This is a genomic window from Nocardia sp. CA-128927, assembly GCF_050955855.1.
Taxonomy (GTDB): domain Bacteria; phylum Actinomycetota; class Actinomycetes; order Mycobacteriales; family Mycobacteriaceae; genus Nocardia.
The window spans coordinates 1,486,365-1,542,135 of sequence record NZ_CP192087.1 but is presented as its reverse complement, the minus strand read 5'-3'; the positions used below and the strand labels follow the sequence as shown (position 1 = coordinate 1,542,135).

At 66.7% G+C, this 55,771-nt stretch carries 55 protein-coding genes, 2 tRNA genes and 3 pseudogenes (2 of these 60 only partly in view); 27 read left to right on the top strand and 33 right to left on the bottom strand.

Going from position 1 to position 55,771, the window contains the following annotated elements; all coding sequences use genetic code 11:
- The 3 genes from ACQPW1_RS07175 to ACQPW1_RS07165 form a co-directional block, all read right to left on the bottom strand.
- Window positions 1-771: the 5' portion of an alpha/beta hydrolase family protein gene (locus ACQPW1_RS07175; protein ID WP_433661943.1), read on the bottom strand. The gene continues 312 nt to the left of window position 1, outside the view; 771 of the gene's 1,083 nt are visible here — the first part of the coding sequence; its start codon is at window positions 769-771; its stop codon lies beyond the left edge, outside the window.
- Between the two features lie 170 nt (window positions 772-941).
- Window positions 942-1,334: an acyl-CoA thioesterase gene (locus ACQPW1_RS07170; protein WP_433665175.1), complete on the bottom strand. Its 393-nt coding sequence runs from the start codon at window positions 1,332-1,334 to the stop codon at window positions 942-944.
- Between the two features lie 26 nt (window positions 1,335-1,360).
- Window positions 1,361-2,314 (bottom strand): AraC family transcriptional regulator, encoded by a 954-nt coding sequence (locus ACQPW1_RS07165; protein ID WP_433661942.1) that lies wholly within the window; start codon window positions 2,312-2,314, stop codon window positions 1,361-1,363.
- An 81-nt stretch (window positions 2,315-2,395) separates the two neighbouring features.
- Here ACQPW1_RS07165 and ACQPW1_RS07160 point away from each other — a divergent pair, with 81 nt between their 5' ends.
- Window positions 2,396-3,241: an SDR family oxidoreductase gene (locus ACQPW1_RS07160; protein WP_433661941.1), complete on the top strand. Its 846-nt coding sequence runs from the start codon at window positions 2,396-2,398 to the stop codon at window positions 3,239-3,241.
- A gap of 106 nt (window positions 3,242-3,347) precedes the next feature.
- Complete coding sequence (locus ACQPW1_RS07155; RefSeq protein WP_433661940.1) at window positions 3,348-4,559, top strand: MFS transporter; 1,212 nt, start codon at window positions 3,348-3,350, stop codon at window positions 4,557-4,559.
- A 7-nt stretch (window positions 4,560-4,566) separates the two neighbouring features.
- Here ACQPW1_RS07155 and ACQPW1_RS07150 read toward each other — a convergent pair whose 3' ends face one another.
- The 6 genes and pseudogenes from ACQPW1_RS07150 to ACQPW1_RS07125 all read right to left on the bottom strand — a co-directional run bounded on the left by ACQPW1_RS07150 (window position 4,567) and on the right by ACQPW1_RS07125 (window position 9,568).
- Window positions 4,567-5,295, bottom strand: a complete 729-nt coding sequence (locus tag ACQPW1_RS07150) for an LppU/SCO3897 family protein (RefSeq protein ID WP_433661939.1) — start codon at window positions 5,293-5,295, stop codon at window positions 4,567-4,569.
- Window positions 5,296-5,406: 111 nt separating this feature from the next.
- A complete protein-coding gene (locus ACQPW1_RS07145) occupies window positions 5,407-6,039 on the bottom strand; it encodes an AAA family ATPase (protein WP_433661938.1) in 633 nt (210 codons plus the stop codon).
- Between the two features lie 52 nt (window positions 6,040-6,091).
- Window positions 6,092-6,571 (bottom strand): annotated as a pseudogene (locus tag ACQPW1_RS07140) (DUF5925 domain-containing protein); the annotation flags it as partial.
- 95 nt (window positions 6,572-6,666) lie between these two features.
- Window positions 6,667-8,082, bottom strand: coding sequence for an NAD(P)(+) transhydrogenase (Re/Si-specific) subunit beta (locus ACQPW1_RS07135; RefSeq protein ID WP_433665174.1), 1,416 nt, complete (start codon window positions 8,080-8,082; stop codon window positions 6,667-6,669).
- A 17-nt stretch (window positions 8,083-8,099) separates the two neighbouring features.
- Window positions 8,100-8,450, bottom strand: a complete 351-nt coding sequence (locus ACQPW1_RS07130; protein WP_396965710.1) for an NAD(P) transhydrogenase subunit alpha — start codon at window positions 8,448-8,450, stop codon at window positions 8,100-8,102.
- Window positions 8,450-9,568 (bottom strand): Re/Si-specific NAD(P)(+) transhydrogenase subunit alpha, encoded by a 1,119-nt coding sequence (locus ACQPW1_RS07125; RefSeq protein WP_433661937.1) that lies wholly within the window; start codon window positions 9,566-9,568, stop codon window positions 8,450-8,452. The genes ACQPW1_RS07130 and ACQPW1_RS07125 overlap by 1 nt, the downstream gene beginning before the upstream one ends.
- A gap of 405 nt (window positions 9,569-9,973) precedes the next feature.
- On the opposite strand from ACQPW1_RS07125, the gene ACQPW1_RS07120 reads away from it, so the two are divergent.
- From ACQPW1_RS07120 to ACQPW1_RS07110, 3 genes are read left to right on the top strand one after another with little or no spacing between them, the layout of a single operon-like run.
- Window positions 9,974-10,465 (top strand): HIT family protein, encoded by a 492-nt coding sequence (locus ACQPW1_RS07120; RefSeq protein WP_433661936.1) that lies wholly within the window; start codon window positions 9,974-9,976, stop codon window positions 10,463-10,465.
- On the top strand, window positions 10,462-11,301 hold the full coding sequence (locus ACQPW1_RS07115; RefSeq protein WP_433661935.1) for a maleylpyruvate isomerase family mycothiol-dependent enzyme: 840 nt from the start codon (window positions 10,462-10,464) through the stop codon (window positions 11,299-11,301). The genes ACQPW1_RS07120 and ACQPW1_RS07115 overlap by 4 nt, the downstream gene beginning before the upstream one ends.
- 6 nt (window positions 11,302-11,307) lie before the next feature.
- A complete protein-coding gene (locus ACQPW1_RS07110) occupies window positions 11,308-11,961 on the top strand; it encodes a Type 1 glutamine amidotransferase-like domain-containing protein (protein WP_433661934.1) in 654 nt (217 codons plus the stop codon).
- Here ACQPW1_RS07110 and ACQPW1_RS07105 read toward each other — a convergent pair.
- The 3 genes from ACQPW1_RS07105 to ACQPW1_RS07095 all read right to left on the bottom strand — a co-directional run bounded on the left by ACQPW1_RS07105 (window position 11,942) and on the right by ACQPW1_RS07095 (window position 13,773).
- Window positions 11,942-12,736 (bottom strand): MerR family transcriptional regulator, encoded by a 795-nt coding sequence (locus tag ACQPW1_RS07105; RefSeq protein WP_433661933.1) that lies wholly within the window; start codon window positions 12,734-12,736, stop codon window positions 11,942-11,944. The genes ACQPW1_RS07110 and ACQPW1_RS07105 overlap by 20 nt on opposite strands.
- 18 nt (window positions 12,737-12,754) lie before the next feature.
- Window positions 12,755-13,258, bottom strand: coding sequence for a GtrA family protein (locus tag ACQPW1_RS07100; protein WP_433661932.1), 504 nt, complete (start codon window positions 13,256-13,258; stop codon window positions 12,755-12,757).
- Window positions 13,259-13,452: 194 nt separating this feature from the next.
- Window positions 13,453-13,773, bottom strand: a complete 321-nt coding sequence (locus ACQPW1_RS07095) for a hypothetical protein (protein ID WP_433661931.1) — start codon at window positions 13,771-13,773, stop codon at window positions 13,453-13,455.
- 244 nt (window positions 13,774-14,017) lie between these two features.
- On the opposite strand from ACQPW1_RS07095, the gene ACQPW1_RS07090 reads away from it, so the two are divergent.
- From ACQPW1_RS07090 to ACQPW1_RS07080, 3 genes are all read left to right on the top strand, one after another.
- Entirely contained in the window at window positions 14,018-15,376 is a 1,359-nt protein-coding gene (locus tag ACQPW1_RS07090) for an FAD-binding oxidoreductase (RefSeq protein ID WP_433661930.1), read from the top strand.
- A gap of 41 nt (window positions 15,377-15,417) precedes the next feature.
- The gene (locus ACQPW1_RS07085; protein ID WP_379286394.1) at window positions 15,418-15,702 is read left to right on the top strand and encodes a GNAT family N-acetyltransferase; all 285 of its coding nucleotides are present in this window, start codon (window positions 15,418-15,420) and stop codon (window positions 15,700-15,702) included.
- Between the two features lie 33 nt (window positions 15,703-15,735).
- Window positions 15,736-15,809, top strand: a tRNA-Leu gene (locus ACQPW1_RS07080).
- A 68-nt stretch (window positions 15,810-15,877) separates the two neighbouring features.
- Here ACQPW1_RS07080 and ACQPW1_RS07075 read toward each other — a convergent pair.
- Window positions 15,878-16,375, bottom strand: coding sequence for a MarR family winged helix-turn-helix transcriptional regulator (locus ACQPW1_RS07075; RefSeq protein WP_433661929.1), 498 nt, complete (start codon window positions 16,373-16,375; stop codon window positions 15,878-15,880).
- A 67-nt stretch (window positions 16,376-16,442) separates the two neighbouring features.
- Between ACQPW1_RS07075 and ACQPW1_RS07070 the strand changes: the two genes are divergently transcribed.
- Window positions 16,443-16,964, top strand: a complete 522-nt coding sequence (locus ACQPW1_RS07070; RefSeq protein WP_433661928.1) for a hypothetical protein — start codon at window positions 16,443-16,445, stop codon at window positions 16,962-16,964.
- A gap of 18 nt (window positions 16,965-16,982) precedes the next feature.
- Window positions 16,983-17,798, top strand: coding sequence for an SGNH/GDSL hydrolase family protein (locus tag ACQPW1_RS07065; protein WP_433661927.1), 816 nt, complete (start codon window positions 16,983-16,985; stop codon window positions 17,796-17,798).
- Between the two features lie 58 nt (window positions 17,799-17,856).
- Here the strand turns inward: ACQPW1_RS07065 and ACQPW1_RS07060 are convergent, their stop codons facing one another.
- Together ACQPW1_RS07060 and ACQPW1_RS07055 are read right to left on the bottom strand one after the other, a co-directional pair.
- The gene (locus ACQPW1_RS07060; RefSeq protein ID WP_433661926.1) at window positions 17,857-19,014 is read right to left on the bottom strand and encodes an acyl-CoA dehydrogenase; all 1,158 of its coding nucleotides are present in this window, start codon (window positions 19,012-19,014) and stop codon (window positions 17,857-17,859) included.
- 132 nt (window positions 19,015-19,146) lie between these two features.
- On the bottom strand, window positions 19,147-19,830 hold the full coding sequence (locus ACQPW1_RS07055; protein ID WP_433661925.1) for a TetR family transcriptional regulator: 684 nt from the start codon (window positions 19,828-19,830) through the stop codon (window positions 19,147-19,149).
- 99 nt (window positions 19,831-19,929) lie between these two features.
- Here ACQPW1_RS07055 and ACQPW1_RS07050 point away from each other — a divergent pair, with 99 nt between their 5' ends.
- Complete coding sequence (locus ACQPW1_RS07050) at window positions 19,930-20,388, top strand: helix-turn-helix domain-containing protein (RefSeq protein WP_433661924.1); 459 nt, start codon at window positions 19,930-19,932, stop codon at window positions 20,386-20,388.
- 3 nt (window positions 20,389-20,391) lie between these two features.
- Window positions 20,392-20,958: a PIN domain-containing protein gene (locus ACQPW1_RS07045; RefSeq protein ID WP_433661923.1), complete on the top strand. Its 567-nt coding sequence runs from the start codon at window positions 20,392-20,394 to the stop codon at window positions 20,956-20,958.
- On the opposite strand, the gene purE is transcribed toward ACQPW1_RS07045, so the two are convergent.
- The gene (gene purE / locus ACQPW1_RS07040) at window positions 20,959-21,468 is read right to left on the bottom strand and encodes a 5-(carboxyamino)imidazole ribonucleotide mutase (protein ID WP_433661922.1); all 510 of its coding nucleotides are present in this window, start codon (window positions 21,466-21,468) and stop codon (window positions 20,959-20,961) included.
- Window positions 21,461-22,633 (bottom strand): 5-(carboxyamino)imidazole ribonucleotide synthase, encoded by a 1,173-nt coding sequence (locus ACQPW1_RS07035; protein WP_433661921.1) that lies wholly within the window; start codon window positions 22,631-22,633, stop codon window positions 21,461-21,463. Before ACQPW1_RS07035 ends, purE begins: the two co-directional genes overlap by 8 nt.
- 240 nt (window positions 22,634-22,873) lie before the next feature.
- Between ACQPW1_RS07035 and ACQPW1_RS07030 the strand changes: the two are divergent.
- Window positions 22,874-23,398: pseudogene (locus ACQPW1_RS07030) on the top strand (GtrA family protein); the annotation flags it as partial.
- A 16-nt stretch (window positions 23,399-23,414) separates the two neighbouring features.
- Here ACQPW1_RS07030 and ACQPW1_RS07025 read toward each other — a convergent pair.
- The 3 genes from ACQPW1_RS07025 to ACQPW1_RS07015 all read right to left on the bottom strand — a co-directional run bounded on the left by ACQPW1_RS07025 (window position 23,415) and on the right by ACQPW1_RS07015 (window position 26,020).
- Window positions 23,415-24,722, bottom strand: coding sequence for a sensor histidine kinase (locus ACQPW1_RS07025; protein WP_433661920.1), 1,308 nt, complete (start codon window positions 24,720-24,722; stop codon window positions 23,415-23,417).
- 1 nt (window position 24,723) lies between these two features.
- Window positions 24,724-25,401, bottom strand: a complete 678-nt coding sequence (locus tag ACQPW1_RS07020) for a response regulator transcription factor (RefSeq protein WP_150408010.1) — start codon at window positions 25,399-25,401, stop codon at window positions 24,724-24,726.
- Between the two features lie 61 nt (window positions 25,402-25,462).
- Window positions 25,463-26,020: a PH domain-containing protein gene (locus ACQPW1_RS07015; protein WP_433661919.1), complete on the bottom strand. Its 558-nt coding sequence runs from the start codon at window positions 26,018-26,020 to the stop codon at window positions 25,463-25,465.
- A 219-nt stretch (window positions 26,021-26,239) separates the two neighbouring features.
- Here ACQPW1_RS07015 and ACQPW1_RS07010 point away from each other — a divergent pair, with 219 nt between their 5' ends.
- Window positions 26,240-27,193, top strand: a complete 954-nt coding sequence (locus ACQPW1_RS07010; RefSeq protein ID WP_433661918.1) for an acyl-ACP desaturase — start codon at window positions 26,240-26,242, stop codon at window positions 27,191-27,193.
- Between the two features lie 92 nt (window positions 27,194-27,285).
- On the opposite strand, the gene ACQPW1_RS07005 is transcribed toward ACQPW1_RS07010, so the two are convergent.
- Together ACQPW1_RS07005 and ACQPW1_RS07000 are read right to left on the bottom strand one after the other, a co-directional pair.
- Window positions 27,286-28,083 carry a biotin--[acetyl-CoA-carboxylase] ligase gene (locus ACQPW1_RS07005; protein WP_433661917.1) on the bottom strand — a complete coding sequence of 266 codons (798 nt, stop codon included), beginning with the start codon at window positions 28,081-28,083 and terminating at the stop codon, window positions 27,286-27,288.
- A gap of 51 nt (window positions 28,084-28,134) precedes the next feature.
- Window positions 28,135-28,320: a hypothetical protein gene (locus tag ACQPW1_RS07000; protein WP_433661916.1), complete on the bottom strand. Its 186-nt coding sequence runs from the start codon at window positions 28,318-28,320 to the stop codon at window positions 28,135-28,137.
- 209 nt (window positions 28,321-28,529) lie between these two features.
- Here ACQPW1_RS07000 and ACQPW1_RS06995 point away from each other — a divergent pair, with 209 nt between their 5' ends.
- The 3 genes from ACQPW1_RS06995 (at window position 28,530) to ACQPW1_RS06985 (ending at window position 31,299) form a co-directional block, all read left to right on the top strand.
- Window positions 28,530-30,170 (top strand): acyl-CoA carboxylase subunit beta, encoded by a 1,641-nt coding sequence (locus ACQPW1_RS06995; RefSeq protein ID WP_433661915.1) that lies wholly within the window; start codon window positions 28,530-28,532, stop codon window positions 30,168-30,170.
- A 161-nt stretch (window positions 30,171-30,331) separates the two neighbouring features.
- Window positions 30,332-30,667, top strand: coding sequence for an acyl-CoA carboxylase subunit epsilon (locus tag ACQPW1_RS06990; RefSeq protein ID WP_433661914.1), 336 nt, complete (start codon window positions 30,332-30,334; stop codon window positions 30,665-30,667).
- The gene (locus tag ACQPW1_RS06985; RefSeq protein ID WP_433661913.1) at window positions 30,664-31,299 is read left to right on the top strand and encodes a Maf family protein; all 636 of its coding nucleotides are present in this window, start codon (window positions 30,664-30,666) and stop codon (window positions 31,297-31,299) included. The genes ACQPW1_RS06990 and ACQPW1_RS06985 overlap by 4 nt, the downstream gene beginning before the upstream one ends.
- Here ACQPW1_RS06985 and ACQPW1_RS06980 read toward each other — a convergent pair.
- Complete coding sequence (locus tag ACQPW1_RS06980) at window positions 31,225-32,031, bottom strand: helix-turn-helix transcriptional regulator (protein ID WP_433661912.1); 807 nt, start codon at window positions 32,029-32,031, stop codon at window positions 31,225-31,227. The genes ACQPW1_RS06985 and ACQPW1_RS06980 overlap by 75 nt on opposite strands.
- A gap of 166 nt (window positions 32,032-32,197) precedes the next feature.
- Here ACQPW1_RS06980 and ACQPW1_RS06975 point away from each other — a divergent pair, with 166 nt between their 5' ends.
- The 3 genes from ACQPW1_RS06975 (at window position 32,198) to ACQPW1_RS06965 (ending at window position 36,145) form a co-directional block, all read left to right on the top strand.
- Complete coding sequence (locus ACQPW1_RS06975; protein ID WP_433661911.1) at window positions 32,198-33,112, top strand: sulfurtransferase; 915 nt, start codon at window positions 32,198-32,200, stop codon at window positions 33,110-33,112.
- 161 nt (window positions 33,113-33,273) lie between these two features.
- Entirely contained in the window at window positions 33,274-35,079 is a 1,806-nt protein-coding gene (locus ACQPW1_RS06970; RefSeq protein ID WP_433661910.1) for an acetyl/propionyl/methylcrotonyl-CoA carboxylase subunit alpha, read from the top strand.
- 127 nt (window positions 35,080-35,206) lie between these two features.
- The gene (locus ACQPW1_RS06965) at window positions 35,207-36,145 is read left to right on the top strand and encodes a patatin-like phospholipase family protein (protein WP_433661909.1); all 939 of its coding nucleotides are present in this window, start codon (window positions 35,207-35,209) and stop codon (window positions 36,143-36,145) included.
- Between the two features lie 114 nt (window positions 36,146-36,259).
- On the opposite strand, the gene ACQPW1_RS06960 is transcribed toward ACQPW1_RS06965, so the two are convergent.
- Window positions 36,260-38,299: a protein kinase domain-containing protein gene (locus ACQPW1_RS06960; protein WP_433661908.1), complete on the bottom strand. Its 2,040-nt coding sequence runs from the start codon at window positions 38,297-38,299 to the stop codon at window positions 36,260-36,262.
- Between the two features lie 244 nt (window positions 38,300-38,543).
- On the opposite strand from ACQPW1_RS06960, the gene ACQPW1_RS06955 reads away from it, so the two are divergent.
- The gene (locus ACQPW1_RS06955) at window positions 38,544-38,981 is read left to right on the top strand and encodes a DUF1707 SHOCT-like domain-containing protein (protein WP_433661907.1); all 438 of its coding nucleotides are present in this window, start codon (window positions 38,544-38,546) and stop codon (window positions 38,979-38,981) included.
- Between the two features lie 90 nt (window positions 38,982-39,071).
- Window positions 39,072-39,416 (top strand): hypothetical protein, encoded by a 345-nt coding sequence (locus ACQPW1_RS06950; protein ID WP_433661906.1) that lies wholly within the window; start codon window positions 39,072-39,074, stop codon window positions 39,414-39,416.
- A gap of 156 nt (window positions 39,417-39,572) precedes the next feature.
- Here ACQPW1_RS06950 and ACQPW1_RS06945 read toward each other — a convergent pair whose 3' ends face one another.
- From ACQPW1_RS06945 to ACQPW1_RS06935, 3 genes are all read right to left on the bottom strand, one after another.
- Complete coding sequence (locus ACQPW1_RS06945; protein WP_433661905.1) at window positions 39,573-40,790, bottom strand: hypothetical protein; 1,218 nt, start codon at window positions 40,788-40,790, stop codon at window positions 39,573-39,575.
- Window positions 40,791-40,990: 200 nt separating this feature from the next.
- Window positions 40,991-42,325, bottom strand: a complete 1,335-nt coding sequence (gene lat / locus ACQPW1_RS06940; RefSeq protein WP_433661904.1) for an L-lysine 6-transaminase — start codon at window positions 42,323-42,325, stop codon at window positions 40,991-40,993.
- 63 nt (window positions 42,326-42,388) lie between these two features.
- Complete coding sequence (locus tag ACQPW1_RS06935) at window positions 42,389-42,841, bottom strand: Lrp/AsnC family transcriptional regulator (RefSeq protein WP_040732134.1); 453 nt, start codon at window positions 42,839-42,841, stop codon at window positions 42,389-42,391.
- A gap of 112 nt (window positions 42,842-42,953) precedes the next feature.
- On the opposite strand from ACQPW1_RS06935, the gene amaB reads away from it, so the two are divergent.
- The gene (gene amaB / locus ACQPW1_RS06930; RefSeq protein WP_433661903.1) at window positions 42,954-44,483 is read left to right on the top strand and encodes an L-piperidine-6-carboxylate dehydrogenase; all 1,530 of its coding nucleotides are present in this window, start codon (window positions 42,954-42,956) and stop codon (window positions 44,481-44,483) included.
- Between the two features lie 66 nt (window positions 44,484-44,549).
- Here the strand turns inward: amaB and ACQPW1_RS06925 are convergent, their stop codons facing one another.
- The 4 genes from ACQPW1_RS06925 to ACQPW1_RS06910 form a co-directional block, all read right to left on the bottom strand.
- A complete protein-coding gene (locus ACQPW1_RS06925) occupies window positions 44,550-45,803 on the bottom strand; it encodes a cytochrome P450 family protein (protein ID WP_433661902.1) in 1,254 nt (417 codons plus the stop codon).
- Entirely contained in the window at window positions 45,800-47,188 is a 1,389-nt protein-coding gene (locus tag ACQPW1_RS06920; RefSeq protein WP_433661901.1) for a hypothetical protein, read from the bottom strand. Before ACQPW1_RS06920 ends, ACQPW1_RS06925 begins: the two co-directional genes overlap by 4 nt.
- Window positions 47,188-48,021: an acyl-CoA thioesterase gene (locus ACQPW1_RS06915; protein ID WP_433661900.1), complete on the bottom strand. Its 834-nt coding sequence runs from the start codon at window positions 48,019-48,021 to the stop codon at window positions 47,188-47,190. Before ACQPW1_RS06915 ends, ACQPW1_RS06920 begins: the two co-directional genes overlap by 1 nt.
- A gap of 520 nt (window positions 48,022-48,541) precedes the next feature.
- Window positions 48,542-50,236 (bottom strand): MDR family MFS transporter, encoded by a 1,695-nt coding sequence (locus ACQPW1_RS06910; RefSeq protein ID WP_433661899.1) that lies wholly within the window; start codon window positions 50,234-50,236, stop codon window positions 48,542-48,544.
- Window positions 50,237-50,529: 293 nt separating this feature from the next.
- Here ACQPW1_RS06910 and ACQPW1_RS06905 point away from each other — a divergent pair.
- The 3 genes and pseudogenes from ACQPW1_RS06905 (at window position 50,530) to ACQPW1_RS06895 (ending at window position 51,739) form a co-directional block, all read left to right on the top strand.
- A tRNA-Met gene (locus ACQPW1_RS06905) sits at window positions 50,530-50,603 on the top strand.
- A gap of 427 nt (window positions 50,604-51,030) precedes the next feature.
- Window positions 51,031-51,330 (top strand): annotated as a pseudogene (locus ACQPW1_RS06900) (cupin domain-containing protein); the annotation flags it as partial.
- Window positions 51,331-51,355: 25 nt separating this feature from the next.
- Window positions 51,356-51,739 carry a cupin domain-containing protein gene (locus ACQPW1_RS06895; protein WP_433661898.1) on the top strand — a complete coding sequence of 128 codons (384 nt, stop codon included), beginning with the start codon at window positions 51,356-51,358 and terminating at the stop codon, window positions 51,737-51,739.
- A gap of 85 nt (window positions 51,740-51,824) precedes the next feature.
- Here the strand turns inward: ACQPW1_RS06895 and ACQPW1_RS06890 are convergent, their stop codons facing one another.
- Complete coding sequence (locus ACQPW1_RS06890) at window positions 51,825-52,415, bottom strand: TetR/AcrR family transcriptional regulator (RefSeq protein ID WP_433661897.1); 591 nt, start codon at window positions 52,413-52,415, stop codon at window positions 51,825-51,827.
- Between the two features lie 67 nt (window positions 52,416-52,482).
- Here ACQPW1_RS06890 and ACQPW1_RS06885 point away from each other — a divergent pair, with 67 nt between their 5' ends.
- Entirely contained in the window at window positions 52,483-53,010 is a 528-nt protein-coding gene (locus tag ACQPW1_RS06885; RefSeq protein WP_433661896.1) for a hypothetical protein, read from the top strand.
- 105 nt (window positions 53,011-53,115) lie between these two features.
- Here ACQPW1_RS06885 and ACQPW1_RS06880 read toward each other — a convergent pair whose 3' ends face one another.
- Window positions 53,116-55,771: the 3' portion of an indolepyruvate ferredoxin oxidoreductase family protein gene (locus tag ACQPW1_RS06880; RefSeq protein WP_433661895.1), read on the bottom strand. The gene runs 911 nt beyond the window's last position; the window shows 2,656 of its 3,567 coding nt (coding positions 912-3,567); the start codon falls outside the window, past its right edge; its stop codon occupies window positions 53,116-53,118.

The following is a 55,771-nucleotide window of genomic DNA, read 5'->3' as shown; positions in this document are numbered from 1 at the left end:
CATAACCAGCACCGGCCGGTCCACGCCTTCGGTGGCCGCGCGGCCGAGATCCTCGTCGATGCCGATCTGCCCGTCGAGATCGATCGCGGCGTCGATGCGGCGGTCGTCGTGCATCGACTCGACCGCGGTGAACCCACCGAGTGAGTGCCCGACCATCCCGATGCGGTCCAGGTCGAGGGCGCGATCGAGACCTGCGGGCAGTTCGCGGTGCTCGGCGTCCGGATTCGCGCCGCGGGCCAGTCCGGCGAGTGAGTCGAGGACGAGCTGGGTGTCGAGCATCCTGGCGTCCGCGTATCGGTGCCGGGTTTCCTTGTCGAAGGCGGGCATCGGCGCGAACTGGGCGAACCTGCCGTCGGGGAACTCCACCACCGGCGCCTCGTAGGTGTGGTCGATGGTCACGACCACGTAGCCACGGCTGGCCAGATCCTCGGCCAGGCCGGTGCTCAGCACCCGCGAGACCCCGGCGCCGGGGGTGAACAGAATCACCGGATACGCCGACCCCGCGAGCGCGGGTGCACCGCTGTAGGAGTTGGTGAGCAGGCCGGGCAGCCCGATACCGAAGCGCTTCTCGAGTTCCGGGATCAGCACCGTTGACGCGTAGTGCGCCCGCGGATACTTGTCGATCTGAGCAGCCGGATAGAACACCGACACCATCAACTCGCGGGACCGCTCCGGCCTGAACGGATCCGGCCGCGCGGCATCGACCAGATGCAGAGTCGTTGTGCCGACCGGAGATTGGCCGCCCGGCCGCGGCAGTACCGAAACCCCCACCGGCGAAGCACCGGAGAAACCGGTACTTCCCGCTACTAATGCGACAGCGGACAACAACACAGCAAACAACCGACCGAACAACATTCCTCCACGAGGTGACGCAAGTACTACCCGCGACCACTCCCAGGTCGCCATCCCGACGCTAGCAGCAAAACCGTTGCCGCACCGGCTCAGTCGGTGACCAGCGCGGTGGCGGCAGTACGGATGACCGCCGGAATCTCCACGGGCTTACGGGTTTCCGCGTCGACATAGACATGCACGAACGAGCCGGTAGCCGCCAGTTCGAGCTCGCCATCGGCATCCCGGAAGATAGCCAGGTCGTAGGTGATGCTGGACCGCCCGAGCTGCGAGACGCGCAAACCGACCTGCAACTGATCCGGGAAACTGAGCGAGCCGACGTACTGGCACGAGGTCTGCGCGACCACGCCGAGCGCGGGCAGCTCCCGAATGTCCGTGCCGGTGGCGTGCATCAACCACGCGTTGACCGCGGTGTCGAAGTACGAGTAGTACGTCACGTTGTTCACGTGCCCGTAGTGGTCGTTGTCCGCCCATCGGGTGGGCATCGGCCAGAGCACCGGATACTGCTGCGTCACCCGGCCGACGATAGCTCAGCCGGGGTGGCGCCCTGCCGGTGGTCGCGCGGGCTGACGCCGAAGTGGCGTTTGAAGGCGGTGCTCAGGGCGAAGGCGCTGCCGTAACCGACCTGGCGGGCGATGGCTTCGATGGTGGCGTCGGATTCGGCGAGCAGGTCGGCGGCCAGCGCGAGACGCCATTCGGTGAGGAAGGACATCGGCGGCTCGCCGACCAGGTCGGTGAAGCGGCGGGCGAGCGCGGCCCTGGACACCCCGACCGCCTCGGCCAGGCTGGCCACCGTCCAGCCGTGCGCCGGATTGTGTTGCAGCAGCCGCAGCGCCTTGCCGACCAGCGGGTCGCTGTACGCGTGGTACCAGGCGGGTGCGTCGTTGCGCGCGAACCAGGCGCGCAGGGCGGCGATCAGCACCATGTCCAGCAGACGGTCGAGCACGACGCCCTGGGCGGGCTCTTCCTTGATGGCCTCGTCGACCAGGATGTCGAGCAGCCGGGTGTCGAAGTCGCCGCGTTGCAGCACGATGACCGGCGGCAGGGCGCGCAGCAGGCGCTGGCTGGCCGCACCGGCCGTCTCGTAGGTGCCGGTCACCATCATGGTGGCGCCGTCGGCGTCGGTCCCCCACTGGCGCACGCCGAGACTCAATGTCTCGCAAAGGACTTCGCCGTCGAGCGTCTTCGTCACATTGCCGGGATGGATGACGATCTCCGGCGCGGTGGCCGGGTCGTCGGCGAGCGTGTAATAGTCGGGTCCGCGGAAGATCGCGACATCGCCTTCGCACAACTGGCGCGGCGCGTTCTCGCCCATCATGATCCACGCGCCGCCGCGGACCATCGACACCACGGCGAGCGACGCTTCGTCCTGAATGCGCAGCGACCACGGCGGCTTCAGCAACGAACACATCACGAACGCGCCGCGGGCACGTGGACCTTCGAGCAGACTGGCGAGCGCATCCACGCCACCCACAGTAGACGATTACGCATGGTCATGAGCTGTTGAACTATGTCTCGTCTCGGCCCCCGCCGATGTACTTGAACCATGACAAACAGCACCGCAACCCAGCACCTCATCCTCGTCACCGGCGGCACCGGCAAGACCGGCGGCCGGGTCGCCGCCCGGCTCCAGCAGGCGGGCCATCCGATCCGGATCGGGTCGCGTTCGGCGGAGATCCCGTTCAGCTGGGCGGACCGCAGCACCTGGCCCGCGGCACTGGACGGTGTGCACGCCGCGTACGTCGCGTTCCAGCCCGACCTCGCGGTGCCCGGCGCCCCCGAGACCCTGCGCGCGTTCGCGGCCGCGGCGAAGCAGAGCGGCGTGCACAAGCTCGTACTGCTGTCCGGCCGTGGCGAACCGGAGGCGTTGGAATGCGAGGAGATCGTGCAGGAATCCGGCCTCGACTGGACCATCGTGCGGTGCAGTTTCTTCGCGCAGAACTTCAGCGAAGGCGCGTTCACCGAGTACATCCAGGCGGGCGAGGTCGCGCTGCCCAACGGTGACGTGCCGGAACCGTTCGTACACGCCGACGACATCGCCGATGTCGCCGTGCTCGCGCTCACCGAGGACCGGCATCAGGGCGCGGTCTACGAGCTGACCGGGCCACGCGCGCTGACCTTCACCGCGGCGGTCGCGGAGATCGCCGCGGCGACCGGGCGGGACATCGCGTTCATCCCGGTCTCGCGCACGGAATTCGTTGCGGCACTGACCGACTACCAGGTGCCCGCCGATGTGGTGAGCCTGCTCGACTACCTGTTCGGCACGATCCTGGACGGCCGGAACTCGAAGACCGCCGATGGCGTGCGACGCGCGTTGGGCCGGGAGCCAAGGGATTTCACCGAATACGCACGTGAGGTGGCCGCGACGGGAATCTGGAACATCCAGGGCTAGTGGGTGGGCCGAGGAAGTCCCGCCCCGGATCCCACGCGGTTGCGCCGGTCTCTTGCCGACATCGAGGGGGTGAGGCGCGCGCAGAAACATCATCGGTACCGTCGAAATGGTGCTGACTCCGACTGCCGATCGACCGACCCGCGTCGCCCGGGCCGCCGTGTTCACGGTGTTCGGGTTGAACGGGTTCCTGCTGGCCATGTGGGTCGTGCACATTCCGCCGATCACCGACCGGACCGGTGTCGCGAAGTCGACGCTCGGGATGTTCATCCTGCTGATGGCCGGCGCCGGCATCGTCGGCATGCGCATCGCGGGGCCGCTCGCGGACCGGTTCGGTAGCCGGACACTGGTCGCGGCCGCCGCGATCATCGCGTCGGTAGCGGTGATCGGGCCCGGCCTGGCCACCGGGCCGGTCACGCTGGCGATCGCGTTGGCCTGCTTCGGTTTCGGCAACGGTGCGCTCGATGTGTCCATGAATACCCAAGCGGTGCACGTGGAACGGGCGTATGGGCGGCCGATCATGGCTGCTTTCCACGCGCTGTTCTCCGGCGGTGGACTGCTCGGGTCATTGCTCGGCGCCGCTACCCTGCGGGCCGGGTTGGACATCCGAATCACGTTGGCGTTCGCGGCAATCGGTTGTATGGCACTGACCTTCGTGGCGCTGCCGCGACTGCTCCGCGACACCGAGCCACCGGCGACCGAGCTTCACCCGGCGGCCGAACCACTCCCCCCGTCGGCCAAGAAAGACGCCAACAAACGGGAGCACAGCCGAAAGGTATTGGCGCTGGCCGTGATCGCCTTCGCCGTGCTGCTCACCGAGGGCGTGGCCGCCGACTGGAGCACCCTGCAGATGCGGGAACACCTCGATGCCGACGCGGCCACCGCGGCATTGGCTTTCGGCGCTTTCTCCGTCGCCATGACCGCGGGCCGCCTGGCCACCGACCGGGTGAGCGGCGCCTTCGGCCGGGTCGCGGTCGTGCGCTACGGCATGCTGATCTCGGCGCTCGGCCTCGTCCTGATCCTGGCGTCGCCCTGGATCCCGCTGACCTTGCTCGGCTGGGCGATGACCGGCCTCGGACTGTCCGGCAGCGTGCCCCAGATCTTCACCGCCGCGGGCAATCTCGGTTCCGACAAGGCCGCGACCGACATGTCGCGCGTCTTCAGCTTCGGCTATCTCGGCCTGCTCGCCGGACCCGCCGTGATCGGCTGGCTCACCGCGGTGGTCCCCCTGACCACCGCGATGGCTGTTCCGCTGATCGCGGTGCTGGTGTGCTGCCGCTATGCCGGAGTGGTCGCTCCGGCACGCGCCGAATCCGCTTAGCCCGCAGTTACTTCGGTGGCACCAGGCACAGCGTCATCGGATCCGGTTTCGGATACGCGATGGTGCTGTCCGCGGTGTAGTCGGCGCCGCACGCGGCCGTGTCCGCCTTGCCTCGAACGATTCGGCCGATCTTGTAGTCGGCCGTCGCGGTGCACGGAACCTTGGTGCTGGCGCCAAGGGTGTTGCTGTGCACGCAGTCGCCTTCCTTCACGTTCAAGCGAAGGCAGAGCGTGTATTCATTGCTACCGGTCTGGTAATAGCTGGCGTAGTCCTTTGTCGCGCAGTCCTTGTTGGCACCGTCGATTCGCTCCGCGACCACGTAATTCGCCTCGGGGTCGGAGCATTCCTTGGTGGCGAATTCGGCTTTGAAGGTGGTGCCGGACAGCTTCGCGCACTCGCCCACGGCGACCTTCTCGCCGTCGGGACGAAACACCACGACGAGGCCGTAGATAAGGCCGATCGCGACGACGATGGCAACCGTGATGGCGATGGCCTTGCCCGGACCGCCGGACCGCCGCGGCGGCGGGGCGGGCGGCGGGAAGCCGCCGGGTGGAAAGCCGGGCGGGTAATTACCGGGCGGGTAATTACCGGGCGGCGGAAATCCCCCATTGGGCGGCGGATAGCCCGGTTGTGCCGGATACCCCTGCGCGCCGGGCGCATGTGGATAACCCGGCTGGCCGTAGCCCTGTCCGCCAGGTTGTCCTGGATACGGATAGTTCGGTGGTGGTGTAGTCATTGGATTCCCCTCCCCAGGGTTTACGCAATTCCGCCGCATGTGACGGCAGACGAACTCACAGAATCTAGCCGATCGATCGGGATTTCGTGCGGTCGCCGATCAAGGACTACGTCACAGGTAGAGACCTGAATTGATGGGATCTTCCTTGACCGTTTGGATTTTGGTGTCGCCGTCCCGCAGCGCCACCAATTCCGCCAACGTCGCACCGTCCGGGCAGGCGACATCGGCCGGGGTATCGGGACGCCGTTCCCGCGCAAGCCAAGCCGCCGATTCGGCGGGCGACAACCGGCCGACCTCGAGCTGCGCCAGGCAGCGGCCGGGCCGGGTGACCGCGGGGTGCAGCCGGGACAGGTCCTCGTTGGTGGTGATCGCGACAAGCACGTCCCTACCCTGGCCGAGCATGCCGTCGGTCAGATTGAGCAGCCGCGAAAGGCCCTGGCCCGCCGTCTCTTTCGCCTCGCCGCGGATCAGTTCGTCGCAGTCCTCCAGCACCAGCATCCGCCAGCGCTTGGTATCGTTGTCGCCGTCGACACCGGCCGCCACGTCCATCAGGTAGCCGGGCTTGCCGAACATCACCTCGGGATCGAGCACACAGTCGAATTGGCACCACGGCGCCCACGCCCGCGCGAGTGCCCGCAGCGCGGTGGTCTTTCCGGTGCCGGGCGGTCCGTGCAGCAGCACGAGGCGGCCGCGCACATCGGCGGCCGTCAATGCCATCAGCCGATCCAGGGCGCCCCCCGACATCCGCGGGATAGTTGCCGCGGATGGTCGGCCATTCCGGCGCCGAGATGGTGTGGCCGCGGCGCTGCGGCCCGTGGCCGCTCATGTGCCAGAAGCCCATCTCGATGGTCTCGCCCACCTCCGGCTGTGCGGCCGCGCCCTCGAGCGATTCGGCGAGCACACTGGCGGCCAGTTCGTCGGTCTCGGCGGTGACCTCGACCATCGCCGACCCACCCGACCACCGGATGGCGCGCAACGACCAGCCCGGGCCGACGACCAATGTCGAGGCGCTGTCCTCTTCCCGTACCGAACGCACCACCCGGCCGTGCCCGGGGCGCAGCAGCGCTTCCGGGTTGATCCGCTCGAGTCGCGCGATGTGCGCGCACGGTTGATCGCCGCGCAGGAACGGAGTCATCGCCAGGGCGTCGATCGCATCGCGGGTGGAGTAGGAGGAATCGATGGTGACAGCCCACGGCAGCCGCTCGGCGAGATCGGCCGAGGGCTCACTCGGGTCGATCAACCGAAGAGGCTCATTACGCGTGGACACTCCGAGCATGATCAGGGTTGCGGGACTGCCGTGTCCACCCATTTAGCGGCAAACGGCCCCTTGCGCACAATGCGCAGGGGGCCGTTCGCCGGATGGTGCGGGTATTACAGCGCCTTCAGTTCCTCGGTGACCGCGCCGACGGACTTCTTCGCGTCGCCGAACAGCATGGAGGTGTGGTCGGCGTAGAACAGCGGGTTGTCGATGCCCGCGAAGCCGGAGTTCATCGAGCGCTTGAGCACGATGACGCTCTTGGCCTGGTCGACGTTGAGCACCGGCATGCCGTAGATCGGGCTGCTGGCGTCCTCGCGGGCAGCCGGGTTGGTGACGTCGTTGGCGCCGATGACCAGGGCGACATCGGTGCGGGAGAACTCGCCGTTGATGTCGTCCATCTCCTTGAGCGCGTCATAGGAGACCTCGGCCTCGGCCAGGAGCACGTTCATGTGACCGGGCATGCGACCCGCGACCGGGTGGATGGCGTACTTGACCTCGACGCCCTTGGCTTCGAGCAGGGCCGCCATTTCCTTGACCGCGTGCTGGGCCTGGGCCACGGCCATGCCGTAGCCGGGGACCACGATGACCTGATTGGCGTAGGCCATCTGGATCGCGGCGTCCGCGGCCGAGGTGGCCTTGGCCGTCTTGGCCTCGCCGTCGCCGCTGGGGCCGGGAGCCGTTCCGCCACCACCGAATCCGCCCGCGACGATGGCCGGGATGGACCGATTCATGGCCTTGGCCATGAGGTTGGTCAGGATGGTGCCGGACGCGCCGACGATCATGCCCGCCACGATCATCGCGGTGTTGTTCAACGCCAAACCCGCTGCGGCGGCCGACAATCCGGTCAACGCGTTGAGCAGCGAGATGACCACCGGCATGTCCGCGCCGCCGATCGGCAGCACCACCGCGAGGCCGAGCACACCGGCCAGCACCAGCACCGCGATCATCCACAGTTGGGAGACACCGTCATTGGTGGCGCCGATACCGATCACGACGGCCGAGGCGATCGCGCCGAGGAGCAGCAGCAGGTTCAGCGGCTGCTGCAGCTTGCCGAGGCCGAGCGGGCGACCGGGCAGGATTTCTTGGAGCTTGCCGAACGCGATCAGCGAGCCCCAGAACGAGATCGACCCGATGATCGCGGCGAACAGCGAACCGACCACGATGTGCACGGTGGGCTCTTCGTCGAAGTGCGAAAAGCCTTGGCTGTTGATGAATTCCGACCACGCGATCAACGCGACCGTGCCACCGCCGACGCCGTTGAACGCGGCGACCAGCTGCGGCATGGCGGTCATCTTGGTGAACCTGGCGGGCGGCACGCCGAGGGCGATACCGACCACCAGACCGGCGACGATCAGGATCCAGTTGCTGGTGTGGCGCACCGAGATCAGGGTCGCGACAACGGCGATGAACATGCCGACCGCAGCGATCAGGTTGCCGCGCACCGCGGTCTTCGGGCCGGTCAGGCCCATCAGGCCGTAGATGAACATGCCGAAGGCGATGATGTAGAGCCCGTTGACCAGGTAGCTCACATTGTCGAAGGTATGCATCACGCTGCTCCGTCTTGTCGCTGCGCAGGCTGCGCTCCTGCTGCCTTCACCGGGGCTGCCGCTTTCTTGCCCTTGAACATGCCGAGCATCCGGTCGGTCACCACGAAACCACCGATGACATTCAGGGTTCCGAACACGACGGCGACGAACAGGATGATCTGGGTCAGGATCGACGGATCCTGCACGTTGCCCAGGGTGACCAGCGCGCCGAGCACGACGATGCCGTGAATCGCGTTGGTACCGGACATGAGTGGCGTGTGCAGGGTGTTGGGGACCTTGGAGATGACGGCGAACCCGACGAACCCGGACAAGACCAGGATCGCGATGTTCGCAAGGAGTTCGGTGTACATCAGGCTTCCACCTCACGTGTCACGCAGGAATCGGCGAGCACCTGATCGCTGAAGTCGGGGACGAGTTTCCCGTCCACCAGCATCAGTTCCAGCAGAGCCGAGATGTTCTTCGAGTACAGCTCCGAAGCGTGCTCGGGCATGGTGGCGGGCAGGTTCAGCGGCGAGGCGATGGTGACCTCGTGCTTGACCACGACCTCACCGGGCTCGGTGAGCTCGCAGTTGCCGCCGGTCTCGCCGGCCAGGTCGACGATCACGCTGCCGGGCTTCATGCCCTCGACGGCGGCGGCGGTCACCAGGCGCGGCGCGGGACGGCCCGGCACCAGCGCGGTGGTGATCACGACGTCGAAGCCCTTGATCGCGTCTTCCAAAGCCTGTTGCTGCTTTGCCTTTTCCTCGTCGGTGAGCTCGCGGGCGTAGCCGCCCTCACCGGCGGCGTCGATGCCGAGATCGAGCCACTGCGCGCCGACCGAGCGCACCTGATCGGCGACCTCGGGACGCACGTCGTAGCCGGTGGTGCGGCCGCCGAGGCGCTTGGCGGTGGCCAGCGCCTGCAGCCCCGCGACACCGACACCGAGCACCAGCACGGTCGCCGGCTTCACGGTGCCCGCCGCGGTGGTGAGCATCGGGAAGAAGCGGGTCGATTCGGAGGCCGCCAACAGCACGGCCTTGTATCCGGCGACGTTGGCCTGCGAGGACAGCGCGTCCATCACCTGTGCGCGCGAGATACGCGGGATCGCCTCGACCGCGAACGCTTGCACGCCGGCGGCTTTCAGCTTGCCGATCTGATTGTCCGCGTTGCGCGGCGCCAGGAAGCCGATCAGGGTCTGCCCGCCGGACAACTTCGCCACCTCGGCATCGCTGGGCGGCGCGACCTTGACGACCACCTCGGCCGCCCACGGATCGCCGATCGTCGCGCCCGCTTCTTCGTACGCGCTGTCGGGAATGAGCGCGCCGAGCCCGGCACCGGACTCGATCACGACCTGCACGCCCTGCTTCAGTAAGGACGGAATGATCTTCGGCACCAATGCGACACGTCGTTCGCCCGCGTTGGACTCGCGAACGACTCCGACACGCGCGCCGCGTGGCGACTCGTCGCCTACGCTCTGCGTTGTCTCCACTATGTCAGTTCCTTCTCGTGCTGAGCTTCAGGCATCAGATGGACGACCGGACGATATTACTTCAGAGTAAGGTCGCCTAAATCCTCGCAACTGTACCTGCCGCTTTGTGCAGGCCGCTGAGACGCCCGTCACAAGATCATGCCTGATTCCGCCCGTTTGCCGGTTCTCCAGTTCGCTGCGGACATCGTGGTCACCTCCCGTGCCTTCGACTGTTCGGATGAGCGCCGGTACTGATGGTTGTCGCTACCGGTGACCGCGACAAGAGCGAATATGCAGGTCTATTACTTACCCGCAGGTTCGGCAGCAGGTCAGGGCGTGGTCGCGAGCGCGAAGAGTGACGTGCGTCATGGGCGATTCGCGCGCCGGGCTGTTCCGCATCGCTCGTACGCCGTAAGGTCCAGCGTTGTGAACGACTGCGTCTTCTGCCGCATCGTGGCCGGCGAGGCCCCGGCAACGAAGGTCTACGAGGACGACACCCTCTGCGCCTTCCTCGATATCCGGCCCATCGCCCGCGGCCACATGCTCGTGGTGCCGAAACAACACGCCACCGAGCTCGAGGATCTCGATGCCGAACTGGGCGCGTATGTGTTCCGCGCCGGGCATCGGCTCGCACTGGCCGTCCGGCGCAGCACGCTCGCCGCCGACGGCGCGAATCTGCTGCTCAACGACGGTACCGCCGCCTTTCAGACCGTCCCACACGTGCACCTGCACGTGATCCCGCGCAAGCACGGCGACAAGTTCCGGTTCGCCGCCGGGGTCGTGCTGCGCCGCCCACACGACGCGCAGTCCACCGCGGCCGCCATCCAGGGCGGCATCGCGGCGCTGGAGCGCGACGAAAAGCCGGGCCACGGTGGGAAACTGGGCATGGAAGCCCCGGACGAAGGAGCGCACGAATGACCGACCCGACACTGGACCGGACCGAGCTGTCGGCTCGGCTGTCCGAACAGTGGGACGCGATCGCCGCGCTCGTCGCCGATATCGACGAAAACCAGTGGCGGACACCGACATCGCTGCCGGGCTGGACCGTGTTCGATGTGGTCGCGCACGTCATCGGCACCGAATCGTGGCTGCTCGGCGAGCGTCCGCCGCCGCATGATCCGCTCACGGTGAAGACCGATGTGAGCGCGCTGCCGCATGTGCGCAACGAGACCGCGGTGTTCAACGAGATCTGGGTGGACCGGCTGCGGCCGATGTCCGGCGCCCGGCTGCTGGAGGTGTTCCGCGAGATCGTCGACCGCAGGCGGAAAGCCTTGGCCGCCATGGGCGATGCGGAATGGCAGGCGCAAACCCAGTCGCCGATCGGGCCGGTCAGTTACGGCCGGTTCATGCGGGTGCGACTGTTCGACTGCTGGATGCACGAACTCGACCTCGCCGATGCGCTCGGTGTTCCGGTCGAGGAGGGCGGGCCGCGCGGCGAGTTGGGGTTCGCCGAGTTCCTGGGCAGTGTGCCGCGGGTGCTGGTGAAAAAGGGTGGGGCACCGGATGGTTCGCGGATCACGTTCGTCCTGACCGGATCGCTGGCCAGGACGCTGCGTATTCAGGTGGCAGGTCGGGCCGGTTATGTGGACTCGTTCGACGAGCTGGCCACCGTCGAAATCCAGCTACCCTCCGAGCTTTTCGTTCGGCTCGGTGGCGGGCGCACGACCGCGGACGAGCATCTCAACGAGATCACCATCAGCGGCGACGAGGAGCTCGGGCAGCGGTTGGTCAGCAATCCGGCCTTCACCTTCTGAGATCCATTGCGACTCTTCCTGTCCAGCTACCGATTCGGGGCACACTACGACCGGCTCGCGGCAATGGTCGGCGAGCCGGGGCGAGTTGCCTTGATTCCCAACGCCTGTGACGCCTGGCCGGAGGCGTGGGCGGGGGCGGTCACCAGCGATACGGTGCCACTGCGCAAGCTGGGCTACGCACCCGAGACCGTCGATCTTCGTGACTTCGTCGGCAGCCCAGCGGAATTGGATCGGACGCTGGCCGAGTTCCCGATGGTGTGGGTGCGCGGCGGCAACACCTTCGTGCTGCGTGCCCAATTCGCCCGCAGCGGTGCCGATCTCGTGCTACCCAAGCTGCTCGCCGCCGATGCGCTGGTGTACGCGGGTTACAGCGCGGGTGCCTGCGTGATGACGCCCGACCTGCACGGGATCGAGACGGTGGACGATCCTGCCGAGGTCGCGCCTGTGTGCGGGATCGAACCGCTATGGGACGGACTGGGATTGGTCGATCGCCGGATCGTGCCGCACGTCGACTCCCCTACCGACCCGGACGGCGAATGCGGCGCGGTCGCCGAGTTCTATCGCGCGGAAGGCATCGCGCACTGGGCGCTCACCGACGACGACGCGATCGTCGTCGACGGTGACCGGACCGAGGTGCTGATCAGTCGAGCGGGGTCATGAACGACCACAGCCGCTGCTCGAGGTCGCGCGCGCTGTAGTCGCGGTAGCCGTAGAACTGATCGGTGGGCTCGTACAGGATCTCGGCGCCCGCCGCCTTCGCGTGCCGGAAGTGCGCGTCCACGTCCTCGACGACGATCGACATGCCCTCGGTGCAGGCGCCGACGGTGAGCGGCGACTGCAGGTTGAACTGCTCGGAGACCGCGTGCAACCAGATCACGCCGTCGCCCGCGGTGACCTCGCCGTGGTGCACGGTGCCGTCCGCGCCCCTGCTGAGCAGGCCGGGTTCCATGCCGAACACGGTGGTCAGATACTCGTGCGCGGCGGCGATATCGCGGTAGACGAGCGTCGGGATGCGACGCTGGATCTTGGTGTCGAGCATGGCCATGTCCTCCAATGTGTCCAGCAGCTCCCGTGTTTCGAGGCTGCGGTGGTCGGTGACGGTGGCGACCATCGTGGTGAGTCGTTGGCGCAGCCGGTGACCGACGGCGAGTCTGCGATCGAGTTCGGCGACGTGCCGGAGCATCACGGCGGACAGATCCCAGGCGGGATCGTCCAGGGCCGCCGCCACCTCGTCCAGGCGCAGGCCCAGATTGCGCAGCAGGCCGATCCGATACAGCCGCTGCACGTCGTCGTTCGAATACAACCGGTGCCCGGCGCCGTTGCGGCCCGAGGGCGACAGCAGGCCGATCTTGTCGTAGTAGTGCAGGGTGCGCACGGTCAGCCCGGTCACCGTGGCCAGCTCGCCGACCTTGACGTATCCGTTGGTGTTCGCCACACCTACGACGCTAGGACCTCACGTCGCGTGAGGCGCAAGTTCGGACTTCGGGTCGCGGCGGAACACCACCCAGCGCATCGCGCTGTACATGTACACCGCCTCGCACGCCCCCGCCAGCATCCTGGCCAGGTGGTATTCGAGACCGAGCGCGGTCAGGCCGCTACCGACACCCAGGATGAACGCGACGTAGTTGATCGCGACGACCACGCAGTACACGGCGGCCTGCTTGCCGACCTGGGCATGCGAATGGAAGTTGAAGGTGCGGTTGAGCACGAAGCTGAGGCCGAACGCGCACACGTAGGCGATGGTGATCGACAGCCAGACCGGCAGGCCCCACCAGCCGTGGAAGATGGTCAGCAGCAGCAGATCGACGCCGAAGGTGAAGCTGTTGATCAGCGCGAAACCGAGGAAGGTCGCGGGGACAAGACGATTCAGACCCCACGGCAACCGCGCGACCACGGCCTCACACCATCGGGTGAACCGGTCCGCGACGGTCTCGGTGGTTCTCGCCAGCTCGTGCACGCAGCCAGCCTGCCAGCGGCAGGTGTCCGAAAGATGAACCCCGCCGCCTCTCCGCGTATTCAGGCCAGACCTAGGTGCCACACCGGCAGCGTTGGCGACCGGCGGTGATGGTGAAGGACGACTTAGCCCGTCCCCAGGGAGTTACCCATGTACTTCTGAGATCAGTCGCGGGGTTTTCGCTGACGATCAGCTCTTCAGCTGATCTGGGCTTTCTCGGTTCCGGTCGCGCCGCGATCTAATGCGGCCCAGGCGGTCAGGCAGCGGCGCTTGGTTACGTCGTCGGCCTCGGTGAGCAGGATATCCAGTAGTTGGCGTGGGTTGCGGTGCCACTGGGTGGTGAGGTCGGCGAGGGTTTCCTTGCCGAAGATGCCGGAGCGGTCCAGGGCGGTCAGCCATTCGGTGCGGTCGCCCGCGTAGATGCGGCGTAGTACCGCCGGGTCGATGCCGCCCTCGATGAATTCGCTGGAGAATATCGCGGCGACCAGTTCTTGGCGACCGTGCGAATCGTCCTGCATCCGATCATCCCTCCGAGTTGCGTTGCGGCGCTGCGGCTACCTGCAAAGCGTGTCGATCTGCCAAGCATTCGCGCCGCGCGGAATCCGGCGCCCCCTCGTGTGGTGCCGGGAGAACTCGATGCCCCGACAGCAAGCCCCTCTCGGCATTCTTATCCCGAACCGGCACGAACACCACTGTGGCGGGTGACATCACATTCGGTGGCTTGCGTGGTCTGGCCGCCTCGGCGGGCTAGCGTGGAGAGTTGTGGACCTGCATGACCTGATCGATCAGCTGCCCGATGGCGCGGTAGTCACCGACCCCGACCTGCTCACGAGCTACCGGCAGGACTGGGCGCGCGATCCCGACGCGGGCACGCCGCTCGCCGTGGTGCGCGCTACCAGCACCGATGACGTCGCCGCGACGCTGCGCTGGGCGCACGAGCACCGGATCGCGGTGGTGCCGCGCGGCGCTGGCTCCGGGCTTTCCGGCGGCGCCACCGCAGTCGATGGCGGCCTCGTGTTGAGCACCGAGCGGATGCGGGCGATCGCGATCGACCCGGTCACGCGGACCGCGGTGGTGCAGCCCGGCCTGCTGAACGCCGAGGTCAAGCGCGCGGTCGCCGAGCACGGGCTCTGGTATCCGCCGGACCCGTCGTCGTTCGAAATCTGCTCGATCGGCGGGAACGCCGCCACCAACGCGGGCGGGCTGTGCTGTGTGAAGTACGGCGTGACAACCGATTACGTGCTCGGCATGGAAGTAGTGCTGGCCGACGGGACGGTGCTGCGGCTCGGCGGACCACGGCTCAAGGATTCCGCCGGACTGTCGCTGACCAAGCTGTTCGTCGGCAGCGAAGGCACACTCGGCATCATCACCGAGCTGACGCTGCGCCTGCTGCCCGCACAACCCCCGCAGAGCACCGTCGTCGCGACCTTCGCGACGCTGAGCGCCGCCGTCGACGCGATCCTCGCGATCACCGGCGAATTGCGGCCCTCCATGCTGGAATTCATGGATTCGGTGTCGATCAACGCGGTCGAGGACGAGCTGCGGATGGGCCTGGATCGCAAGGCCGCGGCGCTGCTCGTCGCCCGCTCGGACGCGCCGGGCGAATTCGCCAGGCGAGAAGCCGAAATCATGGTGGCCGCGTGCGAAAAGGCGGGCGCGGCAGAGGTTTTCCACACCGAGGATCCCGAAGAGGGCGAAGCCTTCACGGCGGCACGGCGTTTCGCGATTCCGGCGGTGGAGAAGCTGGGCACACTACTGCTCGAGGACGTCGGTGTCCCATTGCCGCGGCTGGGTGACCTGGTGCGCGGCGTCGCCGACATCGCGGAACGCAACGACGTGATGGTTTCGGTGATCGCGCACGCCGGGGACGGCAACACCCACCCGCTGATCGTGCACGACCCGGACGACGCCGCCATGACCGAGCGCGCGCACCGCGCCTTCGGCGAGATCATGGACCTGGCCATCGCGCTCGGCGGCACCATCACCGGCGAGCACGGCGTCGGGCGGCTGAAAAAGGCGTGGCTGCCCGATCAGCTCGGCCCCGACGTAATGGCATTGACCCACCGCATCAAGGACGCACTCGACCCGCACGGCATCCTCAATCCAGGCGCGATTCTTTAGCCCACGGAACATTCCCGGCCGCAAAGGAGTTTCACCAGATCATGACCACCAGGCTCGAGCACAACGTCGCCGACACCCGTTTCGAGATATATCTCGACGACACCCTCGCCGGCTATGCCGACTACGCCCAGCGCGACGACCCGAAGGTCCGCGACTTCCATCACACCATGACCTTCCCCGAATTCCGCGGCCGCGGCGTCGCCGCCGAAGTCGTCGAATACGCACTAAAGGATTCCCGCGACAACGGCTACTCCATCATCCCGACCTGCTGGTACGTCGAGAAGTACATCGCCGAACACCGCGAATACGCCGACCTGGTCGGCTAGCAACCCGGGTCACCCCGTGCGGTGACCTGTCATGCCCTCGTAGCCCAATTGGCAGAGGCAACGGATTCAAAACCCGTCCAGTGTCAGTTCGAGTCTGACCGAGGGCACAGCATCGCGAGCACATTCAGCGCTCGTGGACAGTACGGGCCGCGGCTCGAAAGCCGGTCGTCGGCGACTAGTTCGAGTCGAGCGTGCGGTAGCCCGGATGAACGCCCGGCGACAACCCCCGGGCGGCGACGAGACGATCGAGCAGGTCGGCGAATTGCCGATATTCGGTGTCCGACAGCGCTGCGGTCATTTCCGTTTCGTGAGCTACCGCCACGGCGGCCAGGCGTGCGAGCATCTTGCCCGCTACCGGGGTGAGGTGCAGTTCGTGGTTACGGCGGTCGGTTACGCTGCGCCGCCGTTCGATGAGCCCCTTGCTGTCGAGCGGATCGATCAGGGCGACCACCCGGCTGGGGACGACGCCGAGTTCGGCGGCGAGTGCGCGCTGACTGCGGCCGGGCTCGGCGGCGATCATCCGCAGAATGCCGACTTCCGCTGGGGTGAGCCCGATTTCGGCGATGCGTTCGGAAAAGCGCTGCGTCGCATGCGCGCCCAGCTGGGCAAGGTGAAAGGCCACCGCGCGCATGGGGCGCGCCTGCTCGACAACCTCTTGCTCCGATTCGGCCACGCGGCTATCGTACCCATCGGGTAATCGTTCACTCTAGAGAACGATTCACAGTCAAGAACGGATTGACATGGCGCTAGCAGCACCAACTCCCCTCGATCGACCAGCGACAAGTCTCGAACCGCCTCTCGGCCTGCTCGCGGCGGTTGCCGCCGGGCTGTTCGTCGCCGGGCTCGTCCTCAGCACGGTCCTGGCCGGCGGAAGCCCGTTTCCGTCGCCGTTCGGAGCGGCCGACGACGCGCTCGCCGCTGCCTTCCTGATCTGCTCCGGCGTGGTCAGCTGGGTGTTGACCGTGCCGGAGGTGGTCGCCGACCCGGCGCTGGTCCGCGCGCTGCACACCCTCGCGTTTCTGTGCGGTGGGCCCGGCAATGTCGTGACGACCGGCCTGCTCATCGCGGGGATCGCACTCAGCGCGCTGCTGCAACGACGGCTCGCGCCGTGGCTGCCGGTGGCGGGGCTGGTGATCGCGCTCATCGCGCTGGGCACCACCGCGGCGCTCACCGTCACCGCGGCCGCGTTCCTGCTGCCCATCGCTCGTTTCACCGGGATGGCCTGGCTGATCGCCGTGGGCTTCCTGCTTCCTCGTTCATAGCCCCCCGGAAGGCACACCATGACCACCGAGATGGCCGCCAAACTGGCCCGATTCCAGCGACCCGAACTATCGCTCCCCTTCCTGAACGGCATCGACGACGCGCATGTCGCGGCGCTGTTCGGCCTGACAGCCGACGAATATCACTCGCTGCGTGCGGAATTCGCCGAACAAGCCCGGGCGGCGGCGGCCGGCCTGCTCACCGAGGCGTGGGTCGCGGACCAGGTCGATCGGCTCCCCTTCGCGCCCGGCGCCCACGTGGTCGCCCTCGGCGAGAGCAGCGCCGCCGATCGGCTGTCCTGGTTCGAAATCCTGCGGCAGCTGCTCGAACTGCGGCGGCCGGATGACGGGATCACCCTCACCAACCTGGCCGTATCGGGGGCGACGACCACGCAGACATTGAAAGGCATTGCCACGCTTGGCTTCCGGCGGCCGGACTGGGTGCTGTGCCAGCTCGGCGCCAATGATGCGCAACGCATCGGCAGCGACGGGCCGCGCGTGGTCAGTGCCGAGGAGACGGCGCGCAACCTGAGCCTGCTGCACGACGAGGGTGTGCGATTGAGTGGCGCGCGCTGGGTCTGGATCACCCCACACGATATGGTCGAGGCGCTCATCGCCGCCTTCCCGCCCTTCCAGCAGGCGGAGATCAGTTGGCGCGCAAAGGATCACGAAGAGACGGCACGGGTGCTGCTCGACCGCCCGGAACCGGCGATCGATACGCTCGCGGTCACGCGACCCGGCTCGGGCATGTTCGAACCGGACGGCGTACATCTCACCCCGGCTGGTCAGGTCGCGGTCGCCCGCGTCATCGTGTCATCGCTCGCCGAGCTCTCCTGACGCAGCGAAAAGGCGGTGCCGAGAACGAATCTCGGCACCGCCTTCGTCGAACCTGCTGTCAGCGCAGCAGCGCGCGCGACATGACGACGCGCTGAATCTGGTTGGTGCCCTCGTAGATCTGCGTAATCTTGGCGTCACGCATCATGCGTTCCACCGGGAAATCGGTGGTGTAGCCGGCGCCACCGAACAGCTGGACGGCGTTGGTGGTCACCTCCATCGCGACGTCGGAAGCGAAACACTTGGCGGCGGCGGAGATGAAGCCGAGGTTCTTCTCGCCGCGCTCGGCGCGGGCGGCCGAGGTGTAGACCATGAGGCGGGCGGCCTCGATCTTCATCGCCATGTCGGCGAGCATGAACTGGGTGTTCTGGAAATCGGCGATCGCCTTGCCGAACTGCTTGCGGTCCTTGGTGTAGGCGATGGCCGCGTCGAGCGCGCCCTGCGCGATGCCGACAGCCTGCGCGCCGATGGTCGGTCGGGTGTGATCGAGGGTCTGCAGCGCGGTCTTGAAGCCGGTGCCCGGCTCGCCGACGATGCGGTCACCCGGCACCCGGCAGTTCTCGAAATACAGTTCCGCTGTAGGCGATCCCTTGATGCCGAGCTTGTGCTCGAGCGGGCCGACCACGAAACCCTCGTCGTCCTTGTGCACCAGGAACGCCGAAATACCGTTGGCGCCCTTGTCCGGATCGGTCACCGCCATCACGGTGTACCAGGAAGACTTGCCGCCGTTGGTGATCCAGCACTTGGAGCCGTTGAGGATCCAGTCGTCGCCCTCCTGCTTCGCGCGGGTGCGCATGCTGGCGGCGTCGGAACCGGCCTCGCGCTCGGACAGCGCGTAGGAGGCCATCTCACCATTGACGATGTCGGACAGCACCTTTTGCTTGAGGTCCTCGGAGCCGTTGAGGATCAGACCCATGGTGCCGAGCTTGTTGACCGCGGGGATGAGCGAGGAGGAACCGCAGACGCGGGCGACCTCTTCGATCACGATGCAGGTGGCCACCGAGTCGGCGCCCTGGCCGCCGTAGGCCTCCGGCACGTGCACCGCGTTGAAGCCCGCGGCGTTGAGCGCGGTGAGCGCCTCCTCCGGGAAGCGAGCGTTGCCGTCGACGTCCTTGGCGTGCGGCGCGATCTCCTTCTCCGCGAGACCGCGGATGGCCGCACGCAGCTCGTCGTGGAAGTCCTCGAGCTTGAACAGGTCGAAATCGGGGTTTCCCGCCATGGGGCTCACTCCTGGTCGTCGGTACATGTCGGCACTCAGTGCCACATCTTGTTCAAGTGTACGCCCAAGCACGGCCGCAACGTGCGGATACTTCCTGGCACTCAGTGTCAGATTGGTCGCACTTGACCTAGATCAAAGACTACCCAGTTTGCGTGCCACCAGATCGGCGACCTGCCGGGGTGGGGTATCGCGCGGGAATACCGCGACCACCAGCTCATCGACGCCCGGACGACGTCCCGAACCGCGCGGAATTGCGGCCAGCTCGACGCGCAGATCCGCCGCGCCCGCGTCCGACTCGCCGCGCACCATTCGGCGCAGCAGATAGTTGTGCGTCGCGGTCACCGCGGCGGTGTATTGCACCCGCGCCAGATCCGGCACCTCGGGCAGCCGATCCCGCAGATAGTCGGTGAACAGCCGCTCATACCGGAACACTGTGACGATCTCCCGCTCGCGCAGCGCGGGCACCCGCCGCACCACCTGATACCGCCGCTCCGCGATCTCCCGCCACTGCGTGAACCGCTCGAACACCTGAACAACGGCCTCGCACACCGTCTCCCACGGATCCCCCGGCGCCGCCGCGAGAAACTCCGCCGCCTGCGCCAACTGCGATTCATGATCGGCGAAGATCACATCCTCTTTCGACCGAAACTGCCGAAAGAACGTCCGCCGCGAAATCCCCGCCGCCTCCGCGATCTCGTCGACAGTCGTCGCCTCATACCCCTTCTCCGCAAACAACCGCAACGCCTGATCAACAACAGTCAGCCGAAACCGCGTGTTGTCATCCCCGCTCCGCGGGCGGATGTCCCCAGTAGTCACAACCTCACCGTAGCGAGGCAGGAGGCCACGCCGGACCAGCGCGGCCCTCTTTCGAATATTTCGATTGTTTCGTATACTTCGAATAAGGAGGTGGTTGTCATGGTGAGCATGCAGTCCGCGAAGCGCACCGAACCCGGGAAGATCGACGCCGACGTGGCCGCGCGGGCAATGCGGAGGATCAAGGACTACCTCATGCAGCACCCCACCGAGCAGAACATCCAGGTCACGCAGGAGCACTCCGGCGAGGATGCGTTAGTGCTGCCCCGAGAAGCCGTCAGCCTGCTGGCATTCATCCTGGCCCAGGCCGCCGAAGGGCGCGGTGTGTCGGTAGTCCCCTCGCACGCCGAGCTCACCACCCAGCAGGCAGCGGACATGCTGAACGTCTCCCGGCCCTACGTGGTCACACTGCTGGAAGGCGGTGAGATCCCGTTCCGCCTTGTCGGTAGGCACCGGAGGATCAAGTACGAAGATCTCAAGGAATACCAGCAGGAGCACGAGGCAAAGAGCAAGGCCGCGGCAGATGAGCTGGCCAGGCTCGGCCAAGATCTCGGCATCTGAACGATGGCCTTCGTCGCGGTATACGACGCCAACGTCCTCTACGGAAATGCTCTGCGAGATCTATTGATCCGACTCGCGAGATCTGGTGTCGTACAAGCGAAGTGGACGAACACGATCCTCGACGAGGCATTGACAAACCTCGCAGCCAAACGGCCCGATATCCCGATCGAGAAACTGGCCCGGCTGCGCAGACTCATGAACGATGCTGTCCCGGACTGCCGAGTCGACGGCTATGAACCACTGATCGAAGGGTTGAAGCTGCCCGACCCCGATGATCGGCATGTCCTCGCAGCGGCGATCAAGGTCGGCGCACAGGTCATCGTCACGTCCAACCTCCCGGACTTCCCACCAGATGCGTTGGCCCCCTGGAACATCGAGGCAATGAGCCCGGACGACTTCCTACTCGATCAGATCGACCTCGATGATCGCGTGGTCTGGGCGTGCATCCAGCAGATCGCGGATTCGCACACCAACCCGCCGGAGACTATCGAGGACGTGCTGGACGCCCTCGATAGTGCGGGGCTCGTGGAATCCGTTGCGGCACTGCGGGCGGGCAGTCGTAACCGCTGATCAGCCGAGGAGTTTGGTGCGGAGGGCTTCGTCCTTTTGCAGGACCATCTTTTCCAGGCCGGCTTGGAAGTCCTGCATGCGGGTGCGGAGGGCTGGGTTGTGGGTGGCGAGGATGCGGACTGCTAGGAGGCCGGCGTTGCGGGCGCCGCCGATGGAGACGGTGGCTACCGGGACGCCTGCGGGCATTTGGACGATGGAGAGGAGGGAGTCCATGCCGTCTAGGTATTTGAGGGGGACGGGGACGCCGATGACGGGGAGGGGGGTCGCGGAGGCGACCATGCCGGGGAGGTGGGCGGCGCCGCCGGCACCGGCGATGATGACCTGGAGGCCGCGGTCGGCGGCGTCGCGGGCGTAGTCGAGCATGCGCTGGGGGGTGCGGTGCGCCGAGACGACACCGACCTCGAAGCGAATGCCGAACTCCGCCAACGCTTCCGCGGCGGCTTCCATGGTCGGCCAGTCGGAGTCACTGCCCATGATCAGGCCGACCTGGGGGGTGCTCACGTCACTCATGGGGATCCCATCCATCGGTCCATACCGCGCGCGACATCCACTGTGCCGCCCGCTCAGCTCGTTCTCGCACCACGGCGACCTCATCACCGAGGATGTTGATGTGCCCGATCTTGCGATCGGGGCGTTCGCCCTTGCCGTACATGTGCACCTTGGCGTCGGGCATCCGCGCGAAGAGATGGTGCAGGCGCTCGTCCATCGACATCGCGGGCGCCTCGGCCGCACCGAGGATGTTGGCCATCACGGTGACCGGGGCCAGCGGACTGGTGTCACCGAGCGGGTAGTCCAGCACCGCACGCAGATGCTGCTCGAACTGGCCGGTGCGGGCACCGTCCATGCCCCAGTGCCCGGAGTTGTGCGGACGCATCGCCAACTCGTTCACCAGCAGCTTGCCCTCGTGCGTTTCGAACAGCTCCACCGCCATCGCACCGACAACGCCGAGCTCCTTGGCCAGGTTGAGCGCCAGCGTCTCCGCCTCGGCGGCCAGATCGTCATCGAGATCCGGCGCCGGCGCGATCACCACGGCGCACTGACCGTTGCGCTGCACGGTCTCCACCACCGGCCAGGTCGCGGCCTGCCCGAACGGCGACCGCGCCACCATCGCCGACAGCTCGCGCTTCAGATCCACCTTCGCCTCGGCGAGCAACTGCACACCGTGCGCGAGCTGATCGGTCACGATCGCCGCGGCCTCGTCCGCCGACTCCGGCATCCACACACCGCGACCGTCGTAACCACCACGCACCGCTTTGAGCACGATCCGCCAGCCCTGCTCATCGCCGAACCGCACCACGTCGGCCACCTCGGCCACCGGCGCGAACGCGGGCACCGGCAGGCCGAGCTCGGACAGCTTGATCCGCATGGCCATCTTGTCCTGCGCGAAGATCAGCGCCCGCGGCGGCGGCTGCACGTTCACCCCCTCGGCGACCAGCGCCTCGAGATGCCCGGTGGGCACGCCCTCGTGATCGAAGGTCAGCGCGTGCGACCCGATCGCGGCCTTGCGCAGCGCGGTCAGATCGTTGTGACTACCGAGCACGACCTCGGGGCTGACCTGCGCGGCCGGGTCGTCCGGGTTCTCGGCGAGCACGCGTAGCCGCTGGCCGAGCGCGATCGCGGCCTGGTGCGTCATGCGCGCCAACTGGCCACCGCCGATCATTGTGACGGTGGGCATAGCTGAGGGATCGAAGGACCGGCCGGGGCTCACGATTCCGCCTCGCTGGCGCTCGGCTCCATCGTGGCCCCAAAAGGCCCTGTATCTACGGTTCGCTCGCTCCGCTCCCTCACGTCGGACAATATTGTCATAACCGGCGGAAATGCCCCCACGCGGGAGCACATGACCGATCGTCACCAGTTGCGGTCTGGTCTTGTATGACCCGAGGCACCACCACCGGGTAGCGGTACACTCGGCCCCGTGTCATTCGTCGACGACGTGGTGAGCGTCCTCCCCAAGCCGCTCGCGGATATCGCGTACCGGCATCGGGAACTGATCAAGTTCGCCATCGTCGGTGCGACGACCTTCGTGATCGATAGCGGCATCTTCTACGCGCTCAAATGGACCGTGCTTTCCGAGAAGCCGGTCACCGCGAAGATCATCTCGGGTGTGGTCGCGGTCATCGCGTCCTACATCCTCAATCGCGAATGGTCGTTCCGGAATCGCGGCGGCCGCGAGCGGCATCACGAAGCCTTGCTGTTCTTCGGAGTCAGCGGCGTCGGCGTCGTGCTCGCCTTCATTCCGCTGTGGATCTCGAGTTACGTCTTCGATCTGCGCCAGCCCGACGTGAGCTTCACCGTCGAGAACGTCGCGGACTTCATCAGCGCCTTCGTCATCGGCAACCTGCTCCAGATGGCGTTCCGTTTCTGGGCGATGCGCCGCTGGGTCTTCCCCGACGAAATGAACGAGATCGCCGCCGAATTCGAAGACCTGGTCGAAGAGGAATTCCGCCGCAACTGACTCACCGCGGCTCGGTGACCACCGCGTTCGCCGTGCGATAAGCGGACGAGCCGAGGAATACCGCGAACAACGCGGGCCTGCGTCGCTGCAATTCGAGCCGCCCACCGTCGGCCTCCACCAATGCCCTGGCCAACGCCAATCCGACACCGGTCGAACCGCCCGCGGAGAAACCCCGGTCGAAGATGTGCGGCGCCAATTCATCCCGCACTCCGTCGCCTTCGTCGGCGACCTCCACACACACCAGCGGATCCCGATCGACCCCGGGACGGACGGTTCGCACAGACACCGTGCAGGTCCCGCCGCCGTGCATCAGCGCGTTGTCCACGAGCACCGAGACCGCCTCGCGCAATCGCGATCCGGTGATGGGTGCCAGCAACGACTCGTCCCCGATGAGATTCAGCGTCCGGCCCTTCTCGGCGAACGGATGCGTCCATTCGTCGACCACACCGCGCAACTCCGCCATCACCGGCACCGGATCCAGGTCCGCGGCGTCCTCGTCACGGGAGGCGCGCACCAGGTCATCGATCGCGTCGGTGAGCCGATCGACCTGCGCCATCGCCTCCTCGGCCTCGTGCACCACCTCTTGATCGGCGTGCGTGGACAACTCGTCCAGCCGCAGGCGCACCGCGGTGAGGCGGCTGCGCAGCTGATGCGAAACGTCCGCCACCAACGCGTGCTCACGCTGCAGCCGCCCGGCGATCTCGACGGTCGCCGAGTCGAGCACGTCGGAGACGCGATCGAGTTCGGAGATGCCGTGCCTGCGCGGGTCCGGCCGGAAGTCGCCCATGGCCAGCCGCGCCGCGCGGGCCGCCACATCGCGCAGCGGGTCGGCGACCCGGCGCGCGGTGATCACTGCGACCGACACCGCGGCGCCGAGCGAGGCGAGCACCGCCAAGGCCACCACTCCGACGGCCTGGCGCTGCCTGGCGTGCATCGGCGCGGCGGGGACCTCCAGGCGTAGCGATCCCTTGGTTCCCATCGACAGCGACTCGACCAGGGGGTCGGAAACCTGGTCCACGCCGATGTCCACCCGTGAGGCGTTGTCCTGCGGCGCCGGATAGATGATCGTGAGCTTGCCGTCCTGCGGTAGCAGCGGTTCGACCGATCGAGTGTCGAGCTCGCCGAACACCATGCCATCGCCGTGTTCCTGGACGATGATCGCCGTGGCGATCCGCTCGAGCTTGCTCTGCAGGTCGTCGCGGGTGATGTCCTCGACCCACAGCCAGGCCGTGTAGATCAGCGGTACGCCGAGCACCACCGTGGTCAGCGTGAGCACGGTGAGCATGGACCGGAGGATTCTGCGTCGCACGTCAGTCGGTGTTCAGGCGGAATCCGACACCGCGCACGGTGACGATGCGCCGCTCGGCCATCGGGCCCTCGTCGCCGATCTTGCGGCGTAGCCAGGACATGTGCATGTCGAGAGTCTTGGAGCCGCGCAACTCGGCGTCGCCCCAGACCTCGCGCAGGATGGTCTCGCGCGGCACCACCTGGCCGGCGCGGTCGATCAGCACCTTCAGCAGCTCGTATTCCTTGTTCGCCAGGCCGATCTCGACGCCGTTCACCAGCACCCGGCGCGCGGCCGGCTCCAGCCGGATACCGCCGACCTCCACCGTGTCGTCGCCGATCCCGCTGCGCCGCAACAACGCTCGCACCCGGGCCAGCAGCTCGGCGAGACGGAACGGCTTGCCGACGTAATCGTCGGCGCCCGCGTCCAGCCCGACCACGAAATCGACCTCGTCGGTGCGCGCGGTGAGCATCAGCACGGCCAGGTCGGCACCGCGGGCACGGACCTGGCGGCACACCTCGAGCCCGTCCATGCCGGGCAGGCCGAGGTCGAGAATGAGGAGATCGTGATGGCCCTCCAGGGCCCGCTCGAGCACGGCGGGACCGAAGCGCTCGACGGTGACCGAGTACCCCTCGCGCCCCAGTGCGCGCGACAACGGCGCGGCAATCGCCTCGTCGTCTTCTGCTAGCAGTACGGCCGTCATATGACCAGGTTAACGGGCCTGCCCGTCACCCGCCCCCCATCCCTCATGCGCGATGCTTCATTCATCGGTAGTCGCCGCGCTCGCTCCTGTGTTCGCCCCCACGATCGCCCCGCCCATTATCCCCGTTTTCGACGTCGAAGACTTGGTGGTACATCAACGCGTGCACCTTCTGCACAGCCGGGATGTCGTCGAACTCGAGCGGCTCCGACGAGGACGACTCGATGATCAACGTGCCGGTGCCGAGCATCCGATCGAACAGCCCGTGCCGGAACTGCACACTCGAGATGCGGCTCATCGGAATGTCGATGCCGGTGTGCGTGAGCACGCCCTGCCGAACCAGCACGCGCCGGTCGGTGATGATGAAATGCGTCGACTTCCAGCTGAGAACCGGTGCGACACAACGCCACACCACGATGACCACCCAGACCACGAGTACCGCGATCAACAGCGCCGTCCGCGTGGTTCCCTCGGCTTTGCGCGAAGCCAGTCCCCCTGCGAAACCGGCGAGTGCGGTGATCACGATCAACGTCACGATCGGCCAGAACAACATCTTCCAGTGCGGATGACGGTGCAGAATCAGCTGCTCTTCCGGCGCAAGCACATCCTCCGGATAACCCATGGGCGGAACACTACCGCGTGAAGTTGCCGAAATGCCGACACTGAACCGCGTCGTGCTGCACAATCGTCTGCCTGCGTGTGTCGTGTCCGCGCGGCCCCGAGCGTCCGCTCGCGCAAGCGCTCTCGGCAGGAAAGTTCTCCGCTCGATCTGGCTCGAAGCTCTGTCCGTAAGCAGTTCTGCTCGAACAAAGTCGACGAATTACGACCCGTGGAGGCATGTGTGACCAAAGACCTGACTCAGCTGGAAATCCTGACCGAACTCGAGCCTGTGGCCGAACAGCTGTTGAACCGGCACCTGTCGATGGCGAAGGACTGGCATCCGCATGACTACGTCCCGTGGGACGAGGGCCGCAACTTCGCCGCGATGGGTGGGCAGGATTGGGCGCCCGAGCAGTCGACGCTGAGTGAAGTGGCCAAGATCGCCATGATCACCAACCTGCTCACCGAGGACAATCTGCCGTCCTATCACCGTGAGATCTCGCAGAACTTCTCCAACGACGGCGCATGGCGGACCTGGGTGGGACGCTGGACCGCCGAGGAAAACCGGCATGGCATCGCGATACGCGACTACTTGGTGGTCACCCGTGGCGTCGACCCGGTCGCGCTGGAAGAGGCCAGGATGATCCACATGACCAACGGCGCCCACTCGCCCGACGGCTGGGGCGGTTTCCTGGACAACGTCGCCTATGTGACCTTCCAGGAGCTGGCTACTCGCGTCTCGCACCGCAACACGGGCCGGGTGTGCAACGATCCCGTCGCCGATCGCATGCTGCAGCGCATCGCCGCTGACGAGAACCTGCACATGATCTTCTACCGCACCCTGTGCGGCGCGGGCCTGGACCTGGTACCCGATCAGGCGATGATGGCGATCACCAAAACCCTGGTCTTCTTCACCATGCCCGGCGCGGGCATGCCCAACTTCCGCCGCAACGGCGCAATGATGGCAAAACACGGCATATACGACCTGCGACAGCATCTCGAAGAGGTGGTAGCACCGGTGCTCAAGCAATGGAACATATTCGAGCGCAACGACTTCGGGCCACGCGGCGAGCAGGCACGGGAGCAGCTCGGCCAGTATCTGGAAAAGCTGGGGCAAGACGTCCTCAAGTTCGAGGAACAGCGCGACCGCATGTTCGCCAGGGAAGCGGCGAAGGCCGCCCTCCAACCAGCCTGATTGCGAACAGCCGCACATCTTCTGATTTCTCGCACCGCGATTCACGTGCGGACACCCGTGCGGGAAATCAGAAGGTGTGCGGCTGTTTCGTTTCAGGTGGCGCGGAGGTGGGTGACGTCGCCGGCGGAGACGGGCTGGTCACCGATCAGCAGGCGGCCTGCGTCGTCGATGTCGGTGGCGATGCCGGTGAGGGTGCGGCCACCGGGCAGTTCGGCGCGTACCTGCACGCCCAGCGTCGCGCACCGGTCGCGATAGGCGGCGGCGAGGTCGGTGGTCTGCCAGCCCGCGTCGCGCCAGGCCGTGAAACGGCGGGCGAATTCGGTCAGCATCGATTGCACGATCAGCGTCCGGTCGGCGTTCGCCGCACCGGCGATGGTGAGCGAAATGGCATGTGGCACCGGCAGTTCCGCCTCGGCGAGGCTGACGTTCAGCCCCATTCCGACGACCACTGCCGGCGCCTCGCTGCCGGTCGCGACCTCGGCCAGGATGCCCGCCACTTTGCGGCCATCGATCAGCACATCGTTGGGCCACTTGAGATTCGCGTTGACATCGGCGGTCGCGCGCAGTGCGTCCACCACGGCGATGCCGGTGAGCAGGGGCAGCCAGCCGAGCACCGCGGGCTCGATCCCGTCCAGTCGCACCAGTAGCGACATCGAGATCTGCGCCCGCGGCGGGCTTACCCAGGTGCGTGCGTGTCTGCCGCGCCCTTGCTCCTGCGCCTCTGCAAGGAGTACCGCGCGATCGGCGTCCGGTTCGCCTGCGCGCGCGATCAGGTCCGCGTTGGTGGACCCGGTCGACTCCACCACCTCGATGTGGCGGAAGAACGACAGCTCGGGCAATTCGACGAGACTGCGTCGCAACTGCTCTGCATCCAAAGGAGACCTGGTCACACGGGCAGGCTACTTGGTGCGCAGTGGCCTGACCGACGAGGTCGTACTCGGTTATCCGACGAGCATGTACCCGTCACTCGGTGCGCGGGCCGCACCGTCGGTGCCCTCGGCGTCCCCAGTCTCGGCCTGCGTCCGGAAATCCGGGTCGACGATGGTCGGCTCCGTCTCGAAGTTGTGACAGCTGGTCCACGACGCGGCGGCCGCGTGTTCCGCGACGGCCTTGCTCCATTCCCACATAACTGGGCTCCTCCCCCTGAGCACGAAAACTGGACTCCTCCAGGCTAACTGGACCCCAGTGCCGGGCGATACCGGTTTTCTACCGGCGCAAACGCGCCAATCGACCTGGCATTTTCGCCCCGACAACGCGATCTAGCTGCACGTTTTTACCCACCGGTAGCCCGCACTCGGTTAGTGGGAAACACTGCCACTCGTTACACTCCGGAGCCATGACGAGTGTCCAGCAGCAGTCCGCGCAAGATCCAGCGGGCGCCCCCGACATCCACACCACCGCCGGGAAGCTGGCTGACCTGCGGAATCGGCTGGATGAGGCGCAGCACCCGATGGGTGAGGCCGCGGTCGACAAGGTGCACGCCAAGGGCAAGATGACCGCCCGCGAGCGCATCCTGGCACTGCTGGACGAGGGCTCCTTCGTCGAACTCGACGCATTGGCGCGGCACCGCAGCGTGAACTTCGGCCTGGCCGAGAACCGGCCGCTCGGCGACGGCGTGGTGACCGGCTACGGCACCATCGACGGCCGCGACGTCTGCATCTTCAGCCAGGACGTCACCGTGTTCGGTGGCAGCCTCGGCGAGGTCTACGGCGAGAAGATCGTCAAGGTGATGGACCTGGCGCTCAAGACCGGCCGTCCGCTGGTCGGCATCAACGAGGGCGCGGGCGCGCGCATCCAGGAGGGCGTCGTCTCGCTCGGCCTCTACGGCGAGATCTTCCACCGCAACATCCAGGCCTCCGGCGTGATCCCGCAGATCTCGCTGATCATGGGCGCGGCCGCGGGCGGCCACGTGTACTCCCCCGCGCTCACCGACTTCGTGGTGATGGTCGACGGGACCAGCCAGATGTTCGTCACCGGACCCGACGTCATCAAGACGGTCACCGGCGAGGACGTCACCATGGAGGACCTGGGCGGCGCGCAGACGCACATGGTGAAATCCGGTGTCGCGCACTACGTTGCCTCCGGCGAGCAGGACGCGCTCGACTACGTCAAGGATCTACTGTCCTACCTGCCGAGCAACAACCGCGCCGACGCGCCGCGTTTCCCGGCCACCGACCCGATCGACGGCGCCATCGAGGACTCGCTCACCGAGGAAGACCGCGAGCTGGACTCGATCATCCCGGACTCGCCGAACCAGCCGTACGACATGCACGAGGTGATCCGGCGCCTGCTCGACGACGACGAGTTCCTCGAGGTGCAGGCCGAGCGCGCGATGAACATCATCGTCGGCTTCGGCCGGATCGACGGCCGCAGCGTCGGCATCGTGGCCAACCAGCCCACCCAGTTCGCCGGCTGCCTGGACATCGACGCCTCGGAGAAGGCCGCGCGGTTCGTGCGCACCTGCGACGCGTTCAACATTCCGATCCTGACCCTGGTCGACGTTCCGGGCTTCCTGCCGGGCACCGGGCAGGAGTACAACGGCATCATCCGGCGCGGCGCGAAGCTGCTCTACGCGTACGGCGAGGCGACTGTGGGAAAGATCACGGTCATCACCCGCAAGGCATACGGCGGCGCCTACGACGTGATGGGTTCCAAGCACATGGGCGCCGATGTGAACCTGGCCTGGCCGACCGCGCAGATCGCCGTGATGGGCGCCTCCGGCGCCGTCGGCTTCGTCTACCGCCAGCAGCTCGCCGATGCGGCGAAGGGCGGCGACGACGTCGATGCGCTGCGGCTTCAGCTGCAGAACGAGTACGAGGACACCTTGGTGAACCCCTACATCGCCGCCGAGCGCGGCTATGTGGACGCGGTCATCCCGCCCTCGCACACCCGCGGCCAGATCGTCTCGGCGCTGCGGCTGCTCGAGCGCAAGATGGTAACGCTGCCGCCGAAGAAGCACGGCAACATCCCGCTGTGATTCCGGCCGCAACACCCGGCTGGGATCCAGCGATACCCTGGGTAGGCCGCGCACACTGGTGGTAGAGACGCAATGAGTGGATCTGAGGATGATCGCATCATCCGCCCGCTGATTCCGAATTCAGAACACCGCCTGATCAGGCAAAGAGAGGATCTGGCACTGTGACAACCGTGGCAGAACAAGATGTACTCACCGCCGCCGAACTCGACCTGACCCTCGGCTCGAGCACCGACGAGGTCGTTGCGGCGCACAGCGTCGACACGACCGTCGCCGAGTCCGCGACTCAGGCCGCGGCACCGTTCTTCACCGTCGTGAAGGGCAACCCGAGCGACGAGGAGATCGCGGCACTGGTCTGTGTGCTGTCCGCGGCCGCGGACGCCGCTGCGGCCGGTCCGTCCGGCCCGGCGGACATGTGGGGTCGCCCCACCTTCATGCACCGGGGCACCTCCCCGTTCTCCCCCTACGCCTTCCCGCAGCTGTCGCACCTGCGCGGGTGACGAAGTTCGTTCTCGCCTCCGCGTCCCCGGCCCGTCGGGAAGTACTCCGCTCGGCGGGCATCGATCCGATCGTTCGGGTGTCCGACGTGGACGAGGACGCGATCGCGGCCGCGCTGCCCGACGGCACCTCGCCCAAGGTGGTCGTCGTCGAGCTGGCCAAGGCCAAGGCCGCCGCGGTCGCCGCGACGATTCCCGAACTCGGCCCCGATTGTGTTGTCGTCGGCTGTGATTCGATGCTGCTGGTGGACGGCGAGCTACAGGGCAAGCCGCACACCGCCGATGTCGCCAGGGCCCGCTGGGGCGAAATGGCCGGGCGCAGCGCCGATCTGGTAACTGGACACTGCGTGCTGCGCATTCAGGACGGCCGAATCACCGCCGAAGCCATCGACTGCAGTTCCACCACAGTGCATTTCGCCAAGCCGGAACCCGACGAGCTGGACGCCTACATCGCCACCGGCGAGCCGCTCCAGGTGGCGGGCGCGTTCACCCTCGACGGACTGGGCGGCTGGTTCGTCGACCGCATCGATGGCGATCCGTCGAGCGTGATCGGGATCGGCTTACCACTGCTGCGCCGACTGCTTGGCGACGTTGGGGTCGCCGTTACGCAGTTGTGGGGCCACCCGGCCACCTGACGGCGGCGCGATCAGCGGCTCGGAACCCGCCGCATCGCCGGCCACCGGAACCGTGACGACCTCGCGACCGTCCGGCTCGCGCCGCATCTCCTGTTCGCGGCGCGCCATCATCTCCAACCGGACCACGCACAGCTCCGGCTCGACGAACGGATGCAGGCGCACATTCACGTCGCCGCGCGCGCCGTTGCGATCCAGGAGCTCTTTGATCAGCCCCAGGTGCACACCGCACACCACCTCGGAGTGCGTGCGCGCGAGTTCGCGCAGCGGGCAGGCGGTGAGCCGGATGAGGGCCTGTTCGCTGGTCTCGTTCGGATCGCGTTCCGGCGCGAAGCCCAGCTCCGAAAGCACCGTCATGGTGACGTCTTTGGCGTCCTCCAGTGACTCGACCCGATGGTCACCGGCGTCGAGCTTGGCGCCCCACGAACGCCCGGCCGCGATGGCCGCCTCGGAACGCCTGCGCGGATCGGGACCGAGTTGGTCGGCGAGCACCTGCGCGAGTTCCTGATAACCGACCGATCGCTGCACCGCGCTGTATCCGATGCGCGGACGACCTCGACCCCGCGGCGGTTGCTGAAATTGCCGCACCAGGGATTCCCTGGTGAGCACGTCCAGATGAAACCGAACCGTGGTGACGTGTTGTCCGGTGATTCTGGCCAGTTCCTGGGCGTCGAGAGGCTCGCTGGCGCCACGTAGGATCGCGAGCAGTCGCCGCCGCGGCCAAGAATCGGACATAGCTCACCCCTCCTCCCGGGAGACTTTATCGGATGCAGGTGCGATTTATTCGCTCATTCAGCCGATTTGTGATCTGAAACGAGAGCCACTAACGCCTCACACATACCATCACTGTGAGACCCGAACCGCTGAAACCGCCGTCTACCACGCGTGAAGGACCCACATCGTGCCCGCTGCTCCGGACCCTCATCCCGCATTTGGTTCTTACGCACATCCTCACCGACTAGTAACCACAGAGTGGCTGTCGGCAAACATCGGCACGTCAGGACTCAAGATCGTCGAGTCCAACGAGGACATATTGCTCTATGACATAGGACATGTTCCAGGCGCTACCAAGATCGATTGGCGGGGCGATCTGAACGATCCCGTCACACGTGACTACATCGACGGTGCCCGATTCACCGAGTTGATGCGCGCCAAGGGAATCGACCGAGACGATACCGTGGTGATCTACGGTGACCGGGGCAACGCGCAGGCGGCGCACACATTGTGGGTTTTCACTTTGTTCGGACATCAAGATGTGCGGTTGCTGGACGGCGGTCGCGGCGCGTGGATTTCCGAGGAACGCGACACCACTTTCGACACCCCACACCTCACCCACAGCGACTATCCGGCGGTCAAACGCGACGACAGCAGCGTCCGCGCGTTCCGCGAGGACGTGCTCGCCCACCTCGGCAAGCCGCTGATCGACGTGCGCTCGCCCGAGGAGTACTCCGGCGCGCTGATCCAGCCGCCGATCAACCCGGAGGACGCGGCGCTGCGCGGCGGGCACATCCCGACCGCCGCGAACATTCCGTGGACCGAGGCGTTCAACAACGACGGCCGCTTCCGCTCGCGCGCCGAGCTGGACGCGATCTACGGCACGCTGGCCGCCGAGGACGATGTGGTGGTCTACAGCCGGGTCGGCGAACGCTCCAGCCACACCTGGTTCGTACTGACCTACCTGCTCGGCTTCGACACCGTGCGCAACTACGACGGTTCGTGGACCGAATGGGGCAATTCGGTGCGCATGCCGATCGCCAAGGGGACTGAACCCGGTGCGGCGCCGGCCGGTACCGCACGCCGGGTCCGCGGCAAGTAGCGCACGCACGTATTTCCTGGGGATAGCCCAACTGTGATCCGCCACCTACTGTTCAGTAGGACTGGCCGAGTTCGGCGTCTGTTGGCAGACTGCCTACACTCGCCCAGACGTAGTTTCGTCGACCACGGGGCGACTAAAAAAGATTTCACACAGGAGGCTCAGTGCCCAGCCACGCCAGCGCACGGATCACGAAGGTACTCGTAGCCAACCGAGGCGAGATCGCGGTGCGCGTGATTCGGGCGGCCAAGGATGCCGGCATCGGCAGCGTCGCGGTCTACGCGGAGCCGGATGCCGAAGCCCCGTTCGTGAAGCTCGCCGATGAGGCCTTCGCGCTCGGCGGCCAGACCTCGGCCGAGTCGTACCTCGTGTTCGACAAGATCCTCGATGCCGCGTCGCGCTCCGGCGCCGACGCCATCCACCCCGGCTACGGATTCCTTTCCGAGAACGCCGACTTCGCCCAGGCCGTCATCGACGCCGGGCTGATCTGGATCGGCCCGTCCCCGCAGTCGATCCGCGACCTCGGCGACAAGGTCACCGCGCGGCACATCGCCGAGCGCGCCAAGGCCCCGATGGCCGCGGGCACCAAGGACCCGGTGAAGAACGCCGACGAGGTCGTCGCCTTCGCCAAGGAGTACGGCGTGCCGGTCGCGATCAAGGCCGCCTTCGGTGGCGGTGGCCGCGGCATGAAGGTCGCGCACACCATCGAGGAGATCCCCGAGCTGTTCGAGTCGGCCACCCGCGAGGCGGTCGCCGCGTTCGGTCGCGGCGAGTGCTTCGTCGAGCAGTACCTGGACAAGGCCCGCCACGTCGAGGCGCAGGTGATCGCCGACCAGCACGGCAACGTGGTGGTCGCCGGTACCCGCGACTGCTCGCTGCAGCGTCGTTTCCAGAAGCTCGTCGAGGAGGCGCCCGCGCCGTTCCTGTCCGACGACGTGCGCGCGAAGATCCACGCCTCGGCCAAGGCGATCTGCAGGGAAGCCGGCTACTACGGCGCCGGCACGGTCGAGTACCTGGTGCAGGGCGAGACGGTGTCGTTCCTCGAGGTGAACACCCGCCTGCAGGTCGAGCACCCGGTCACCGAGGAGACCGCAGGCATCGACCTGGTACGCCAGCAGTTCCGCATCGCCAACGGCGAAGAGCTGACGATCAAGGAAGACCCGACCCCGCGCGGTCACTCGTTCGAATTCCGCATCAACGGTGAGGACGCCGGTCGCGGCTTCCTGCCCGCGCCCGGACCGGTCTCGGTCTACAAGGAGCCGAGCGGTCCCGGTGTGCGCGTGGATTCCGGTGTGGTGGAAGGCAGCGTGATCGGCGGGCAGTTCGACTCGATGCTGGCCAAGCTGATCGTCACCGGCGAGGACCGCACCCAGGCGCTCGAGCGGGCCCGGCGCGCGCTGGCCGAGTACGAGGTCGACGGGCTCGCCACGGTCATCCCGTTCCACCGCGCGATCGTCGAGGATCCGGCGTTCATCGGTGACGGCACCAAGTTCGACGTCTACACCAAGTGGATCGAAAACGAGTGGAACAACACCGTCGAGCCGTTCACCAGCGGTGCGCAGGCCGATGACGAGGACGACGATCTGCCCCGGCAGAAGGTGGTCGTCGAGGTCGGCGGACGTCGCGTCGAGGTGTCGCTGCCCGGTCAGTTCAGCCTCGGTGGCGGCGGTGCTGTTGCCGCGGGCAACGGCGCCGGTGTGGTGCGCAAGAAGCCCAAGCCGCGCAAGCGTGGCGGCGCCGGTGCCGGTGCGGCCTCCGGTGACGCGGTCACCGCGCCCATGCAGGGCACCGTGGTGAAGGTGGCCGTGGAAGAGGGCCAGACCGTCGAGGCGGGTGACCTGATCGTGGTGCTCGAGGCCATGAAGATGGAGAACCCGGTCAACGCGCACAAGGCGGGTGTGATCACCGGGCTGTCCGTCGAGGCCGGTGCCGCGATCACCCAGGGCACGGTGCTCGCCGAGATCAAGTAAGAGCCGATTGCGGTCCACCGGACCGCATGCGACCAAGTGGTGCTGCTCGCGTAAACGTACGGCGAACACCGCTTCGAGCGGGCGCAGGACAATGACGTCCGCGCCCGCTCTGTCGTATCGTGAACCAGTGACCAGTACGCCGAGCATCTCCGCCGTCGCGGAGATGATCCGCGCCCGCCGCGCCGCCGGAACTCGCGCCGACGGGAATCGGCTGGTGCTCGTCGTCGAGGGTGGCGGCAGTCGCGGCGTGTACTCCAGCGGCATGGTGTCGGCCATCGAGGAACTCGGGCTCGGCGCGGTCTTCGACGCCGTCTACGGCACCTCGGCGGGCGCGATCAACGGTGCCTGGCTGCTCGGCGGCCGCGCGGTGTCGGGCATGCGCTCCTGGACCGATCCGGAGATCATGCGCCGCGCCATCGATCCGCGCCGGATGCTGCGCGGGCGCCCCGCCTTCGACCTGCGCTACCTGGTGCACCAGGTCTACGACGGCATCGAGGGGATGAACTTCCCGGCGATCCTGGCCAACCCCACCACCTTTCACCCCATCGCCACCGACATCCGCACCGGCCGCGCGGTGGACCTGCACCCGCACATCGTCGACAAACGCACCCTCATGCGCGCGCTGCGGGCCTCCGCGGGCCTGCCCATCCTCGCCGGTCCACCGGTCCCGCTCGGCGGCGCGCACTACTTCGACGGCGGCCTCACCGAAACCGTCCCGATCCGCACCGCCGTCCGCGACGGCGCCACCCACGCCCTCGTCCTGCGCACCCGCCGCATCGATGAGCAACGGCCACCCGCCTCGCTGCTGCACCGCATCGTCGGCGGCGGCTACCTGCGTGCCATCGCCCCCGGCGCCTACCGCGCCTGGATCCAGCGCCCGAACCAGCAAGCGGTCGAAGACAACGCCCTCGCCGAACTCGGCGACGCCGTCATGCAGATCCACCCGCCCCTCGGCTCCCCCGACATCGACAGCGCCGCCCGCGACACCACCCTGCTCGCCGAGGCATTGGAGATCGGCCGCCGCGCGATCCTTGCGGTCTTATCCGACACCGTCCGCGTCGCCTGACCCCCGACGTATCGCCCAGAATCCGCACCCTGACTCGGGATCCGCACTGGCTTCAGGGCCCTATTCTCGGTGCGGATCCCGAGTCAGGGTGCGGATCTTGCTGTCGGTAGGGCGCTAGTCCAGGCGGGCGGCGACGCCGTTGGATAGGACGAAGTCGTGTAGTTCCAGGTGGGTTGGCGTTGTGGCGGGGGGCACGTCGAAAACCAGTTGGGTGGTTGCGGATTGGCCGGGTGGGAGTTCGAACGAGTAGTTGTAGCCGTGCTGGGCCGACTGCCACATGGTCGCGGTGACGTTGTGGTCGAACGGGGTGCCCTGCGTGTCGAAGAGGCGCTGGCCGACCGGGAGGAACCACTTCGACTCGTCGGAGATGTTGCGGACGTCGAGGGTGACGATGACGAACGAACCCGTCGCCGACTGGAGGCCGACGCGGTGCACGCCGGTGTCGACGTCGCTCACGACGAACTCGAACTTGCCGTCCCGCACCGGAGTACCGGCGGCCGGAAGTCCCGGCGCATCAGGCTGTTCGGGCGGTGGCGCCGGGTTCTCCTCGGCCGTCACCGTCGGCCTGGGCGCACCGGTTCCGCCCGAGTCGCCGACCCGGCTACCCGACAACAGCGCGAGACATCCCGCCGCCAACATGAACGGCGCGAGGAAGATGACGACCAGCGCACCGATCACCTTGGACAGCACACCACCGCGCTTGCGCCGGGGCCGCCGCACCGGAACGACCGGACGACGAGCATCCGAATACCGCTGATACTTGGGTGGTTTCGCCGGAGCCGGGAAGACTTTGCGACCGTACCCAACGGGGTAGCGCTGCTGCGGAGCCCCTGGACGGGACAGCGCAACCCTGGGACCCGCGGCCGGACCTACGGTTCCCGGCTTCGACGGAGTCGAACGCTGGAGCACGAGAGCTCGCAACCTCGCGGCCGCACCCGCCTGCCTAGCAGCAGAACCTGACTGTGGCGCAAGGTAATCCGATATTGCGGCACCCCGCTGTGCGTAATACGCGCGCGCTTCAGCAGACGCTCGATACTGCGCAACAGCACGGGCCGACGCCGGATACGACTGCGGCGGAGGATAACTCGCAGGCGGCACCTCGAACCGAGTCTGCACCCGAGTCGGCGTCGGTCCGGGCTCCGGCATAACCTTCGTCGGCGCAAGCGGTTTCGCCCCGCGCACAGCGGGCTCTGAGCCCGCGGGCACGGGACTGGATTGCGGCGGACTCTGCATGAGCCCTGCGGATTCCCCGCGACGGGTCTCCACGCGAGTAGGTGTGGGGCCGGATTCCGGCAGCACCTTGGTCAGCGCAAGCGATTTGGGCGGAGCCACAGGCGACGCGGGCGAGCCTCCGATTGCGACATATGCAGCAGCAGCGAAATCGCCTGCGGTGGAATAGCGGTCAGCCGGACTCTTGGCCATACCGCGAGTGATGACGACATCCAACGCGGCAGGAACCGCCGCATTGCGCAACGCGGCACGAGGCGGATCGGTCATCAGGTGCGCATGCATCTGCTGAGCCGGATCGGTATCCCCGTAAGGACGAGCGGCAGTGAGGCATTCGTAGAGAACACAGGCCAGCGAGTACACGTCAGAACGCGCGTCCGCCTTACCGGTAAACCGTTCCGGCGCCATGTACGCTAGAGTGCCGATCGCCAACCCCGTTGTGGTGACCGCAGTTTGGCCGATCCCGTGCGCAATACCGAAGTCGATCAGGTACGCAAACCCACTGGAATGCACAACGATGTTGGACGGCTTGACATCCCGATGCACCAACCCGGCGCGATGCGCCACATCCAGCGCAGCCGCCACCTGTCCGACGATGCCGACGGCCGCCGCGGGCGCCAACACCCCGGCAGCCACCTTGCTCGCCAGATCACGCCCCTCGACGAATTCCATGTCGATGAACAACCGACCATCGATCTCCCCGAACCGATGGATCCGCGGAATATGCGGATCGCGCAGCCGGGCCACCACCTCGGCCTCTCGCTCGAATCGCTTGCGATACCCCGCATCCGCCGCGAGCTCGGTTGGTAAGAGCTTCAACGCCACCCACCGCGCGCCCGCATCGTCATACGCCAGCCAGACCTGACCCATCCCACCCCGACCGAGCAACCGCTCCAGCCGGTAACCCCCGAATCGCACCTCCCCCATCGCGAACCTCCAGTCACCGTCGACTTGTCCAGGCCCGGCCCGCCGGTCTCCGATCAACCACGGCGTCACTGGAAAACACCAGCTCACACCGCGAACACCAAAGAACCCAACCTCCTTCGGAGCCTAACCCCGCCCTGCCCCACCGGCCAGTGTGTCGTCAACTACACCCACCCTCGGCGCGCGTGGCACAAGGCCGCCGCAAACGGTTTACGCACGGCGTCGAACCTGGCGCTAGCCTTTCCTCATGGAGGAGCTACCCGAAGTCCGTGTCGGCACCGCGGAACGCGAGGATGCGATGCAGCGGCTGTCCGACCATTTCGCCGCGGGGCGGCTCAGCGTCGCGGAATTCGACGAGCGCAGCGCGGTGATCGCGGCCGCCGTCACGCGCGGCGACATCACGCCCGTGTTCGCCGACCTGCCGGATCCGCTCGTCAAAGCCGCCGCCGTACCGGCCAAATCGGCGTCCGGATTCCTCTCCGAATGGCCCGAGCGGGTGATGGCGGTCGTCCCGATCCTCGCGGTCATCCTGTTCTTCGTCACCGGTAGCTGGCTGTGGTTCCTGGCGATCCCGCTGATGGGCGCCCTGCTGTTCGGCGGCAGGCACGGCGACCACGACCATGGCCGCGATCGCCACCGAGACCGCGGCGACCGCAGGAACCGCGGCGGCGAGCCCACCGACTGACACCATCGGCGTGATCGGCCCAGGGCCGGGCCGCTAACCTCGCGGTATGGAGCAACTGCCGGAGTCCGCGACACTGGGGCGCAGCCACTGATGGAACCGATCGAGATCAACGCGGGAACCTGGTATCTGCGTGCGCTGCGCGCCGACGACCGCATCGATGACCGTCCCGCACTGGCTGAGGGCGGTATCACCGACCCCGACTATGTCGCGCTCCGCACGGCCGGATGGGCGGAGGAATCCCACTTCTCCTGGGCGGTATGCGAACCCACGACCGCGGAGATGGTCGCCGAAGTAGGCGCACGCCCCACCGGCGACGGCAACGCCGAACTCACCGGCTGGGCCCGCGACGGCTACGAGCCCGCCCTCGAAGCGGGCCTGACCACCGTCCACCGATTCGTCCAAGGCGCCCTGGGCCTGCACCCCACCGCCCACTGACGCGCACATCCCCGCCCGTCGCGCACGTCCCCGCCCGCCGCGCACGTCCCCGCCCGCCGCGCACGTCCCCGCCCGCCGCGCACGTCCCCGCCCGCCGCGCATGTAATTGCCAGCAATTTCGTGCGCGGCACAACGAAATGCGCGCGGCGGCAACATCTACCGCATGACGCCCGTATGCCCGGTCGAGTAGCGGCCGGGTTGGGGCCAGACGGTCAGACCGTGCGCACCCTTCCCGACGGGGATGCGGGCCAACAGATTCCAGTTGACGATATCTACGGCGTAGACCTCCCCGTGGTGACGGCCGGACACCCAGAAGACGCGGCCGTCGGCGGAGATGTTGCCCATGTCCGGACTACCACCCCCGGGCAGAAACCACTTGTGTACCAGCTGATTCGCGGCGAAGTCCCAGACCGAGATGCTGCCCTCGTGCCGGTTGGTGATCAGCATCTGACTGGAGTCACGAGTCACGTAAAGGCCGTGCGCGCCCGCACCGGTCGGCACGAACCCATTGTTCTCGAAGGTGAGCGCGTCCACGGTGTAGACACCGTCGGCGACCATGTCCGCGATGAAGAAGGTGCGCCCGTCCGGCGACAGCTTCACATCCTGCGGTTTGCCGGAACGTCCGCCCGGCAGGTCGATCATCTTGACGACCTTGCGCTCGGCGACATCGAAAACCAGCATCCGGCCGATGAATTCGCAACTGGCCAGCGCGAAGCGACCGTCCGCCGTGAAGTCCATGTGATCGACGCCCGCACAGTCGGGCACCGCCATCGAGTGCAGCTTCTCCCAGCTCACCGGGTCATAGAAGTCGAGTGACCGGTCCGCCTCGGCCACGACCACCGCGAACTGCCCGTCCGGCGTGTAATACATGTTGTAGGGATCGCGCACCGGAAACGCTTGTCCCGCTGTGCCGGTACGCGGATCGATCGGCAGCAGACTGCCCGCGCCGATCGGCAGATCGTTGGTGACATACAACGTCTGCATGTCGTAGGACGGCACCACGTGCTGCGGTTCTGCGCCGCCCGCCGGGAAGTTGTCGATCACCTCGAAGGTGGCCGGATCGATCACCGAGACCGAGTGCGACTCGCTGTTCGGCACGTAGACCAACGGACGATGGTCCGCCACAGCCGGACTCAGTTCCCGATTCGCCGCGTAGACATCGGTCGGCGACAGCGGCGGCGGCATCCCCGGTAGCAGGTTCGTCAGATGTGGCGGCGGTCCGTCCGGCACCGCCACGCTCGTGGGGGCGGGGGCCGCGGGCGACGCGACCGTCCCCGCTTCGCTGGCGGCGCAACCGGTTACGGCGGTCAGCACCGCGATCGATACGACGAGGGTATGGGGTGCGCAGCCCGAGTACATGCGCTGCCGGTTCACGCGCTGCACCGTGCCAGGGGGTGGTGAAGACGAGATGACATGGGTGCGAAGCCTAAAGGCTGGCACCGGCGTTTCGCGGCAGTCCGCGCCGAGGGCGGCGGAATGCCGGAAACATCCTGTTAGGCGGCGCAAACGCACGGCAGGCCGGACGGAATCCGTCCGGCCTGCCGTGCAATTACGTAGAACCCGCGAGCAGGTGCCTACTCGAATCCGGCGAGCACCCGATCCAACGCGTCGAGCGCGGCATCCAGCTCGGCAATCGTCACCGTCAGCGGCGGCCGGAAGCGGATGCTGCGCTCGCCCGTGCCGAGGATCAGCACGTGTTCACGCTCGCGCAACGCGGTGAGCACCTCGTCGCGCAGCTGCACCGACGACACGGTGACCGCGCACATCAGCCCACGCCCACGCGGCTCGGTGATGCTCGGATGCTGCGCGGCCAGGGTCTCCAGCCGTTCCAGCAGGTGCGCGCCGAGCGCCTTCGACCGCTCGATCAGCGAATCCTGTTCCAGCACCTCGAGAATGCGCCGCACGCGCACCATGTCGGTCAGGTTGCCGCCCCAGGTCGAGTTGATCCGGGAGTTGACCACGAACACGTTGTCGGGCACCTCGTCGACCCGCCCGCCGGCCATCACGCCGCACACCTGGGTCTTCTTGCCGAACGCGATGATGTCCGGCTGCACGCCGAGCTGCTGGTAGGCCCAGGTGGTGCCGGTCATGCCGACCCCGGTCTGCACCTCGTCGAGCACGAACAGCGCGTCGTTCTCGTGGCAGAGCCGCTGCATCGCCTGGAGGAACTCCGGCCGCATATGCCGGTCGCCGCCCTCGCCCTGGATCGGCTCGGCGATGAAACACGCTATGTCGTGCGGGTTTTCGGCGAACGCGCGGCGCGCCTGGTCCAGCGCGCGGGCCTCCGCCTCGTCGATGTCGTAGTCGTCGGTCAGGTACGGCGCGTCGATGCGCGGCCAGTCGAACTTGGGGAACCGGGCGGTCTTCACCGGGTCGGTGTTGGTCAGCGACATCGTGTAGCCGGTGCGGCCGTGGAAGGCGCCGGTCAGGTGCAGCACCTTGGTGCCGAGTTCCGGTGCGCGGCCGTTGCTCTCGTTGTGCCTGCTCTTCCAGTCGAACGCGATCTTCAGCGCGTTCTCCACGGCGAGACCGCCGCCGTCGATGAAGAACAGGTGCGGCAGCCGGGGATCACCGAGCACCCGCACGAACGTCTCGACGAACCGTGCCATTTCCACGGTGTAGATGTCGGAGTTGCTGGGCTTGTTGAGGGCGGCGGTCACCAGCTCCTCGCGGAAGATGTCGTCTTCGGCCAGCGCGGGGTGATTCATCCCCAGCGCGTTGGACGCGAAGAAGCCGAACATGTCTAGGTAGGAGCTGCCGTCGCGTTCGTCTACGAGCTTGCAGCCGCGGGACTGTTGTAGGTCCAGCACTAAATCGAAGCCATCAGCGAGGATGCTGGCCGACAGAATCTCGTGCACCCGGGCGGCGGGGGTGACCGCCGGGCGGGTGCGTTCCAGTTCGATGGTCACATCACCGAGGATACGAAAATTTACGGTTTCTGTACAGGAAAGCGGATTAATTACACGTAACGGCTACCTGTCATAGAATGTCTGCAAGATGATGGTGCTTCGGGTCCTGACGTTGGCGGTCGCTCTGATCTCCTGCAGCAGCTGCTCGAGGTGCCGTGGCGAGGCCACCCGGACCAGCAGGACGTAGCTCTCATCACCTGCCACCGAGTGGCACGCCTCGATCCCGGGGATGTGCTGCAACACTGCCGGGGCGTCATCGGGCTGCGAAGGGTCGAGAGGAGTGATCGCGACGAATGCCGACAACAGTTGGCCCAGTGCCTCCGGGTCGACGTGCGCCGTGTAGCCGCGGATCACCCCGCGCGCTTCCAGCCTGCGCACCCGCGATTGCACGGCGGAGACCGACAGGCTCGCCTTCTCGGCCAGGTTCGACAACGTGGCGCGTCCATCGGCCATCAGTTCCCGAATCAGCAGGCGATCGATGTCGTCGAGGGCAGGTCGTGCAGGTGTATCCGCCATCAGCGGAGACTAACCCAGGCGGACCCCCTCGTGGCAGAAACCTCACCCCCATCCTCCCAAGAAATGGGACAGATACGCCGCAATGCGGCCGAAAGGTACGGCGGAGCAACAGATGACGGATGTACTCGGCGACCAGACCACCCGGGAACTGGCGGAGCGCGCGGCAGCGGTGCTGCGCGGCCTCGGCGTGGAACCCCCCGAATCGGGCGATCTGCCCGCCCGCAGCCCGATCAACGGCGGGCAGCTGATGACCCTGCAGTCCAGCTCACTGGACGAAGTCGACGCCGCAATCGACCGGGCGGCCAGGGCATTCGGTGCCTGGCGCACGGTGCCCGCGCCGATCCGCGCCGCGGTCGTGCGCAGGCTGGGCGAACTGCTCACCACGCACAAGAGTGAGCTCGCCGAGCTGGTGACCCTGGAGGCCGGCAAGATCGGCGCCGAGGCCGCTGGCGAGGTGCAGGAGATGATCGACGTCTGCGAATTCGCGATCGGCCTGTCGCGGCAGCTGTACGGCCAGACCATGCCGTCGGAGCGGCCGGGGCACCGGCTGATGGAGACCTGGCATCCGCTGGGCGTCGTCGGGGTCATCTCGGCGTTCAACTTCCCGGTGGCGGTGTGGGCGTGGAACACCGCGATCGCGCTGGTCTGCGGCGACACGGTGGTGTGGAAGCCGTCGGAGACGACGCCGCTCACCGCACTGGCCTGCCACACCCTGCTGCGCCGCGCCGCGACCGATGTCGGCGCGGATCCCGAAGTGCACCAACTGATTCAGGGCGCGGCCGAGGTCGGCTCCCGGCTGGTGGACGACGAGCGGGTGGCGCTGGTGAGCGCGACCGGTTCGGTGCGGATGGGCCGGATCGTGGCACCCCGGGTGGCCGAGCGGTTCGGCCGCTGCCTGCTGGAGTTGGGCGGCAACAACGGCGCGATCGTCACGCCCTCAGCGGATTTGGAGCTGGCGGCGCGCGGCATCGTGTTCTCGGCGGCGGGCACGGCCGGGCAGCGGTGTACCACGCTGCGCCGGCTGATCGTGCACACCGACGTGGTCGGGCCGCTGGTCGAGCAGATCGAGAAGGCGTATCAGCAACTGCGCGTCGGCAATCCGCTGGAGGACGGCGTGCTGGTCGGTCCGCTGATCGACGGCAGGGCCTACGCGGGCATGCGTGCGGCGTTGGACAAGGCCCTCGCCGACGGCGGCGAATTGATCTGCGGCGGTGAACGAGTCGACGGTTTCGGCGACGACGCGTACTACGTGCGGCCCGCGATCGTGCGGATGCCCGCGCAGACCGCGGTGGTGCGCGAGGAGACCTTCGCGCCGATCCTGTACGTGCTGACCTATCACGACTTCGACAGCGCGATCGCCCTGCACAACGAAGTGCCGCAGGGACTTTCGTCGGCCGTCTTCACCACCGACCAGCGCGAGGCCGAACGCTTCCTGGCCGCCGACGGCTCGGACTGCGGCATCGCCAACGTCAACATCGGCACCTCCGGTGCCGAGATCGGCGGCGCGTTCGGCGGCGAGAAGCAGACCGGCGGCGGCCGCGAATCCGGTTCGGATTCGTGGAAGGCGTACATGCGCCGGGCCACCAACACGATCAACTACTCCGCCGAATTGCCACTGGCGCAAGGCATCAAGTTCGGCTGAGCCACACCGGACGCCTGCGGCCCAGGTCAGCTGGTAGTTACCAACTGACCTGGGCCACAGGTCTATTCAGTCGATCACGGTCGGCAGTGTTTGCAGACCGCGCAGGAAGGTGCTCGGGCGCCACCGCACCTCGTCGGCCATCTTCATGTTCGGAAAGCGGGCCAAGATCTTCTCGAACGCCACCTTGGCCTCCAGCCGGGCCAGCGGTGCGCCGACGCAGTAGTGGATGCCGTGCCCGAAGGCCAGGTGTCCGCCTTTGCTCTTGCCTGCCTGGCCGATCTCGATGCCGTGCGGGTTCTCGAACTGATTCGGGTCGTGATCCGCCGCAGCCAGCGACACCGACACCAGCTCCTCGGCCGGAATGTCGATGCCCGCCAACGTGACCGGCTCCGCGGTGTACCGCAGGGTGGCCAGATGCACGGGTCCCTCGTGGCGGAGGAACTCCTCGATGGCCGCCGGAATCTGCTCCGGTGACCGCGTGAGTTCCTCGTACAGCACCCGGTCACGCAGCATCGCGTAGAGGCCGTTGCCGATCAGGTTGACCGTCGTCTCGTGACCGGCCACCAGGATCAGGAACAGCATCGCGATGAGCTCCTTGTCGCTGAGCTTGTCGCCCTCGTGATTGGCCATGATCAGCTGGGACAGCAGATCCTCGCCGAGGTCCTTGGAGCGCCCGGCGACCAGCCCGATCAGGTAGGTGGCCAGCTCGATGCTCGCCGCACCGCGCTCGGCCGCCGTGGCGTAGAACGGCGAATTCGCCGCTGCCTCCTGGTCTTCGGCGTTCTCCGCCGACGATGCCGTCATCGTGGTCGACAGCTCCCGGAACCGCGCCCGATCGGCCTCCGGCACCCCGAACAGCTCGCAGATGACCGTCATCGGGATCGGCAGCGCGTAGTCGGCGATCAGATCGACCTCGGTCTGGCCCGCCATCTCGTCGAGCAGTTGATCGGCGAGCGCGTCGATCCGCGAATGCAGCGCCTCCACGGTGCGCGCGGTGAACGCCTTGGTCACCAGCCTGCGCAGGCGGGTGTGGTCCGGCGGATCGGAACTGAGCATGTGCTCCCACAGGTCCGTGCTCACCGTCGTGTACGAATCGCCGGGTCGCAGCCGGGTGGTGATCGGCGCGAGGGCGGCCGCGCCCTTCTTGATCCGGCCGTCCGCGAGCACCTCACGCGCGAGCTGATAGTCGACCACCAGCCAGGAGGTCAGTCCGTTGGGCAGCAGGACGTGATGGATCGGGCCCTGCTTGCGCAGTTCGTCGTAAACGGGATGCGGGTCGTAGACGAATTCGGTGCCTAGTTTGATCAGTGGCTTGGTCATGAGTACTCCCTGGCTGTCTTGCTGGTGCTACCGCCGCCGGTGCTGACCTGGAGCGGCCTCAATCCCCAGGCCTCGGCGATCAGTCGCGCCAGGAAGCCCAGTTCTTCATCGGTGTGCGCCATTTCGGGTTTGATGCTTTCCAGCACCCACTGGACCTTGCCGTCGAACTCCGACAACCAGGTTGCCAGCGCGATCGGCTGCCGACCGGCCTGTTCGGTGTCGATGCCTTGGAACACACCGCGCATCACGAACGTGGTCGGCTCCGCGCCGTTGCGCATCACCGTCGGCACGAAGGGGTCGAGTACGCCCATGTTGGAGCACATTCCGACGGTGATCGGCGGGGTGTCGACGAGCCGTTCGACCACCCCGTCGGGGAGCATGTCGATCAGCTCGGGCGGCATGTTCCGCGGGCGCGAGATCCCGCCGGCCCCGACCCCGTGGACCGCGCCGAACCCGGCCTTGCTCGCCGCACGCAGCGGCGCGAGGTCGAACCGATCCAGCCATTCCCGCTGCACCACGATCGGCACGCGGGCAAAGGAATTCGAGTCGATCTGGTCCTGCTCGCGCAGAATCCGCACGGCCGTCATCAGCACCAGCGGAGCGGTCTCTCCGACCAGCCCGCAGTGCCGCAGCAGATCGGCGACCAGCGCCAGATACAGCGTGTTGGGCGAACCACCGCGCTGTTCCGCGAGGTCCTTCCATTGCGCCGCGTCGAACGTGGCGATCACCGAGCCCTCGCGCCAGCCGAGCGGCGTGGGCTCCGGCGCCGGGCCACCGCGGGACAGCGCTTGCCGGATCGCCTTGCGGTGGGCGGGATCCCGGTACGCACGACGCGCCTCCGAAGCCACCTCGCGCACCACGGCGATGCCGCGATTCATGCCGTCCTTCAGGTCGTCACGGAGCCGGACGACGTCGTCGAGACCCTCCGTCGTGGCGAGTTCGGGCTGGACCAGCCCGATGGCGGCCATCAAACCGGCGTGGCCGTCCGCGATGGCGTGCGACGCGACGCACGAACAGACCATGCCGCCGGATCGGGTGGGCACCGCCGAAAGTCGCCACCCATAGCCTTGTTCGGGATCGAGCGGATACTGCGCTTGATCGTTCGCCCAGGCCAGCGCGTAGGCGTCGTCGATCGCGGCACGCTCCAGGGTCAACGGCAGGGCGTTGTCCGCGAGCACCCAGCGCGATCGGGCGAAGGGCACGCGAGGGCGGCGCACCCGCCGCATGAACGGGCCGGAGCGCAGCTGCGCGTACATCTCACGCAGCTGGTCCTCGGTGAGCCGGTTCGCCAACACGGTCACGGTCTGGCTGATGACCGGTGCGCCGTAGCCGTGGTGCAGCCGCAGGAACGCCTTATCGGTGAGACCGACATACACCGGGGGCATCAGGAAGCCTCCCGATCCATCAGGTCCGAGGCGTCTGACAGGAAAGCAGGCTCGGCCAGCCGCAGCATTCGCTCCTGCGCGACCATCGCCACCAAATCACCGTTGCGACTGAATATCCGGCCCTGGGTGAACGCCCGGCCGCTGGCTGCGGAGGGCGAGATCTCGTCGTAGAGCAGCCATTCGTCCACCCGGAACGGCCGCATGAACCAGATCGAGTAGTCGAGCGCGGCGGTCTGGATGGCAATTCCCGGGTGCGACGCGACGGCGGCGCCCAGCAGCGTCATGTCGCTGGCGTAGGTCAGTGCGCAGCTGTGGGTGACCGCGCAGTCCGGCAGCTCGCCGGTGTAGCGCAGCCAAACCTGTTGGCGCGCTGCGCAGATCGCGCCGTCCGGTACCCGGCGGATATCCCAGCCGTCCCATTCGTTGCCCGTGTCGCCCATCCCGATGGAGGCGAGCGCTTCGGGTTCGGGGGCCTCCGGGCACGGGTCGGCGTGCCGCACGCCGTGGCCACCGACATGGAACGAGGCGACCATCAGGAAGGTTTCACGACCGTGCTGCACTGCCCGGATGCGGCGAACCGCGAACGATCGGCCGAGCTTGACGGTGTCGACCAGATAGTCGATCGGAATCTCCGGGGTCGTCGGACGGACGAAGTATCCATGTATCGAATGAACGGTGAATCCGGCGTGCATCCCGGACGAGCCCGCCGCCAGCGCTCGCGCCGCGACTTCGCCACCGAATGTCCGAACCAGCGTGGTGCGGTGCTGCAGCTTGCCACGAAAGAAATTCGTGTCGATCTGCTCCACCGCCATTGCGTCAAGTAGTTCAACCATGGTCAACCTTCTCTGCGGTATCCGATATCAGCGACCACGCTGTCGCGGCTACCCACCTAGCGCCAGTGCGGCATCATGGCCGCTTTTCGCTGACCCCATGGATAGGTCTTGTGACGCAACTCGATGACATTCCGATCTCATCGCGATACACGTCGCATCAACTACAGTGAACCTCTAGCTAATAGAGTTCAAGGTGCTGTACTTCAGATCACACGACACCTACGGAATCTTTACGGGAGCGGTTTCAGGACAATTCACCACATTCGGCCCGAGCATTGCGACGCACCCCAAAAAGGACGCGAAACAGCTCTGGAGCAGGAACGATGAGGAAAGTCTGGTATGTCTCGGTTGTCGGATTCTACCCATCCTCGGACCCGATTGTGGGCAAAGCAGAATTCCACGAGCCCGTCTCCGGGAGACATCGACATCTTCGTGTCGAGTCAACGGATCCGCCGCGTCCCAGCCAGCAGCAAATTGTTCGAAGCGAATACTTAGCTACGACTTAACTTGACGCTAACATTCAATTCTGCTCGGCTGCTGTCTCGATCCCGCCGGATTCCCGCAGCGGTATCTCCTTCCAGAACAGCACCATGACCAATGCGATCACCGCGAGCACGGATGCCGCAAGGTAAACCGTTGACATGGATTCGGCAAAGCCCGTCTGCAACGGCCCAGCGAGTGTCGGATTCAACTGCTGGATCACCGAGCTGTCGTCGAGCACCTTCTGGACCGCGGCCTGGTCATGATGGACCAGACCCTGCGCGAAGGCCACATCGGCCGGATTGCTGCTGTGCAGACCGGCCACGACCGCCTGCTGATACGCCGGGTGGGTCGAGGCCGCTTCGATAGCGGCGGTCACCTTGGTGGGCAACAGCCCGAACAGCGTCGACAGCAATGCCGCGACCCCGAGCGTGCCCCCGACCTGGCGGAAGAAGGTGGCCGCCGCACTCGAGACGCCCATATCCTTGGGCGCGGCGGCGTTCTGAATCGCCAAGGTGATGGGCTGCAACAGATTTCCCAGCCCGAACCCGGTAATCGCCATGAAGATCATGGTTCGCCACAGCGGTGTTTCCGGCGTCAGATAGTGGAACAGGAACAAGCCGACGGCAACCGTCGCGGTGCCGATAATCGGGAACGCCCGATAACGGCCGGTCCGCGAGATGAGCCGGTTCGACACAATCGAACCCACCATCAGGCCACCGACCATCGGCAACAGCTGCAGACCCGCGGCTATCGGGCTGGCTCCTCGGACGACCTGTAGATACTGCGGAACCAGAATGATGCCGCCGAACAGCGCGGCACCGACCACCATCGCGATCGCGACGCCGAGCGCGAAAGTCCGATTCCGGAACAGCCGCAACGGAATCAGCGCCGCATCGCCCATCTTGGCTTCGATCCCGACGAATGCCACCAACCCGACCACACCGATCAGATAGCAGCTCACCGCACCGACACTGGTCCATCCCCAACTGCGCCCTTGCTCGGCGACAATCAGCAATGGCGTGATGCCGATGGCGAATGCGGCGGTGCCGAGCCAGTCGACCGGCACCCGGGCCGGATTACTCCTCGGCATTCGGACCACGCGATACACCACCACCAGCGCGATCAGTCCCACCGGAACATTGATCAAGAACACCCAGCGCCAACCGGTGATCCCGAGAATGACGTGCTGACTGGCGAAAAGGCCGCCGAGCACCGGGCCGATCACACTGGCCGTGGCCCAGGTGGCCAGGAAATGCCCCTGGTATTTGGCCCTTTCGCGAGGACTCACGATGTCACCGAGGATGGCCGAGGCAAGCGACATCAAACCGCCCGCCCCCACGCCTTGAATGGCACGGAACACCGCGAGCTGATACATCGACTGCGCCACCGTGCACAGCAACGATCCGCCGACGAATATCACAATGGCGGCGAGCAGAAATGGCCTGCGGCCGTACATATCCGACAATTTGCCGTACAGCGGGGTCGTCAATGTCGCGGTAATCAGATACGCGGTGGTGACCCACGCTTGCAGCGAGTAGCCGGACAGGTCGTCGGCAATGGTCCGGACGGCGGTCGCCGTGATCGTCTGATCCAGCGCCGCCATGAACATGCCGAGGACCAGGCCACTCAGAATGACCAGCACCTGCCGATGGCTGAAACCTGCCGGACTGTTTGTCGGGATTGCGGATGCAGCCACCCGCTCGGTCCGAGGTTCGCGATGAGTCAGCGCCATCAGCAACTCCTGAAATCAGAAAGATCATGCATCAGTTGTTGAACTGCGGCCATTCCCGTCCCCGGACCGCGGCGACCTTGCGCCCATGAGCTAAGCAGCAACGATAAACCTCGGTCACGATTCGGGAAACATCGAGTGATGTCTATCTCGAGTGCCATACGAAAGTGATACAGGCCACATTCACGGCCTGCTCGCAGATGCGCCGCCGCCGAGCCGCCCAAGCATGCTACGACACGCCCCACCAGGCGTTTTCGTATCCAGGCACTCTGTGTGTAAGGTTGGGGAATACCCGACGCGGGGTGGAGCAGCTCGGTAGCTCGCTGGGCTCATAACCCAGAGGTCGCAGGTTCAAATCCTGTCCCCGCTACAGAAGGCCCAGGCCAGGGAGATTTCGATCTCTCTGGCCTGGGCCATTTTTCGGCCTAATCGACCTTTTGGCATGGGAACCGCCGCGACCTACCGGGAGTAGCCGACGGCAGTGAGCCCTTCTCGGGGTCACTGTCGTCCGCGGGACCGCGCCACTAGGTTTCGCCACGATCGCGATACGGCCCGAACCGGGGCCCATGAAGTCACCATTCGCGTCGCTCACCCCGAAACGCGTCGGCCCAGACCGGCGGGTACTGCGCGGAACGGGAGTCATTGCCCGCCAACGACTCTGAGCCGATTCCGCCAGGAACGCCACCCCGTGCGGCTATGACCGTTGTCACGTAGCTGCCCGCATGCGGCAGGGTTAGCTTGAACCTTAGAGGTGCTAACTAAATTCCAATGTTCCGTGCATCAGGAGAGATGGCGACATGTCAGACGACTTGAATGTGAAGCAGGACAACAACAATGGATCGGTCCACCGTCGAGCCCTGCTCGGCGCCGGTGCCGTCGCAGTAGGGGCGGCCGCACTCGGGGGCGGTCTGGTCGGAGCGGCGGCAGCAAGTCCCGGCGCGCCCGCTGAGCTCGCGAATGATGGCACGGTCGACAGCAACCTCAATAACGAGTCGCATCTGTTCAAGCTGAAGGTGGCGGACCGGACGAGCTTCGACGGCGGCTACCTTCAGGGCGCGCACGAGGACAATTTCCCTGTGCTGCAAGGACAGAAGGGGTCGGTCTACTTCGTCCATCTCGACGGTGGCGGCATCCGCGAACCGCACTGGCATCCCCACCGCATGGGAGCTGAACTACATCATCTCCGGCAAAGCGAAGTGGACCATCCTTGGCACCCATCCAGACGGCACCTACCACAACGACGTCTTCGAAGCCGAGCAGGGCGACCTCGTCTTCGCACCGCAGGGCTACTTCCACTATTTCGAAAACGCCAGCGCCGACACACCTTTGGACGTCCTCGTCACCTTCAACACCAGCGCCAAGGAACCCAACGACGACATCGGCATCGTCGCCACCCTCAACTCCCTCCCCCGCGAAGTCCTAGCCGCCTCCTTCGGCATCCCCGTCTCCGCCTTCGCCGACATCCCCACCGACATCAAACCCGTGGTAATCACCCGCCGCCGCTGACCGAGCAGCGCGTCTGGCCGCGGTCAGGCGCGCGAGCGATACGGCCCGAAACCCTTTGGTTCCGGGCCGTTTTCGTTGTCCGCAGTCAGCCGATGATGATCTCGTCCAGGAATGCGTCAAGCTGAGCGGCCATCTCCGTCGGCGTGAGGTGGCCCGCCAGCCCTTGCAGACTGACGCCGTCCACCACCGCGTGCAGCCGCCGCGCCAGCGCGTCACGGGACGAGACCTGTTGGGCCAGCGCATCTCTGACTGCCAAGTCTTCGATGAGCCTGCGACACAGGTTGTACATGTCGCCGAAATGCCTGCGCTGGACATCGGCGAGTTGCGGGTTGCTCAACCCGAGCGCCACGAACGCAAAAGCGATGCGGGACTCGGTGATTCGACGCTCGTCGAGTGGCATCGTTTCGTGCAGGATGGCCCGGACCGTGTCGCGGACGGATCCGGTCCGCGACAGGTCCCCGATGCGAGCAGTGACCCGGGTGATCACCTCCTCGCACGCGAAAGCCAGGAGTTCGGCGCGGGTGGCGAAGTAGTGCCGCAAAGCGCCCGAGGACCAGCCCGCTTCCGTGGCCACCGAACGAATGGAGATCTCGTCGACGCCGTCGCGGGCGATGACGCGCCAGACCGCCTCGGCGAGCTCTACCCGGCGGGTCTGGTGGTCCACGATCTTCGGCATGAGCTTACTTTCGCACACTCGTGTTATCTTTTATTCAACTCGGTCGTGCGAAAAAGGAGAGTTTCTTGTGATTGCGCTGATCATCGGCTGCGAGGTCGGGTTCTGGGTGCTGCTACTGCTCGGCCTCGCGGTCCGCTACCTGACCTCGGCGCGCCGGGTGAGCAACGTACTGCTTGCCTGCGTTCCCCTGGTGGACGTCGTGCTGCTGGCCGCGTCGGTGATCGACCTGCGGCGCGGCGGGGAGGCGTCGCTCACACACGGGCTCGCGGCGATCTACATCGGAGTGTCGCTCGCCTTCGGCTCGCAGATGATCGACTGGGCCGATCAGCAGTTCGCGCACCGGTTCGCCGACGGACCAGCGCCGGTGCGGCCGCCCAAGGCGGGGCGCGAACATGCCGCACGTGAGCGCGTGCAGTGGTTCAAGCATCTGCTGGCCTACACGGTGGCCGCCGTGGTGCTCGGACTGTTCACCCTGTTGGTCGGCGACGTCGATCGCACCGCGCCACTATGGGGCGTGATGGCACCGTGGGCGCTGATCCTCGCGATCGACTTCGTCATCTCGTTCAGCTACACCGTGATGCCCCGGCGGTCGTAGGCCGAAACCCTTGCCCGCCAATAAGAAAGCGGCCCGCAACCGAAAGTTGCGGGCCGCTTCCCATGTGCCCGGGAGCGTGGCCTTACGCTCGACCAGGCGCGCGGTCTACTGCCCAGCCGCGCCTTGGCCTCCACCTCGCTGGCGCTCGGCTCCGGCAGGCGCGATGCGCCCTGCCTCATGATTCGCTCGCTCATGGGCATCGAGCACCGGCGGCTCGATGCCGAGCTCGCGCAGGCTGTTTCGGTAGAGCTCCACATTGGCGAGCTTGATGTCCTCGTAGCCACGCACGGTGTCGGCGAGAGCGGCGGCCTGGACCGCGCGGTCATAGCCTGCCTCGTCGAGCGTGTCCGCGAGCGCCGTCACCATCTCGGTGTAGTGGGCGAGCAAGGCGCGCTCGACCCGGCGGACGTGGGCGTAACCGAAGAGATCGAACTTGGTGCCGCGCAGCCGCTTTCCCTTGGCCAGCACCTTCAGCGTGAGGTGTCCACGCGGTCCGATGCCGATCTTCTTCTTGCGGCCCATGGCGCGCAGGACCGGCGGGTGCAGCTTGTAGGTGAGGTTCGCACCTTCGGGCAGCTGACCCGCGACCTCGTCCAGGAAGGCCGGGTCGACCAGGCGGCGGGCCACCTCGTACTCGTCCTTGTAGGCGGTGAACTTGTACAGGCCACGCGCCGCCTGCTCGCTGAACTCGGTGCGCTCGGTGATGCGCAGCTGCGCATCCCAAATGTGTTGCACGGTAAGCACATAGGCGCGGGCGATGCGGACACCCTGGAAGCCGATCAGCTCCGTGGCACGCAGTTCGACGAGCCGCCTGGTCTCACCCGTTGCGGTCAGTCCGTCGAAAAGATCTGCGGGAACCTTGGTTTCGACGCGCTTGGGCTGTGGACGGCCGGTGGCGGCGGCGAAGTCGTCCGGGCGGGCGACCGCGACCCGGCCCCAGCGGAACGCCGCGATGTTGGCGTTCACGGCGACACCGTTGATCTCGATGGCCTCCTCGATCGACGCCGCGGGCAAGCGCAGGCCACCGAGTTCGTAAGCGGCGCCGACCATCAGGAAGTTGGCGGCCGCGGTATTGCCGAACAGCACCTCGGCGGCGGCGAGCGCGTCGAAGGAACGCACCTCACGCGACGCCTGCTGAAGCCTGGACAGCAGCGCGGTCGTCTCCGGGTACTCGACGGCCTTGTCGTACACCATGTCCCCGGTGGGGGTCTTGCTGGTGGACGCGACGGACAGGGTGGTCGCCTGCGAGCCGTAGGCCAGGTTCTTGTTGTCGGTGGCGGTGAGCAGATCGAAGGCCACGATGCAGTCCGCCGAACCCGGCGTCAGCCGGTTCGCGGGCTCCAGTTCACCGGCGGCGAACCGCAGGTGCGAGACGACCGGTCCGGCCTTCTGGCTCAGGCCGATCTGATCGAGGCTCGCCACCTCGTAGCCCGCCCGCAGCGCGGCGGTGGCCAGCACCTGGTTCACCGTGACGATGCCGGTGCCGCCGATACCGGCGAGGAAGACGTTCTGCGTCGTCGTCAGCGTCTGCCGCGGAAGGTCGGGCAGCACCGGCGGCGCCGGGCGCTGCATTGACTTGCGCTTCTTGGCCTTTGCCGGATCCGGCAGTTCCACCGTGACGAAGGACGGGCAGTCGCCGTCCATGCAGGTGTAGTCGGTGTTGCAGGAGGTCTGATCGATCCGGGTCTTACGCCCGAACTCGGTGTCCACCGGCTGCACCGACAGGCAGTTGCTCTTGACGCCGCAGTCACCGCAGCCCTCGCAGACCGCCTCGTTGATGACGACCCGGGTCCGGCGGGTCGGCAGGGTGCCGCGCTTGCGCTGCCTGCGTGCGTCGGCGGCGCAGTGCTGGTCGTAGATGAGCACGGTGACGCCGGGAACCTCGCGCAGGGCGCGCTGGGCCTCGTCGAGCCGATCGCGGTGCCACAGCCGGGTGCCCGAGGCGAGATCGCGCTTGCGGTACTTCTTCGGCTCGTCGGCGCAGATGATGATCTGCGCGACGCCCTCGGTGCGGAGCTTGTGCGTCAGCATCGGCACCGCGAGCGCGCCCTCGGCGTCCTGCGCGCCGGTCATCGCGACGACGTCGTTGTAGAGCAGCTTGTAGGTGATGTTCACCCCGGCGGCGACGCACGCCTGCACGGCGAGCTGGCCGGAGTGGAAGAACGTGCCGTCACCGATATTCTGGAACAGATGCGGCACATCGGTGAACGGCGCCTGGCCGATCCACTGCGCGCCCTCACCGCCCATCTGGGTCAGGCCGGTGACCTGGCTGTCCTCCCGGCCCGACATGGTCACCATGGTGTGGCAGCCGATGCCGCCACCGGCCAGCGAACCCTCCGGCACCGCGGTGGAGCGGTTGTGCGGGCAGCCGCTGCAGAAGTACGCGGCGCGCTTCGCGGGCAGCACAGCCAGTGACAGCGGCTGCGGCAGTGGACGTTTCGTGTCCAGGTAGCCGTGCAGGGCGCGGCTCAGCGGCTTGGTGATCCGGCCGGTGGTGAGTTCGCCGTCCTGGGCGAACAGCGGTCGACCGGCGGCGTCGCGCTTGCCGATGATCTCCGGGGCGTCGGCCGTGCCGTACAGGATCTCCCGGATCTGGGTCTCGATGAAGGCGGTCTTGTCCTCGACCACCACGAGGCGGGTCAGCCCCTTCGCGAACTGCCGAACACGCTCGGGCGCAATGGGGAACGGCATGCCGATGCGCAGCAGCCGGACGCCCGCACGCATCAGGGCGTCGTCATCGACGCCGAGGTCGATCAGCGCC

Coding starts and splice junctions, on each gene's coding strand:
- ACQPW1_RS07045 (WP_433661923.1), top strand. CDS start 20,392: ATGGCCTTCGTCGCGGTATACGACGCCAACGTCCTCTACGGAAATGCT.
- ACQPW1_RS06995 (WP_433661915.1), top strand. CDS start 28,530: ATGACGAGTGTCCAGCAGCAGTCCGCGCAAGATCCAGCGGGCGCCCCC.
- ACQPW1_RS07130 (WP_396965710.1), bottom strand. CDS start 8,450: ATGTACACCGAACTCCTTGCGAACATCGCGATCCTGGTCTTGTCCGGG.
- ACQPW1_RS07115 (WP_433661935.1), top strand. CDS start 10,462: ATGACCGACCCGACACTGGACCGGACCGAGCTGTCGGCTCGGCTGTCC.
- purE (WP_433661922.1), bottom strand. CDS start 21,468: ATGAGTGACGTGAGCACCCCCCAGGTCGGCCTGATCATGGGCAGTGAC.
- ACQPW1_RS07085 (WP_379286394.1), top strand. CDS start 15,418: ATGACCACCAGGCTCGAGCACAACGTCGCCGACACCCGTTTCGAGATA.
- ACQPW1_RS06950 (WP_433661906.1), top strand. CDS start 39,072: ATGGAACCGATCGAGATCAACGCGGGAACCTGGTATCTGCGTGCGCTG.
- ACQPW1_RS07065 (WP_433661927.1), top strand. CDS start 16,983: ATGACCACCGAGATGGCCGCCAAACTGGCCCGATTCCAGCGACCCGAA.
- ACQPW1_RS07145 (WP_433661938.1), bottom strand. CDS start 6,039: ATGTCGGGGGGCGCCCTGGATCGGCTGATGGCATTGACGGCCGCCGAT.
- ACQPW1_RS07155 (WP_433661940.1), top strand. CDS start 3,348: ATGGTGCTGACTCCGACTGCCGATCGACCGACCCGCGTCGCCCGGGCC.
- ACQPW1_RS06955 (WP_433661907.1), top strand. CDS start 38,544: ATGGAGGAGCTACCCGAAGTCCGTGTCGGCACCGCGGAACGCGAGGAT.
- ACQPW1_RS07070 (WP_433661928.1), top strand. CDS start 16,443: ATGGCGCTAGCAGCACCAACTCCCCTCGATCGACCAGCGACAAGTCTC.
- ACQPW1_RS07150 (WP_433661939.1), bottom strand. CDS start 5,295: ATGACTACACCACCACCGAACTATCCGTATCCAGGACAACCTGGCGGA.
- ACQPW1_RS07095 (WP_433661931.1), bottom strand. CDS start 13,773: ATGCAGGACGATTCGCACGGTCGCCAAGAACTGGTCGCCGCGATATTC.
- ACQPW1_RS06920 (WP_433661901.1), bottom strand. CDS start 47,188: ATGCCCCCGGTGTATGTCGGTCTCACCGATAAGGCGTTCCTGCGGCTG.
- ACQPW1_RS07160 (WP_433661941.1), top strand. CDS start 2,396: ATGACAAACAGCACCGCAACCCAGCACCTCATCCTCGTCACCGGCGGC.
- ACQPW1_RS06915 (WP_433661900.1), bottom strand. CDS start 48,021: ATGGTTGAACTACTTGACGCAATGGCGGTGGAGCAGATCGACACGAAT.
- amaB (WP_433661903.1), top strand. CDS start 42,954: ATGACGGATGTACTCGGCGACCAGACCACCCGGGAACTGGCGGAGCGC.
- ACQPW1_RS07170 (WP_433665175.1), bottom strand. CDS start 1,334: ATGCCCACCCGATGGGCGGACAACGACCACTACGGGCACGTGAACAAC.
- ACQPW1_RS07020 (WP_150408010.1), bottom strand. CDS start 25,401: ATGACGGCCGTACTGCTAGCAGAAGACGACGAGGCGATTGCCGCGCCG.
- ACQPW1_RS07035 (WP_433661921.1), bottom strand. CDS start 22,633: ATGCCCACCGTCACAATGATCGGCGGTGGCCAGTTGGCGCGCATGACG.
- ACQPW1_RS07060 (WP_433661926.1), bottom strand. CDS start 19,014: ATGGCGGGAAACCCCGATTTCGACCTGTTCAAGCTCGAGGACTTCCAC.
- ACQPW1_RS06980 (WP_433661912.1), bottom strand. CDS start 32,031: ATGTCCGATTCTTGGCCGCGGCGGCGACTGCTCGCGATCCTACGTGGC.
- ACQPW1_RS07015 (WP_433661919.1), bottom strand. CDS start 26,020: ATGGGTTATCCGGAGGATGTGCTTGCGCCGGAAGAGCAGCTGATTCTG.
- ACQPW1_RS07000 (WP_433661916.1), bottom strand. CDS start 28,320: ATGTGGGAATGGAGCAAGGCCGTCGCGGAACACGCGGCCGCCGCGTCG.
- ACQPW1_RS06910 (WP_433661899.1), bottom strand. CDS start 50,236: ATGGCGCTGACTCATCGCGAACCTCGGACCGAGCGGGTGGCTGCATCC.
- ACQPW1_RS07050 (WP_433661924.1), top strand. CDS start 19,930: ATGGTGAGCATGCAGTCCGCGAAGCGCACCGAACCCGGGAAGATCGAC.
- ACQPW1_RS06925 (WP_433661902.1), bottom strand. CDS start 45,803: ATGACCAAGCCACTGATCAAACTAGGCACCGAATTCGTCTACGACCCG.
- ACQPW1_RS06890 (WP_433661897.1), bottom strand. CDS start 52,415: ATGCCGAAGATCGTGGACCACCAGACCCGCCGGGTAGAGCTCGCCGAG.
- ACQPW1_RS06935 (WP_040732134.1), bottom strand. CDS start 42,841: ATGGCGGATACACCTGCACGACCTGCCCTCGACGACATCGATCGCCTG.
- ACQPW1_RS06960 (WP_433661908.1), bottom strand. CDS start 38,299: ATGGGGGAGGTGCGATTCGGGGGTTACCGGCTGGAGCGGTTGCTCGGT.